Annotated in this window: 51 protein-coding genes, 2 tRNA genes and 1 riboswitch; of the genes, 26 read left to right on the forward strand and 27 right to left on the reverse strand. The window is 69.8% G+C overall.

The window, feature by feature from the left end; translation table 11 throughout:
- Window positions 1-125: 125 nt before the first annotated feature.
- Window positions 126-668 (reverse strand): PPA1309 family protein, encoded by a 543-nt coding sequence (locus ACIREE_RS02010; RefSeq protein WP_404144918.1) that lies wholly within the window; start codon window positions 666-668, stop codon window positions 126-128.
- Window positions 669-804: 136 nt separating this feature from the next.
- On the opposite strand from ACIREE_RS02010, the gene ACIREE_RS02015 reads away from it, so the two are divergent.
- From ACIREE_RS02015 to ACIREE_RS02030, 4 genes are all read left to right on the forward strand, one after another.
- Window positions 805-3,756, forward strand: a complete 2,952-nt coding sequence (locus tag ACIREE_RS02015) for a UPF0182 family protein (RefSeq protein ID WP_404145320.1) — start codon at window positions 805-807, stop codon at window positions 3,754-3,756.
- Between the two features lie 43 nt (window positions 3,757-3,799).
- Window positions 3,800-3,873: transfer RNA gene (locus ACIREE_RS02020), tRNA-Met, on the forward strand.
- A gap of 239 nt (window positions 3,874-4,112) precedes the next feature.
- A complete protein-coding gene (locus ACIREE_RS02025; protein ID WP_404144920.1) occupies window positions 4,113-5,984 on the forward strand; it encodes a tetratricopeptide repeat protein in 1,872 nt (623 codons plus the stop codon).
- A 78-nt stretch (window positions 5,985-6,062) separates the two neighbouring features.
- Window positions 6,063-6,136: transfer RNA gene (locus tag ACIREE_RS02030), tRNA-Met, on the forward strand.
- 73 nt (window positions 6,137-6,209) lie between these two features.
- Here the strand turns inward: ACIREE_RS02030 and ACIREE_RS02035 are convergent.
- The 4 genes from ACIREE_RS02035 to ACIREE_RS02050 all read right to left on the reverse strand — a co-directional run bounded on the left by ACIREE_RS02035 (window position 6,210) and on the right by ACIREE_RS02050 (window position 9,742).
- Window positions 6,210-7,358: an ABC transporter substrate-binding protein gene (locus ACIREE_RS02035; RefSeq protein WP_404144921.1), complete on the reverse strand. Its 1,149-nt coding sequence runs from the start codon at window positions 7,356-7,358 to the stop codon at window positions 6,210-6,212.
- Between the two features lie 67 nt (window positions 7,359-7,425).
- Window positions 7,426-8,292, reverse strand: coding sequence for an ABC transporter permease (locus ACIREE_RS02040; RefSeq protein WP_404144923.1), 867 nt, complete (start codon window positions 8,290-8,292; stop codon window positions 7,426-7,428).
- A gap of 73 nt (window positions 8,293-8,365) precedes the next feature.
- Entirely contained in the window at window positions 8,366-9,124 is a 759-nt protein-coding gene (locus tag ACIREE_RS02045) for an ABC transporter ATP-binding protein (protein WP_404144925.1), read from the reverse strand.
- Window positions 9,125-9,328: 204 nt separating this feature from the next.
- Window positions 9,329-9,742, reverse strand: a complete 414-nt coding sequence (locus ACIREE_RS02050) for a Fur family transcriptional regulator (RefSeq protein WP_404144927.1) — start codon at window positions 9,740-9,742, stop codon at window positions 9,329-9,331.
- A 136-nt stretch (window positions 9,743-9,878) separates the two neighbouring features.
- Here ACIREE_RS02050 and katG point away from each other — a divergent pair, with 136 nt between their 5' ends.
- Window positions 9,879-12,095 carry a catalase/peroxidase HPI gene (gene katG / locus ACIREE_RS02055; RefSeq protein WP_404144928.1) on the forward strand — a complete coding sequence of 739 codons (2,217 nt, stop codon included), beginning with the start codon at window positions 9,879-9,881 and terminating at the stop codon, window positions 12,093-12,095.
- A 96-nt stretch (window positions 12,096-12,191) separates the two neighbouring features.
- Here katG and ACIREE_RS02060 read toward each other — a convergent pair whose 3' ends face one another.
- Window positions 12,192-12,593 carry a cyclic nucleotide-binding/CBS domain-containing protein gene (locus tag ACIREE_RS02060; protein ID WP_404144930.1) on the reverse strand — a complete coding sequence of 134 codons (402 nt, stop codon included), beginning with the start codon at window positions 12,591-12,593 and terminating at the stop codon, window positions 12,192-12,194.
- A gap of 182 nt (window positions 12,594-12,775) precedes the next feature.
- A complete protein-coding gene (gene hisN / locus ACIREE_RS02065; RefSeq protein WP_404144931.1) occupies window positions 12,776-13,573 on the reverse strand; it encodes a histidinol-phosphatase in 798 nt (265 codons plus the stop codon).
- Between the two features lie 155 nt (window positions 13,574-13,728).
- On the opposite strand from hisN, the gene ACIREE_RS02070 reads away from it, so the two are divergent.
- Entirely contained in the window at window positions 13,729-14,325 is a 597-nt protein-coding gene (locus ACIREE_RS02070) for a TetR/AcrR family transcriptional regulator (RefSeq protein ID WP_404144933.1), read from the forward strand.
- A gap of 66 nt (window positions 14,326-14,391) precedes the next feature.
- Here the strand turns inward: ACIREE_RS02070 and ACIREE_RS02075 are convergent, their stop codons facing one another.
- From ACIREE_RS02075 to ACIREE_RS02090, 4 genes are all read right to left on the reverse strand, one after another.
- Entirely contained in the window at window positions 14,392-14,715 is a 324-nt protein-coding gene (locus ACIREE_RS02075; RefSeq protein ID WP_404144934.1) for a DMT family transporter, read from the reverse strand.
- 117 nt (window positions 14,716-14,832) lie between these two features.
- Window positions 14,833-15,843 (reverse strand): ribosome small subunit-dependent GTPase A, encoded by a 1,011-nt coding sequence (rsgA, locus tag ACIREE_RS02080; RefSeq protein WP_404144936.1) that lies wholly within the window; start codon window positions 15,841-15,843, stop codon window positions 14,833-14,835.
- An 11-nt stretch (window positions 15,844-15,854) separates the two neighbouring features.
- On the reverse strand, window positions 15,855-17,180 hold the full coding sequence (gene aroA / locus ACIREE_RS02085) for a 3-phosphoshikimate 1-carboxyvinyltransferase (protein WP_404144938.1): 1,326 nt from the start codon (window positions 17,178-17,180) through the stop codon (window positions 15,855-15,857).
- A 36-nt stretch (window positions 17,181-17,216) separates the two neighbouring features.
- Window positions 17,217-17,918 (reverse strand): M50 family metallopeptidase, encoded by a 702-nt coding sequence (locus ACIREE_RS02090; protein ID WP_404144940.1) that lies wholly within the window; start codon window positions 17,916-17,918, stop codon window positions 17,217-17,219.
- A 116-nt stretch (window positions 17,919-18,034) separates the two neighbouring features.
- Here ACIREE_RS02090 and ACIREE_RS02095 point away from each other — a divergent pair, with 116 nt between their 5' ends.
- From ACIREE_RS02095 to ACIREE_RS02140, 10 genes are all read left to right on the forward strand, one after another.
- Complete coding sequence (locus ACIREE_RS02095) at window positions 18,035-18,850, forward strand: SOS response-associated peptidase (RefSeq protein WP_404145322.1); 816 nt, start codon at window positions 18,035-18,037, stop codon at window positions 18,848-18,850.
- Between the two features lie 461 nt (window positions 18,851-19,311).
- Window positions 19,312-19,941: an alpha/beta family hydrolase gene (locus ACIREE_RS02100; RefSeq protein WP_404144942.1), complete on the forward strand. Its 630-nt coding sequence runs from the start codon at window positions 19,312-19,314 to the stop codon at window positions 19,939-19,941.
- A 243-nt stretch (window positions 19,942-20,184) separates the two neighbouring features.
- Window positions 20,185-20,850: an RNA polymerase sigma factor SigR gene (sigR, locus tag ACIREE_RS02105; protein ID WP_324771196.1), complete on the forward strand. Its 666-nt coding sequence runs from the start codon at window positions 20,185-20,187 to the stop codon at window positions 20,848-20,850.
- Window positions 20,847-21,137, forward strand: a complete 291-nt coding sequence (gene rsrA / locus ACIREE_RS02110; protein WP_404144944.1) for a mycothiol system anti-sigma-R factor — start codon at window positions 20,847-20,849, stop codon at window positions 21,135-21,137. The genes sigR and rsrA overlap by 4 nt, the downstream gene beginning before the upstream one ends.
- Before the next feature lie 188 nt (window positions 21,138-21,325).
- Window positions 21,326-22,660 (forward strand): HD-GYP domain-containing protein, encoded by a 1,335-nt coding sequence (locus ACIREE_RS02115; protein WP_404144946.1) that lies wholly within the window; start codon window positions 21,326-21,328, stop codon window positions 22,658-22,660.
- A gap of 59 nt (window positions 22,661-22,719) precedes the next feature.
- Window positions 22,720-23,958, forward strand: a complete 1,239-nt coding sequence (locus ACIREE_RS02120) for an HD-GYP domain-containing protein (protein ID WP_404144948.1) — start codon at window positions 22,720-22,722, stop codon at window positions 23,956-23,958.
- Between the two features lie 96 nt (window positions 23,959-24,054).
- Window positions 24,055-25,035, forward strand: a complete 981-nt coding sequence (locus tag ACIREE_RS02125) for a tetratricopeptide repeat protein (RefSeq protein ID WP_404144950.1) — start codon at window positions 24,055-24,057, stop codon at window positions 25,033-25,035.
- 143 nt (window positions 25,036-25,178) lie between these two features.
- Window positions 25,179-25,829 carry a peptide deformylase gene (gene def, locus ACIREE_RS02130; protein ID WP_404144952.1) on the forward strand — a complete coding sequence of 217 codons (651 nt, stop codon included), beginning with the start codon at window positions 25,179-25,181 and terminating at the stop codon, window positions 25,827-25,829.
- A 348-nt stretch (window positions 25,830-26,177) separates the two neighbouring features.
- Window positions 26,178-27,215: a multidrug MFS transporter gene (locus ACIREE_RS02135; RefSeq protein ID WP_404144954.1), complete on the forward strand. Its 1,038-nt coding sequence runs from the start codon at window positions 26,178-26,180 to the stop codon at window positions 27,213-27,215.
- Window positions 27,212-28,591: a cytochrome P450 gene (locus tag ACIREE_RS02140; protein WP_404144956.1), complete on the forward strand. Its 1,380-nt coding sequence runs from the start codon at window positions 27,212-27,214 to the stop codon at window positions 28,589-28,591. The genes ACIREE_RS02135 and ACIREE_RS02140 overlap by 4 nt, the downstream gene beginning before the upstream one ends.
- 16 nt (window positions 28,592-28,607) lie before the next feature.
- Here ACIREE_RS02140 and ACIREE_RS02145 read toward each other — a convergent pair whose 3' ends face one another.
- Window positions 28,608-29,570 (reverse strand): GlxA family transcriptional regulator, encoded by a 963-nt coding sequence (locus ACIREE_RS02145; RefSeq protein ID WP_404144957.1) that lies wholly within the window; start codon window positions 29,568-29,570, stop codon window positions 28,608-28,610.
- Between the two features lie 93 nt (window positions 29,571-29,663).
- Between ACIREE_RS02145 and ACIREE_RS02150 the strand changes: the two genes are divergently transcribed.
- Window positions 29,664-29,849: a hypothetical protein gene (locus ACIREE_RS02150; protein WP_404144959.1), complete on the forward strand. Its 186-nt coding sequence runs from the start codon at window positions 29,664-29,666 to the stop codon at window positions 29,847-29,849.
- Here ACIREE_RS02150 and ACIREE_RS02155 read toward each other — a convergent pair.
- From ACIREE_RS02155 to ACIREE_RS02180, 6 genes are all read right to left on the reverse strand, one after another.
- Window positions 29,846-30,871: a ribonucleotide-diphosphate reductase subunit beta gene (locus ACIREE_RS02155; protein WP_404144961.1), complete on the reverse strand. Its 1,026-nt coding sequence runs from the start codon at window positions 30,869-30,871 to the stop codon at window positions 29,846-29,848. The genes ACIREE_RS02150 and ACIREE_RS02155 overlap by 4 nt on opposite strands.
- Entirely contained in the window at window positions 30,871-33,246 is a 2,376-nt protein-coding gene (locus ACIREE_RS02160; RefSeq protein ID WP_404144963.1) for a ribonucleoside-diphosphate reductase subunit alpha, read from the reverse strand. Before ACIREE_RS02160 ends, ACIREE_RS02155 begins: the two co-directional genes overlap by 1 nt.
- A gap of 120 nt (window positions 33,247-33,366) precedes the next feature.
- A riboswitch (cobalamin riboswitch) is annotated at window positions 33,367-33,501 on the reverse strand.
- A 56-nt stretch (window positions 33,502-33,557) separates the two neighbouring features.
- Entirely contained in the window at window positions 33,558-34,556 is a 999-nt protein-coding gene (locus tag ACIREE_RS02165) for a nucleoside hydrolase (RefSeq protein ID WP_404144965.1), read from the reverse strand.
- Between the two features lie 120 nt (window positions 34,557-34,676).
- Window positions 34,677-36,299, reverse strand: a complete 1,623-nt coding sequence (mctP, locus tag ACIREE_RS02170) for a monocarboxylate uptake permease MctP (protein ID WP_404144966.1) — start codon at window positions 36,297-36,299, stop codon at window positions 34,677-34,679.
- The gene (locus ACIREE_RS02175) at window positions 36,296-36,595 is read right to left on the reverse strand and encodes a DUF3311 domain-containing protein (protein ID WP_404144968.1); all 300 of its coding nucleotides are present in this window, start codon (window positions 36,593-36,595) and stop codon (window positions 36,296-36,298) included. The genes mctP and ACIREE_RS02175 overlap by 4 nt, the downstream gene beginning before the upstream one ends.
- A 183-nt stretch (window positions 36,596-36,778) precedes the next feature.
- The gene (locus tag ACIREE_RS02180) at window positions 36,779-37,543 is read right to left on the reverse strand and encodes a GntR family transcriptional regulator (protein WP_404144970.1); all 765 of its coding nucleotides are present in this window, start codon (window positions 37,541-37,543) and stop codon (window positions 36,779-36,781) included.
- A gap of 385 nt (window positions 37,544-37,928) precedes the next feature.
- On the opposite strand from ACIREE_RS02180, the gene ACIREE_RS02185 reads away from it, so the two are divergent.
- From ACIREE_RS02185 to ACIREE_RS02200, 4 genes are all read left to right on the forward strand, one after another.
- On the forward strand, window positions 37,929-39,209 hold the full coding sequence (locus ACIREE_RS02185) for an extracellular solute-binding protein (RefSeq protein ID WP_404144972.1): 1,281 nt from the start codon (window positions 37,929-37,931) through the stop codon (window positions 39,207-39,209).
- 98 nt (window positions 39,210-39,307) lie between these two features.
- A complete protein-coding gene (locus tag ACIREE_RS02190; RefSeq protein WP_404144974.1) occupies window positions 39,308-40,303 on the forward strand; it encodes a carbohydrate ABC transporter permease in 996 nt (331 codons plus the stop codon).
- A complete protein-coding gene (locus ACIREE_RS02195; RefSeq protein ID WP_404144976.1) occupies window positions 40,300-41,193 on the forward strand; it encodes a carbohydrate ABC transporter permease in 894 nt (297 codons plus the stop codon). The genes ACIREE_RS02190 and ACIREE_RS02195 overlap by 4 nt, the downstream gene beginning before the upstream one ends.
- Window positions 41,194-41,202: 9 nt before the next feature.
- The gene (locus ACIREE_RS02200; RefSeq protein WP_404144978.1) at window positions 41,203-42,693 is read left to right on the forward strand and encodes a glycoside hydrolase family 3 protein; all 1,491 of its coding nucleotides are present in this window, start codon (window positions 41,203-41,205) and stop codon (window positions 42,691-42,693) included.
- 182 nt (window positions 42,694-42,875) lie between these two features.
- On the opposite strand, the gene nagB is transcribed toward ACIREE_RS02200, so the two are convergent.
- Window positions 42,876-43,661, reverse strand: a complete 786-nt coding sequence (gene nagB, locus ACIREE_RS02205; RefSeq protein WP_404144980.1) for a glucosamine-6-phosphate deaminase — start codon at window positions 43,659-43,661, stop codon at window positions 42,876-42,878.
- Between the two features lie 550 nt (window positions 43,662-44,211).
- On the opposite strand from nagB, the gene ACIREE_RS02210 reads away from it, so the two are divergent.
- Window positions 44,212-45,678, forward strand: coding sequence for a sensor histidine kinase (locus tag ACIREE_RS02210; protein ID WP_404145325.1), 1,467 nt, complete (start codon window positions 44,212-44,214; stop codon window positions 45,676-45,678).
- Window positions 45,679-45,890: 212 nt separating this feature from the next.
- On the opposite strand, the gene ACIREE_RS02215 is transcribed toward ACIREE_RS02210, so the two are convergent.
- Both ACIREE_RS02215 and ACIREE_RS02220 read right to left on the reverse strand, forming a co-directional pair.
- Window positions 45,891-46,148 (reverse strand): WhiB family transcriptional regulator, encoded by a 258-nt coding sequence (locus tag ACIREE_RS02215; RefSeq protein WP_016639615.1) that lies wholly within the window; start codon window positions 46,146-46,148, stop codon window positions 45,891-45,893.
- A 319-nt stretch (window positions 46,149-46,467) separates the two neighbouring features.
- Complete coding sequence (locus tag ACIREE_RS02220; RefSeq protein ID WP_404144981.1) at window positions 46,468-47,436, reverse strand: diacylglycerol/lipid kinase family protein; 969 nt, start codon at window positions 47,434-47,436, stop codon at window positions 46,468-46,470.
- 59 nt (window positions 47,437-47,495) lie between these two features.
- Here ACIREE_RS02220 and ACIREE_RS02225 point away from each other — a divergent pair, with 59 nt between their 5' ends.
- Entirely contained in the window at window positions 47,496-47,948 is a 453-nt protein-coding gene (locus ACIREE_RS02225; protein ID WP_404144983.1) for a hypothetical protein, read from the forward strand.
- A 107-nt stretch (window positions 47,949-48,055) separates the two neighbouring features.
- Here ACIREE_RS02225 and ACIREE_RS02230 read toward each other — a convergent pair whose 3' ends face one another.
- The 3 genes from ACIREE_RS02230 to ACIREE_RS02240 form a co-directional block, all read right to left on the reverse strand.
- Window positions 48,056-49,081 carry an RNA polymerase sigma factor SigF gene (locus ACIREE_RS02230; RefSeq protein ID WP_404144985.1) on the reverse strand — a complete coding sequence of 342 codons (1,026 nt, stop codon included), beginning with the start codon at window positions 49,079-49,081 and terminating at the stop codon, window positions 48,056-48,058.
- Window positions 49,078-49,491, reverse strand: coding sequence for an anti-sigma regulatory factor (locus ACIREE_RS02235; RefSeq protein WP_404144986.1), 414 nt, complete (start codon window positions 49,489-49,491; stop codon window positions 49,078-49,080). Before ACIREE_RS02235 ends, ACIREE_RS02230 begins: the two co-directional genes overlap by 4 nt.
- Window positions 49,492-49,754: 263 nt before the next feature.
- A complete protein-coding gene (locus tag ACIREE_RS02240; protein ID WP_404144987.1) occupies window positions 49,755-50,015 on the reverse strand; it encodes a UBP-type zinc finger domain-containing protein in 261 nt (86 codons plus the stop codon).
- 53 nt (window positions 50,016-50,068) lie between these two features.
- Here ACIREE_RS02240 and ACIREE_RS02245 point away from each other — a divergent pair, with 53 nt between their 5' ends.
- On the forward strand, window positions 50,069-51,667 hold the full coding sequence (locus ACIREE_RS02245; protein WP_404144989.1) for a Na+/H+ antiporter: 1,599 nt from the start codon (window positions 50,069-50,071) through the stop codon (window positions 51,665-51,667).
- Here the strand turns inward: ACIREE_RS02245 and ACIREE_RS02250 are convergent.
- From ACIREE_RS02250 to ACIREE_RS02260, 3 genes are all read right to left on the reverse strand, one after another.
- Entirely contained in the window at window positions 51,646-52,587 is a 942-nt protein-coding gene (locus ACIREE_RS02250) for a 1-aminocyclopropane-1-carboxylate deaminase/D-cysteine desulfhydrase (protein WP_404144991.1), read from the reverse strand. The genes ACIREE_RS02245 and ACIREE_RS02250 overlap by 22 nt on opposite strands.
- Window positions 52,588-52,624: 37 nt before the next feature.
- Window positions 52,625-53,215: an N-acetylmuramoyl-L-alanine amidase gene (locus tag ACIREE_RS02255; RefSeq protein ID WP_404144993.1), complete on the reverse strand. Its 591-nt coding sequence runs from the start codon at window positions 53,213-53,215 to the stop codon at window positions 52,625-52,627.
- 145 nt (window positions 53,216-53,360) lie between these two features.
- Entirely contained in the window at window positions 53,361-53,594 is a 234-nt protein-coding gene (locus ACIREE_RS02260; protein WP_404144995.1) for a hypothetical protein, read from the reverse strand.
- A 189-nt stretch (window positions 53,595-53,783) separates the two neighbouring features.
- Between ACIREE_RS02260 and ACIREE_RS02265 the strand changes: the two genes are divergently transcribed.
- Window positions 53,784-55,190 carry a family 2B encapsulin nanocompartment shell protein gene (locus ACIREE_RS02265; RefSeq protein WP_404144997.1) on the forward strand — a complete coding sequence of 469 codons (1,407 nt, stop codon included), beginning with the start codon at window positions 53,784-53,786 and terminating at the stop codon, window positions 55,188-55,190.
- 112 nt (window positions 55,191-55,302) lie between these two features.
- On the forward strand, window positions 55,303-56,487 hold the full coding sequence (locus ACIREE_RS02270; RefSeq protein WP_404144999.1) for a family 2 encapsulin nanocompartment cargo protein polyprenyl transferase: 1,185 nt from the start codon (window positions 55,303-55,305) through the stop codon (window positions 56,485-56,487).
- The last annotated feature ends 118 nt before the right edge of the window (window positions 56,488-56,605 follow it).

Raw genomic sequence — 56,605 nt, forward strand, 5'->3', positions numbered from 1 at the left:
CCCCGCCCCCTCCCCCCCCCTCACCCCCCGCGGCCTCCGCCGCCCCCCGCCGGGGCCCCCCCCGCCCCGGGGGGGGGGGGGGGGGGGGGCCCCCCCCCCGCCCCTCTACGTAGACGAGGAAAACCTCACTCGGCGAACGTCGCCGAAAGGGCTTCCGCGAGACCGGGTACGAGCTTCGAGCCCGTGAGCACCTCGGTCGGCGAGTCCTTCTCGCGCAGCCGCAGAGCCGAGTCACGGGAGCCGTCGCGCAGCACCGCGACCGTCATGCGGACCTCCTGGCGGTCCGGGTGCTCGGCGACCCACTGAGCGAGCTTCTTGTCGCTCAGGCCTTCCGGGACGGTCGCCTCGGCGGACGGCGGCAGCATCAGGCGCTCCACCGTCAGGGCGCACCCCGCGACGGCATCGGGCCAGGCGATGGTGCCGAGGAACTCGTCCAGCGCCTGGCCGGCCGGGATCTCGTCCTGCTCGATCGGAGTGAGACCCGGGGCCGCCTGCTCGCCCTCCAGGCCGAGCTGGGTGGCGAGTGCGGGTTCCTGGGCGCGGAGCGCGGCGGTGTCGACGAGGGCGAAGAGGCGGGCAGGCTGGTCCCAGCCGAGGGTGGAGGCGTACTCGTCGATCTCGAGTACGGCTCGGGTGAGGGGGCTCGCTGCCATGGGAGTGTTGGACATGGTCACAATCCTGCCTCGTTCCTCCCCCGAAACGGGAACTGAGTAAAGCGTGAGTAAGTTGCATAGGTGATGGGTCCACGATCTCGGGGGCCCGGCCGATCGACTCAACTTCGAGGTGCACACCTTGGCTTTCCAGATGCCGGACCGCGGCGGAGGCCCGACAGGGCCGCGGATCAGAGTGGGCCGCCCGTCCCGGCGGGCCCGGACGCTGCTGCTGACGCTGGGCGTCCTGGCCGTGCTCGGCATGGCCTTCGTCATGTTCGCCGGATTCTGGACGGACTGGCTCTGGTACCGATCGGTCGAGTACTCGTCCGTCTTCACGACGACCCTGTGGACGAAGATCGGGCTCTTTTTCGTCTTCGGTCTGCTCATGGCGCTCGCCGTCGGCGTGAACATCTGGCTGGCCCACCGGCTGCGTCCGCCGCTGAGCGCCATGTCGATGGAGCAGCAGAGTCTCGACCGCTACCGGATGGGCATCGCGCCCTTCAAGAAGTGGCTGTTGCTCGGTATCACCGCCCTCGTGGGGCTCATCGCGGGTGCCTCGGCCGCCAGTCAGTGGCGTACGTGGCTGATGTTCGTGAACGGCGTGCCCTTCCACCAGAAGGACCCGCAGTTCCACATGGACGTGTCCTTCTACGCGTTCGATCTGCCCTGGTACCGCTTCCTGCTCGGCTTCGGGTTCGCGGCCACCGTCATCGGTCTGGTCGCCGCCGCGCTCACGCACTACCTGTACGGCGGGCTGCGCATCACCAGCCCGGGCGCGCGGGCCACCGCGACCGCAACGGGCCATCTCTCCGTGCTGCTGGGTGTGTTCGTGGCCCTGAAGGCCGTCGCGTACTGGCTCGACCGGTACGGGCTCGCCGTGAAGTCGAGTGACTTCAAGGCGACCGACAACTGGACGGGCCTCAGGTACGTCGACGCGAACGCGTACTTGCCGGCGAAGACGATCCTGTTCTGCATCGCGGCCATCTGCGCGGTGCTGTTCTTCGCGACGCTGTGGCGCCGCACCTGGCAGCTGCCGGTCATCGGCTTCGGCCTGATGGTGCTCTCGGCGATCCTGATCGGCGGCCTGTACCCGGCCATCGTCCAGAAGTTCCAGGTTCAGCCGAACGAGCAGTCCAAGGAAGCCCCGTACATCGAGAAGAACATCGAGGCGACCCGCAAGGCGTACGGGATCGACACGGCGAACCCGGTCGACTACAGCGGCAAGAGCTCGGACGACACCAAGAAGCAGCGGTCGGACTCCGATTCGGCGGCCAGTTACCGCCTCAACGATCCGAACATCGTGTCGCCCACGTTCCAGCAGCTCGAACAGCAGCGGAAGTACTACCAGTTCCCGACGACCTTGGACGTGGACCGCTACAAGGGCGTGGACACCGTCGTCGGCCTGCGCGAGCTGAACCTCGGCAAGCTGGACAAGCGCAACTGGATCAACGACCACTTCGTCTACACGCACGGCTTCGGTGCCGTGACGGCGAAGGGCACCTCGACGGCCCAGGGCGCTCCGCAGTTCACCGAGTCGGGCCTGCCGACCACCGGTGATCTGGGCGACTACAACCAGCGTGTCTACTACGGCGAGAAGACGACGCAGTACTCGATCGTCGGCGGGCCGCAGAAGGAGCTGGACTACGAGCAGGACGACGGCACGCAGAAGACCACGAGCTACCAGGGCGACAGCGGCGTCAACCTCTCGAATCCGATCAACCGCGCCGCCTATGCGGTGGCCTTCAGCGAGCCGCAGATCCTCTACTCGGGCGCCATCGGCGACGGTTCGAGGATCCTGTACAACCGCACGCCCAAGGAGCGCGTCGAGGCTGTCGCCCCCTGGCTGACGATCGACGGCGACGCGTATCCGACCGTCGTCAAGGGCAAGATCAAGTGGGTCGTCGACGCGTACACGACGTCGAACGGATACCCGTACGCGTCCCGTACGACGCTGGGTGACACCACTGCCGACTCCCTCAACGAGGGGGACAACCAGCGCGCCGTGGTGACCCAGCAGAACCAGGTCAACTACATCCGCAACTCGGTGAAGGCGACCGTCGACGCGTACACGGGCGAGGTCAAGCTCTACACGTGGGACGACAAGGACCCGGTCCTCAAGACCTGGAAGAAGGCGTTCCCCGGCACGGTCGAGCCGAAGAGCGCCATCCCGGCCGACCTGAAGGAGCACCTGCGCTATCCGCAGGACATGTTCAAGGTCCAGCGCGAGCTGCTGAGCCTGTACCACGTCACGAACTCGGACCAGTTCTACAACGCGTCCGACGCCTGGCAGGTCCCGAACGACCCGACCAAGAAGGACAACAGCGCGGTCCCGCCGTACTACCTGTCCATGAAGATGCCGGGTCAGAACAGTCAGCAGTTCTCTCTGACGACGACGTTCACTCCCAGCGGCCGGCCCAATCTGAGAGCCTTCATGGCGGTCGATGCCGACGCCACCAGTAAGGACTACGGGACCATAAGGCTCCTGAGAGTCACCGAGGACAAGGTCTACGGACCTGAGCAGGTGCAGAACAAGCTCAACTCCTCGAATTCCGTGGCGAACTGGGTGCGCGACATGAAGGGCGCGGACTCGACGGTCCTGTACGGCAATCTGCTGACAGTGCCACTCGACAAGGGCTTCTTGTACGTGGAGCCGATCTACGCTCAGGGACGCAACGCCGAGTACCCACTGATGCGCAAGGTCGCCGTCTCCTACGGCGACCGGATGGGCTTCGCCGACTCCTTGTCGGAGGCGCTCAACCAGGCCTTCGAAGTGGACGGGGCGACACCGGCCGAGCCGGAGAAACCCGGTGGGGACACGACGAAGCCACCGGCGAACTCCACGGTCAAGGAAGCGCTCGCCGACGCCGAGAAGGCCTTCGAGGACGGTCAGAAGGCCCTCAAGGAGAACGACTGGACCGCGTACGGCGAGGCGCAGGAGAAGCTTGAGGACGCTCTGAAGCGCGCCGACAAGGCCCAGACACAGGCCGACAAGGACGCCAAGCAGAACAGCGCTGCCGACAACAAGAGCGACAACAAGAGCGACAACAAGAGCGACGTCGCAGGCGACAGCAAGAGCGGTGACAAGGAGGCCGCCGGCGGCTGATGCGGAGCCCCCCTCGCGCCGTGGTACGGTTTGAACACAACGGCGCGGGGTGGAGCAGCTCGGTAGCTCGCTGGGCTCATAACCCAGAGGTCGCAGGTTCAAATCCTGTCCCCGCTACTGAAGATCGAAGGCTCGGAAGCATCAGCTTCCGGGCCTTCGGTGCGTCAATGGCCAGGGTGTCACGAGCCGCTGGCATGTGCGAAGCGTGTATCAAGTCCGTTCGAACACTGCTACGCCCGGGGTGAGTTGGGGGAATCGTGTTTCACTTGCCTCCCTGTGGGCATGTCGACAAAACGCTGAAGTGACCTCAATGGCGGCGGTATACCAGGTGTACCCGGGTTGCGGGTGGTGCGACGATGGACGTTATGGGGGACAAGGCAACTCTGTTGGAGACAGGGCGGTTTGTGCAGCCTTCCAACCGGGACGAACCGGGCGAGGCGGTAGAAGAAGCACGGCAACGGCTGGCCGCTGAGGCCGGCGACGTCGAGGCGATGAGCGTCCTCGGCGCCATGTTGCTGCGCCGTGGCGATCTCGACGGAGCCGAGCCCCTGCTGCGCGGTGCCACGGGCGAGGGCGACCGCGCCGCCGCCAACAATCTGGGTGTCCTGCTCCTCCAGCGTGGCTACGCGGACGAGGCCGCCGGATGGTGGCGGGTCGCCGCCGTCGCCGGTTCGGCCCCCGCCGCGCACGCGCTCGGCCGGCACTTCCGCGAGCGCGGAGACGAGCCGGCTGCCGAGTACTGGCTGCGCCAGGCCGCCGAGCAGGGCCACACGCTCGGCGCGTACGCCCTCGCCGATCTCCTGGAGCACCGCAGCGATGTCGGCGCCGAGCGCTGGATGCGGGTCGCCGCCGAGCGCGGGCACCGCGAGGCCGCGTACCGGCTCGCCCGCGCCCTGGACCGGAAGGCCGCGCGGCTCGGCCCCGAGGACGTCCTGGTCACCGTAAAGAACGAAGAGAACACAGACAGCAAGGGCGGTAAAGGGAGCAAGGGAAGCAGAGAGAACACGCAGCCGGCCGCCGAGGCGGAGCGGTGGTACCGGCAGGCCGCCGCCCGTGGCCACCGGCGCGGTGCCCTGCACCTCGGCGCGATCCTGGAGAAGCGCGGAGACCTGAAAGAGGCCGGGCGCTGGTACCTGACGTCCGCCAAGGACGGTGAGCCGCGCGCCGCGTGCGCCCTCGCGTTCCTGCTGCGCGACGCCGGGGACGAGGAGAGCGCCGCCGTGTGGTGGCTGCGCGCCGCGCAGGACGGCGACGGCAACGCGGCGAACGCGCTGGGCGCGCTGCACGCCCAGCGCGGCGAGACGCAGACCGCCGAGCGCTGGTACCGCGCCGCCATGGACGCGGGCGACAACAACGGCGCGTACAACCTGGGCCTGCTGTGCGCCGAACAGAAGCGCACCGCGCAGGCCGAGAGCTGGTACCGCCGTGCCGCCTACGCGGGCCACCGCGAGGCGGCCAACGCGCTGGCCGTACTGCTCCTGCAGAACGGTGACGCGGTCGGCGCCGAGCCCTGGTTCTCCAAAGCGGCGGAGGCCGGCAGCGTCGACGCGGCCTTCAACCTCGGCATCCTGTACGCGGGCCGGGACGACGAGGCGGACGTACAGAAGGCACTGCAGTGGTACGAGCGGGCCGCCGCCGGAGGGCACACGGAAGCCGCGCTGCAGGCCGGTATCGCCCGTCTGCGCGAAGGCGACGAGCCGACCGCCGAGCGGCACCTGCGCTGCGCCGCGGGCGGTGGCAGCCCCGAGGCGGCGTACCGGCTCGCCTCGCTGCTCGACGTGCGCCGCCCGCCCGCGGCCCGGCACGAGCTGGGCGAGCCCGTCACCGCGAAGAGTGAGTGCGAGGAGTGGTACGAGCGGGCCGCCGAGCACGGGCACCGGCGCGCGCAGGTCCGCGTCGGCATGCTCGCCGCGGTCCGCGGTGACGTGGTCGAGGCGGCGCGCTGGTACCGGGAGGCCGCGGAGGCCGGCTCGCGCAACGGCGCGTTCAACCTCGGGCTGCTGCTCGCCCGCGAGGGCAGCGAGCCGGAGGCGGCGCTGTGGTGGACGCGGGCCGCTGACGCCGGACACGGCAGGGCCGCGCTGCGGCTCGCCCTGCTGTGCGCGCGGCGCGGCGATCTGGTCGAGGGCCAGAAGTGGGCCTGCCGGGCCGTCGAGCTCGGTCCCGCCGAGGTGTCCGAGCGAGCGGGACGGCTGCGCGACGCCCTGCGCCAGGAGCTGTCGGCCTGAGCGCAGGCCGGGGCACAGGCGGGCCCCGAGTATGAATTTGCGCTGGTCGGAGCCGTCCCGTAAGGTTGTATTCAACGGCGCGGGGTGGAGCAGCTCGGTAGCTCGCTGGGCTCATAACCCAGAGGTCGCAGGTTCAAATCCTGTCCCCGCTACTGAAGACCTGAGGCCCGGAACCACTTGGTTCCGGGCCTCAGGCGTATGTCCGCGTACGGGAAGTGCGTCGCCCTACGACGTATGGCCCACGGCCTCCTCGTACAAGCGCCTGTCCACTGTCCTGGATTCCGGCAGAGGGTCGCCCTTCGAGACGCCCGCCGCCTTGTAGGCCTTCTGCAGACGGTCCGTGGTGCCCGCGCGGATCTCCCAGTCCATGCGCAGCGACGGCGTCGACTCAAGGACGCTCTTGTCCGTCTTCAGCAGGCCCGCCAGCTCGGTGACGAACGCGGGGTCCGTCTTGTAGTCGTCCGCGAAATAGGTGTTCACCGTGCGGATGTACGCGCGCAGGAACGCGACGCCCGCGTCCGGGTCCTCCTTGAGCAGGTTCGGTCCGAACAGCAGGCCGCCGAGCGGTTCGCCCTCCGGCTGGCCGCCGAGGAAGGCGTAGCGCCGGTCGCCGTCGACCTTGCGCCAGACCGGGTCGAGCAGCCAGGCCGAGTCGACGCCGCCGTTCTGCAGGGCGGTCAGCACGTCGGCCGAGCCCAGCTGCTGAAACTGGATCTTGTCGAGGCCGCCGCCGTGCTTCTTCAGCGCGGTGTCCATGGGGTACGCGATGACGGACCCCTTGCCGATCATCGTGCCCATCTTCCGCCCTGCCATGGCGACATGGGAGGCGCTCTCCCCGTCCTTCAGGCGTACCCACAGGCCGCTTCTGGACTTCGGGTCGGGGGAGAAGTTCCCGGCGACCCACTTGATGTCGAAGCCGCCGAGGATGCCGTTCATGACGGCCGCCTCGGGCGCGGCCCATTGGGCGTCGATGTCTCCCTTGGCGAGCAGAGGGAGGGCATCGGGGGTGGGCAGGACCTTCAGGGTGACGTCCAGGCCCTCCTTCTTGAACTCGCCCTTTTTGACGGCGAGTTCGAGGGGCGCCACGTACTCGGCGGCGAGCGTGCCCGTCGCGATCGTGAGCTTGCGCGTCCTGGCGAGCTTGACGGGGGCGGGAGCGCCGGGGGAACAGCGGGCCGGTGTGCGGTCGGGGGCGAGGTCGGAGGGGTTCGTCCAGCCTCCCTTGCCGCAGCCCTCGACCGCCTTGATCGTGCGGGGTTTCGCGGCGGCGTCGGACGGGGTGTCGTTCTTGGCGCAGGCCGTCGCGGTGGCGAGCAGGGCGCCGGTCAGCAGCAGGGACGTAACCAGGGACGTAACCGTGGATCGCGTGCGCATGGAGCCTCCGTACACGTCATACGTAGTACGCAATACGTAGTACGCAACAGGTAACCGGGCGAGGGGTTCAGGACTGGCCGCGGCCGCGGTCGCGGGGGGCCCAGGGGGTGAGCAACCGGCCCGCCAGGCGCACCAGTTCGGAGAAGACGACGCCGAGCACGGCCACACAGAGGATGCCGACGAACATGACGTCGTTCTGGAAGAGTGCGCGGGCGTCGAAGATGAGGTGGCCGAGGCCGTTCGCCGCGGCGATCTGCTCCGAGGCGACGATCACCAGGACCGCGACGCCCGCCGCGATGCGCGCCCCGACGAGGACGGCGGGCAGTGAGGCCGGGAGCAGGACGTGCCGGAACATCTGCCACGGGGACGCGCCGAAGACCTGGCCCGCGTCGCGGTGTCCGGAGGGGACGGAGAGGACCGCCGCCATGGTCGAGATCCATACGAAGAAGAAGACCGTCGCCGCGACGAGCGCGATCTGCGGGCCCTCGCCGAGTCCGAACATGTTCAGGAACACCGGGAGCAGCGCCAGCTTCGGTACGACGTACAGCGCGTCCAGGAGGGGCTCGAGTGCGGCGCGGATCAACGATATCGAGCCCATGAGGAGGCCCAGGAGGTATCCGGTCACCGTGCCGATGACGTAGCCGGCGAGGACGCGTTTGAGGGTGGCCCACACGTCCGGCCACAGGTCACCGTCGGCCGCCCGGTCCCAGCCGTCGGCGAGGATCGTGGAGGGGGCCGGGTAGACGCGGTCGTCGATCCAGGACCGGTCCGCGGCCAGCTGCCACAGCAGGACCAGGGCGAGCGGGACGGCGATCGCGAGAGAGAGTTCGAGGGCGCGGCGCCTGCGACGGGTGCGGGCGGGGTGGAGCTCCTGGGGGCCGGGGGAGCGGACCAGCACCCCCTCGCGGTCCTCGGCGGGGAGGGTCGTGGTCATGCCGGGGCACCTCCGAGTGTGGTCGTGCTGGGCCGCCTTCTGTTGTGGTTGTGCCGGCTGCTCGCTGTCGTGGTCATGCGGGGACCGCCTCCTGGTGCACTTCGCCGCGCAGCAGGTCCCACAACTCGCCTTTGAGCGCGGTGAATTCGGGGGTGCCCCGGATGTCGCCGGTGCGCGGGCGAGCGAACGGTGGCCGGCGTTCGGCGATCACGCGGCCGGGGCGGGCGGACATGACCAGGACGCGGTCGCCGAGGACGATCGCCTCTTCCAGGCTGTGCGTGATGAAGAGGGTGGTGGTGCGGGTGGTCTGGGTGAGGGCGAGGAGTTCGTCCTGGAGGATCGTGCGGAGCTGCGCGTCGAGCGCGGCGAACGGCTCGTCCATGAGAAGGATCTCCGGTTCCACCGCCAACGCCCGCGCGATCGCGACGCGTTGCCGCATGCCGCCGGAGAGCGCGGACGGATAGGCGTCCGCGAAGTCGGCCAGGCCCATACGGGTCAGCCAGTCGCGCGCCCGCGCGGTCGCCTCGCGGCGCGGGACCTTCTGGATGTCGAGGCCGAAGCGGATGTTGGCGAGGACGGTCTTCCAGTCGTAGATGCCGTAGTCCTGGAAGATCATCGCGGCTGGGCGGGGGCTGTCGGTGCGGATCTCCAGGGCCCCGGTGGAGGGGCGGGTGAGGCCGGCGGCTATGCGCAGAAGCGTCGACTTGCCGCAGCCGGACGGACCGACGACGCAGACGAATTCGCCGGGGGCGACGGTGAGGTCCAGGGGGCCGAGGGCGTGGATGGGGCCGAAGGTTCGGGTGAGTTCGCGCGCGTGGAGCTTTGCCTGCACGGGGCCCTCCGGGGGTGCGGCGGAATCTGGTGGGCGCCCGCGAGGATATGACGGGGCGTCAGATTGTGGAAGAGGGGGGCTCCGGTGGGTGTTGGAGGCCGAGTGCGCGTCGTTTGTGGTTGCTCGCGCCGTTCCCCGCGCCCCTTTGGGGGCGCAAAAGAAGGCCCGCACCTTGAGGTGCGGGCCTTCTTTTGCGGAGAGTGGCTACGTCGCGCAGTTCGGGCAGACGCCTCGGTACGTGACCTCTACGCCCGAGATCGTGAAGCCGAAGCGCTCCGAGTCGGGGAGCGTCGTCAAGGGGTTGCCCGTCGGGTGCACGTCGCGGATCTGGCCGCACTGGGCGCAGACCAGGTGCTGGTGCGGCCGGTGCGCGTTCGGGTCGTAGCGCTTCGCCCGCTTGTCCGTGGCGACCTCGATGACCTCGCCGAGCGACACCATTTCGCCCAGCGTGTTGTACACCGTGGCCCGGGAGATCTCGGGGAGCTTCGCGACGGCGCGTGCGTGCACCTCGTCGGCCGTCAGGTGGACGTGGTCCCCTTCGAGGACCTCTGCCACGACGCGCCGCTGCGCGGTCATGCGCCAGCCGCGTTCGCGCAGGCGCTCAAGGAGGTCACTCATGGAAACCAGCCTAACAGCAGGGGACACGAATCCCGAATGGATGTGACTTTGGAGTGTTGCTTGACTTAGACATTGTCCATTGTAGGATCAACGGTGGCTTAGGCCAAGCGACAGGACAGACTCCGGAAGGGTTCGCATGACCGAGAACCATGAAGCAATCGTCACGGACGCGAAGACGGAGGAGACGGGCGGCTGCCCGGTCGCGCACGGCCGGGCCAAGCACCCGACCCAGGGCGGCGGCAACACCCAGTGGTGGCCTGAGCGGCTCAACCTGAAGATCCTTGCCAAGAACCCGGCGGTGGCGAACCCGCTCGGTGAGGACTTCGACTACGCCGAGGCGTTCAACGCGCTGGATCTGCCGGCCGTCAAGCGGGACATCGCCGAGGTGCTGACCACCTCGCAGGACTGGTGGCCCGCCGACTTCGGCAACTATGGCCCGCTCATGGTCCGGATGGCCTGGCACAGCGCCGGTACGTACCGCATCAGCGACGGCCGCGGTGGCGCGGGCGCCGGTCAGCAGCGGTTCGCGCCGCTCAACAGCTGGCCGGACAACGGCAACCTCGACAAGGCCCGCCGCCTGCTGTGGCCCGTCAAGCAGAAGTACGGCCAGTCCATCTCCTGGGCCGACCTGCTGATCCTCACCGGCAACGTCGCGCTGGAGACGATGGGCTTCAAGACCTTCGGCTTCGCCGGCGGCCGCCCCGACGTGTGGGAGTCCGAGGAGGACGTCTACTGGGGCCCCGAGAAGACCTGGCTCGGCGACGAGCGCTACACCGGCGACCGCGAGCTGGAGAGCCCGCTCGGCGCCGTGCAGATGGGCCTCATCTACGTGAACCCCGAGGGCCCCAACGGGAACCCGGACCCGATCGCCGCGGCCCGCGACATCCGTGAGACGTTCCGCCGCATGGCGATGAACGACGAGGAGACCGTCGCGCTCATCGCCGGTGGCCACACCTTCGGCAAGACCCACGGCAACGGGCCCGCGGACGCCGTCGGCCCCGACCCCGAGGCCGCGCCGATCGAGCAGCAGGGCCTGGGCTGGGCGAACAGCCACGGCTCCGGTAAGGGCGGCGACGCCATCACCAGTGGCCTCGAGGTGACCTGGACCAGCACCCCGACCCAGTGGGGCAACGAGTTCTTCAAGAACCTCTTCGGCTACGAGTGGGAGCTGACCCAGAGCCCCGCCGGTGCCAACCAGTGGGTCGCGAAGGACGCCGAAGCGACGATTCCCCTCGCGCACGACGCGTCGAAGAAGCAGCTTCCGACGATGCTCACCACCGACCTGTCGCTGCGCCTCGACCCGATCTACGAGCCCATCTCGCGCCGCTTCTACGAGAACCCGGAGGAGTTCGCGGACGCCTTCGCGCGTGCCTGGTACAAGCTGACGCACCGCGACATGGGTCCGGCCGTCCGCTACCTCGGCGCCGAGGTTCCCGCCGAGACGCTGCTGTGGCAGGACCCGCTGCCGGAGCGCACGGGCGAGGTCATCGACGCCGCGGACATCGCCTCCCTCAAGGAGCAGGTCCTCGGCTCCGACCTCACGGTCGCGCAGCTGGTATCGGCCGCCTGGGCCTCGGCCTCGTCCTTCCGCGGCAGCGACAAGCGCGGCGGCGCCAACGGCGCCCGTGTCCGCCTGGAGCCGCAGCGCACCTGGGAGGTCAACAACCCGGACGACCTGGCGCAGGTGCTCCGGACGCTCGAAGGCATCCAGGAGTCCTTCAACGCCAAGGGCGGCAAGCAGGTCTCGCTGGCCGACCTGATCGTTCTCGCGGGCTCCGCGGCCGTCGAGAAGGCCGCCAAGGACGGCGGCTTCGACGTCGAGGTGCCCTTCTCGCCGGGTCGTGTGGACGCCGCGCAGGAGCAGACGGACGTCGAGTCGTTCGCCGCGCTCGAGCCGGCCGCCGACGGTTTCCGCAACTTCGTCGGCAAGGGCAACCGCCTGCCGGCCGAGTACCTGCTGCTCGACAAGGCGAACCTGCTGACGCTGAGCGCCCCCGAGCTGACCGTCCTCGTCGGCGGTCTGCGGGTCCTCGGTGCCAACACCGCGAAGTCGAAGCACGGCGTCTTCACCGACCGGCCGGGCACGCTGACCAACGACTACTACGTCAACCTGCTCGACATGGGTACGAAGTGGAAGTCGACGTCCTCCGCGCAGGACGAGTTCGAGGGCCGCGACGCGAGCGGTGCGGTCAAGTGGACCGGCACCCGCGCCGACCTGGTCTTCGGTTCGAACTCCGAACTGCGTGCGGTGGCCGAGGTCTACGCGAGCGACGACGCCAAGGAGAAGTTCGTGAAGGACTTCGTCGCGGCGTGGAGCAAGGTCATGGACCTGGACCGGTTCGACCTGGTCTGACGTACTCCCTGAGCAGTAAGAAGTGAGAAGTGGGAGGGCCGGTTCCTTATGGGGGCCGGCCCTCCTCGTCATGCCCGGCAGGTCATGTACGGCCTCCTAGACCGTCAGGGTCGACGCGTGCTGCCTCGACGGTGTCCAGCAGCGGATGATGTCGCGGACCGAGACGATCCCGACCGGCTCCTGGGAGTCGAGCACGATGAGATGGCGGAAGCCGCCGTGTGTCATCGCCTCCGCCGCGTCCTCCAGCGTCCACGCCGGGGCGGCGAAGACGACGTCGGTGGTGGTGTGGGTGTCGGCGGTCTCGTGGTCCGGATTCTGGTTCAGACCGAGCGAGTTGAGGATGTCGCGTTCGGTCAGGATGCCGATGCCGTAACCGTCGGGGTCGAGAACCACGGCCGCTCCGACGCGGCGCGTCGACATCAGCCGGGCCGCCTGGCGCAGGGTGTGGGTCGGGCCGATGGTGAGGACCATCGTGCTCATGGCGTCACGGACGAGCATGGATGGAGCCACCTTCCTGTGGGAGGTACTTGTGGCACCGCCCCGCCCCGATCTGGTCGAGTACGAGAAACGGTTCACAAGTTCACAAGTGGGGGGACTCTCAGAGTTACAGGTAAAGGGAGTGCCAACAAGAGGGCGCGGGAGGCGAGTTCGGGGGCGCCCGCGAATCGTACGAACGCCCGTCAGCGCTCGGTGAGGTAGCTCAGCAGGTCGTCGTGGAGCAGCCCGTTCGACGCCGCCGCGTTGCCGCTGTGCGGGCCCGGACGTCCGTCGAGGCCGGTGAACGTGCCGCCCGCCTCGGTCACCACGATCGCGGGCGCCGCCATGTCCCACAGCGACAGCTCCGGCTCGGCGCACAGGTCGATCGAGCCCTCGGCGACCATCATGTAGGGCCAGAAATCGCCGTAGCCACGGGTGCGCCACACGGTCCGGGTGAGGTCGAGGAAGCCGCCGAGACGGCCCTGTTCCTCCCAGCCCGTCAGTGAGGAGTACGCGAAGGAGGAGTCGGCCAGCCGGTTCACCTTGGACACGTGCAGCCGGGACGCCGAGGTCAGGCTGCGGCCGGTGAACGCGCCCGCCCCCTTCGCGGCCCACCAGCGCCGGCCGAGCGCGGGTGCCGAGACGACGCCGACGACCGGCTGGTAGCCGCCCTCGCCCGCCTCCATCAGGGAGATGAGCGTGGCCCAGACCGGGACGCCGCGGACGTAGTTCTTGGTGCCGTCGATCGGGTCGATGACCCAGCGGCGCGGGCCCGTGCCCTCGACGCCGTACTCCTCACCGAGGACGGCGTCGCGCGGCCGCGCCCGCGAGAGGTGATTGCGGATCAGCTCCTCGGCGTTCTTGTCGGCCTCGCTCACCGGCGTCATGTCCGGCTTGGTCTCCACCTTCAGGTCGAGCGCCTTGAACCGGTCCATCGTCGCGGCGTCGGCGGCGTCCGCGAGGACGTGGGCGAGACGCAGATCATCGTGGTAGTCGGGCATGACTGCACAGTATCGATCGTGGCCGGTCCGGGGCCACAGGCCCTGGCGCCAACGGGCCGCGCGTGCGGGCCGCGCGCGGGCTATTGACAGGGGGGACAAGCCCGTCAACTCTGGCGAAACAAGCCGTACGGTCACGGCGGCCCGGGGAGGCGACGATGCCTGCAGCGCGGGAATCCCTACTGGACGCGGCCTTCACGGCGCTCGCACGACGCCCCTGGTCCGGGGTGCGGATGGTGGACGTGGCGGCGGCCGCGGGGGTCTCCCGGCAGACCCTCTACAACGAGTTCGGCAGCAAGGAGGGCCTGGCCCGCGCCCTGGTGCGGCGCGAGGCCGACGCCTATCTCGCGGGCGTCGACCGGGCCTTGAAGGAGGGCGGCCTCGACACGGTCGCCGAGTGGACCGTGGCCAGCGCCCGCCGCAATCCGCTGGTGAGGGCGGCGCTCACTGGGTGCTGGAGCGAGCGGCTTCCCTCGCCGACGCTGTCCGCGGTGCCGTCCTCGTCGGCCGTGCCGGCCCAGCGCCGCGCGGACGGGCCGCTGCCCGCCCCCGCCGACCTCGTCGCCTTCGTACGCGACCGGGCGCTGGCCGCGCTCGGGGCGGCGGGCGCCGCCAAGACGGAGGCCGATGCCCTCGCCCGGGACTGCGAACTGGCGGTACGGATCGCGCTGTCCTGCGTCATGGTGCCGCCGGGGGAGGGGGGCGCGGGGCGGATGGTGCGGGAGGCTCTTCGGCCGGGGCGGGCTCGCGCGTGAGGGGCCGGCTCCGTGTGCGCACGTGTTCCCGTACGAGCACGCTTTGTGTGCCTGGGCGGTGGGCGATCAGTGCGCCGAGCCCGAGAGCTGCAGGCCGATCACGCCCGCCACCACCAGGCTGATCGAGACGATCTTGAGGGTGGAGACCACGTCGCCCAGGAAGATCATTCCGTAGATCGCCGTGCCCGCCGCGCCGATGCCCGTCCACACCGCGTACGCCGGACCCACGTCCAGCTTCTTCAGGGACAGGGTCAGCAGACCGAAACTGCCCAGCGCGAAGGAGGCGAACGCGACCGTCGGCCACAGGCGCGTGAAGCCGTGCGAGAGCTTCAGACACACGGCGAAACCGGTCTCCAGAAACCCCGCGACGATGACCAGCAGCCACGCCATGTGATGTGCCTCCCGCGTTCCACTGATCCCGGCTGATCCCGTACGGCTTCGATCTTGCGTCCGGCTTGGTGCGATTATGCCTTTACCGGTACGCCGGGGCAGCAAACAAGTCGGAGGTCAGTCGCCCTCGTGACGCTCGCGCGTGGCGAGCAGACGGCGCAGTGAGTACAGCCGCGCCGGATCCGCGTGACCCTCCGCCACCCAGGCGTCCAGGGCGCACTCCGGCTCGTCGTGGCTGCACGCGCGCGGGCAGTTCTCCGTGCCGGGCTCCAGATCCGGGAACGCGTGGATGACCCGCGACGGGTCCACATGATGCAGGCCGAACGAGCGCACGCCCGGAGTGTCGACCACCCAGCCCGCGTCGTCCGGCAGCGGCAGGGCCCGCGCCGACGTGGTCGTGTGCCGGCCGCGCCCCGTGACCGCGTTGACATGGCCCGTCGTACGCCGCTGGTCCAGCGGCACCAACGCGTTCACCAGCGTCGTCTTGCCCACACCCGAGTGCCCGACGAACGCGGTGATCCGTCCGTCCAGCTGCTCGCGCACCCGCGCCACCGCCGTGCCGTTCTCCAGCTCCTCGCGGCTCGTCACGACGTACGGGATGTCGAGGTCCCCGTACAGCTCGAGCAGCTTGTCCGGCGGCGCGAGGTCCGACTTCGTCAGGACCAGCAGCGGTTCGAGCCCGCCGTCGAACGCCGCCACCAGACAGCGGTCGATCATGCGGGGGCGCGGTTCGGGGTCCGCCAGAGCGCTGACGATGGCGAGCCGGTCCGCGTTGGCGACGACCACCCGCTCGTACGGGTCGTCGTCGTCCGCCGTACGGCGCAGGAGCGACGTGCGCGGCGCGATGCGCACGATCCGCGCGAGCGTGTCCTTCTTGCCCGACAGGTCGCCGACCACGGCCACCCGGTCGCCGACCACCGCGGCCTTGCGGCCCAGTTCGCGGGCCTTCATCGCGTACACCGGGTGGCCGTCGATGAGGACGGTCAGCCGCCCCCGGTCGACGGTCAGGACCATGCCCTCCGACGCGTCCTCGTGCTTGGGCCGGATGTTCGTCCGCGGCCTGTTCCCCTTGCGGTTGGGGCGCTGGCGGATGTCGTCCTCGTCGGTGTGCTTGCCGTAGCGGCGCATCGCGTTGTTCCCTACGGCCTGTCGGTCCCGAGCATGGCGGTCCACATGTCGGGGAAGTCCGGCAGCGTCTTGGCCGTCGTCGCCACGTTCTCGATCTGTACGTCGTCCACGGCCAGACCGATGATCGCGCCCGCCGTCGCCATCCGGTGGTCGTCGTACGTGTGGAAGACCCCGCCGTGCAGAGGGCGCGGACGGATGTGGAGGCCGTCGGCCGTCTCCGTGACGTCGCCGCCCAGTTCGTTGATCTCCTTGGTGAGCGCCGCCAGCCGGTCCGTCTCGTGCAGCCGCAGGTGCGCTACGCCGCGCAGCGTGGAGGGGCCGTCGGCCAGCGCCGCCACCGCCGCGATGCCGGGGGTCAGCTCGCCGACCTCGCCGAGGTCCACGTCGATGCCGTGGATCGCGCCGGAACCGGTGAACTCCAGCCCCTTCTCCGTGAGTTCGCAGGCGCCGCCCATCTGCGTGAAGATCTCGCGCAGCGCGTCGCCGGGCTGCGTGGTCTGCGCCGGCCAGTCCGGGATCGTGACCTTGCCACCGGTGACCAGGGCCGCCGCCAGGAACGGCTGCGCGTTCGACAGGTCCGGCTCGATGACGATGTCCCGGCCGAGCAGAGCGCCCGGCGTCACCCGCCACACATTGGGCTCGCCGCCCGACTCCGGGGTGTCCACCTGGGCGCCGACCGCCCGCAGCATGTCGACCGTCATCCGGATGTGCGGCATGGAGGGGAGGGAGGAGCCCGTGTGGCGGACCTCCACCCCCTGGTTGAAGCGCGGCGCGGAGAGCAGGAGCGCGCTCACGAACTGGGAGGACGACGACGCGTCGATCTCCACCGTGCCGCCGTCGAGCGCCCCGCCGCCGTGCACCGTCAGCGGCAGCGCGCCCCGCTTGTCGTCGTCGATCCGCGCGCCGAGCGCACGCAGCGCGTCGATCACGCCGTGCAGCGGCCGCTCGTACGAACGGGGGTCGCCGTCGAACCGGATCGGCCCGTCCGCGAGCGTCGCGACCGGCGGCAGGAAACGCATCACCGTGCCCGCGTTGCCCACATCCACCGTGGCCGGGCCCGCGAGCCCCGAGGGGATGACGCGCCAGGCCTCGCCCGAACCGTCCGGGCCCACGCCCTCCTCGATGCCTACGCCCATCGCGCGCAGCGCGCCCGCCATCAGCAGGGTGTCGCGGGAGCGCAGCGGGCGGCGCAGCCAGCCCGGCTCCGCGGCGAGCGCGGCCAGGACCAGGGCCCGGTTGGTGACGGACTTGGACCCCGGCACCGAAACGGTCGCGTCGACGGCTCCGCTCGCGAGGGGGGCGGGCCAGAGGGCGGTGGGCGCGGGGTGCGTGGTCATGCCTTTACTTTAGTGGGCCCGCCCCGGCCCACCCGCTCACAGGTCGAGCAGCCAGCGGCCCCCGCCCAGCAGTGAGCACAACGAGACGGCGTGGAAGAAAAAGAGCCACATTCCCGCGGGGACGTGCGTGAGGCGGGAGAGCTGGTCGGCGTCCGAGTCGCCCGCGCCGCCCCTGCGGCGCTTTCCCTGCAGTTCGAACGCGGGGCGGGTGCCGCCCAGAAGCAGGAACCAGACGACCGCGTACGCGAAGGCCGCCTGGACCTGGGGGCCTGTCAGCCAGGAGATGAGGAGGAACGCTCCTCCGGTGACGACGACCGTCAGCACGCCGTACGCGTTCCTGATCATGAGCAGCATCGCGACGAGCAGGGCCGTCGCCAGCCAGAGCAGCAGCGTGATGTGGCCCGTCGCCAGGAGGGCGGCGCCGCCCAGGCCCAGCAGTGGCGGGGCCGTGTATCCGGCCGCCGCCGTCAGGATCATGCCGAGGCCGGTGGGCTTGCCCCGGCTGACCGTGAGGCCGCTGGTGTCCGAGTGCAGCCTGATGCCGTCCAGGCGGCGGCCCATGAGCAGGGCGATCAGGCCGTGGCCGCCCTCGTGGGCGATCGTGATGGCGTTGCGGGAGAGCCGCCAGATGGTGTGCGGGACGATCGCTGCTAGCGCGACGACGCCGGTGGCAATCACCACCCACTGGTCGGGGTCGGACTGGGTACCGAAGATCCGGTCCCAGAGGCTGGCGTCCATGTTTTCCGGCGCTCCCGTTCGGTGGAGGGGGGTGGAGTGGGGTGAGGTGGAGTGGGGTCGGGTGGGGGCGGTCGGCTGGTGGTTTTTCGGGCCCGTGCTCTGGCACTGTGGCACGTATGTGCGGACGGTTTGCATCGAGTCGTGGGCCCGAGGATCTCGCAGGAATCTTTGAGATCGAGAAGTGGGAGCCGGAGGAGGCCTATGAGCCCGACTTCAACGTGGCCCCCACCAAGGAGGTCTACGCCGTCCTCGACCGCCCCGTGAAAGACGCCGAGGATCCGCGTCCGGTTCGCCAGCTGCGCAAGCTGAAGTGGGGGCTTGTGCCGTCCTGGGCCAAGACGCCGGAGGGCGGGGCGCGGTTGATCAACGCGCGGGCCGAGACCGTGCACGAGAAGCCGTCGTACCGGCGGGCCTTCGCTGCGCGGCGCTGCATTGTGCCTGCCGACGGGTATTTCGAGTGGGTGACCGGGGGCGCGGAGCGGGATCTCGAGGTCGAGGGGAAGAAGAAGCGGGCGCGGAAGCAGCCGTACTTCGTGACTCCGGTGGATGGGTCCGTGTTCGCCATGGCCGGGCTCTACGAGTTCTGGCACGACCGGACGCTGCCGGATGAGCATCCGCTGGCCTGGTGGGTGACGTGCTCGGTGATCACCACGGAGGCGGAGAGCGCTCCGCTCGGGGTGGCGCCGGAGGGCGGGCCGCGCTCGCTCGCCGATATCCATCCGCGGATGCCGTTGATGTTGACGCCCGATCGGTGGGACGCGTGGCTGGACCCGGCGCGGACAGACGTGGACGACCTGCGGTCGCTGCTGGACGCGCCGCCTGAGGGGCTGATGCGGGCCTATCCGGTCTCTACGGCCGTCAGTAATGTCCGCAACAACGGGTCTGAGCTGCTGAAGGAACTGGACGGGCCGGAGGAAGAGACGCTCTTCTGAGTTGCCTGGGGCGGGGCCGTGTCGGGGTACCTCCTCGGCCGGATTGGTCTCCACGCTTGATTGCGCCATGGGCGGTCATCCGGCGCTGGGTTCCCGCGGTGTCCTGCGGGGGCACCCCGACACGTCCCCTCCCGTCGTCTTGCGCGTGCGGACCGGTGGGACTTCACGGTTCCCGAGCGCGCCGCCGTTCCCGGGTGCGGCGCCGTCGGCTGTCGCCCCCGCCCCGCCTTGGGCAATCTGCCGCCTTGGGCGGCAGGGTGGGCAAGGCGGCACCCCAGCGCCGGGGCACCGTGCCAAGCAGGCCCCCGCGGGAACGCCGATACGTCACCCCCAGTGCCGGGTGCGCCATGCAAGGAGGCCCGAGCGGAAACGCCGAGGCTGTGGCCCCAGCGCCGGGCACCGTTCAAGCGGGGCCGCACCGAAGGCACGCGCCCGCCGGAGGCCTGGTGCAACATGATCGCGTGAACGAAATCGTGGCTACCGAAAGCGGCGACGCCCGCGTCACCTGGCACCCCGCCCCCCACCCCCACCTGGTCCTGGCGGCGAGCCACGGCGCGGGTGGGGGGATCGAGGCGAGGGATCTGCAGGCCCTCGCCCGCGTCCTGCCCGCCCACGGAGTGACCGTCGCCCTTGTGGAGCAGCCCTGGCGGGTCGCCGGGAAGAAAGTGGCGCCCGCGCCGAAGACGCTCGACACCGGGTGGCGTGGCATCTGGCCCGCGCTGACCGGGCCCGGCCTGCCCGTCGTCGCCGGAGGCAGAAGCGCGGGGGCCCGTGTCGCCTGTCGGACCGCCCAGGAGCTGGGCGCCGCCGCCGTGCTCGCGCTCAGTTTTCCGCTGCATCCGCCGGGCAGGCCGGAGAAGTCCCGCGTCGACGAACTGCTGGGCGCGGGGGTGCCCACGCTGGTTGTCCAGGGTGGCAATGATCCGTTCGGTAAGCCGGCCGAGTTCCCGGCGGGCGGTGCGTATGAGCTCGTCGAAGTTCCGTACGGGGACCATGGGTTCGCTGTTCCCAAGCGGGCCGGTATCGGTGAGAGCGAGGCTCTCGCCGTCCTTACGGACGCCGTGGTTGCGTGGGTCCGGTCACTCGGCTAGGGCGCGGGAATGTTGAGTGCGGGGCGACTGTTGAGCCAAAGGTCGGTGACACAGTTCGTACGAGAGGAAGTCCGCCGCATGGGTTCGACCATCTGCCCGAGTCGCGCCACCACTCCTGACCTGGAGTGGAGCGTGCTCAGCGCGGCCAAGACCGCTCCTATTCGGGCGGCGGGCGGACCGGATCGTCGTCTATCCTCCGATTCGAGTGGGACCTCTCTGGGTCTCGCGACGTCGTTGGAGGAGGTGGGTCCGGTCACAGGGACCGACGCAGGGACCGAACACGGCCAGGCGGACGAGCGCCCGGAGAGCGCCGCGGAGCGCAGCGCACGCTTCGAGCGGGACGCTCTGGAGTTCCTCGACCAGATGTACTCCGCCGCGTTGCGTATGACGCGCAACCCGGCCGACGCCGAGGATCTGGTGCAGGAGACGTATGCCAAGGCGTACGCGTCCTTCCACCAGTTCCGCGAGGGGACCAACCTCAAGGCGTGGCTGTACCGCATCCTGACGAACACCTTCATCAACTCGTACCGCAAGAAGCAGCGCGAGCCCCAGCGCAGTGCCGCCGAGGAGATCGAGGACTGGCAGCTCGCACGCGCCGAGTCGCACATGTCGACCGGTCTGCGCTCCGCCGAGTCGCAGGCGCTCGACCACCTGCCCGACTCGGACGTGAAGCGGGCGCTCCAGGCGATCCCCGAGGAATTCCGCATCGCGGTCTATCTCGCCGACGTAGAGGGCTTTGCGTACAAGGAGATCGCGGACATCATGGGGACACCCATCGGTACGGTGATGTCCCGGCTGCACAGGGGCCGTCGCCAGCTGCGCGGCATGCTCGAGGACTACGCCCGTGACCGCGGGCTCGTCCCGGCCGGCGCCGGAGAGTCGAACGAAGCGAAAGGCTCGGGCTCATGAGCTGCGGAGAGCCGCACGAGACGGACTGCAGTGAGGTCCTCGACCATCTCTATGAGTTTCTTGATCATGAGATGCCGGACTCCGACTGCACCAAGTTCGAGGTGCACTTCGAGGAGTGCTCCCCGTGCCTGGAGAAGTACGGCCTGGAGCAGGCCGTGAAGAAGCTGGTCAAGCGGTGCTGCGGGCATGACGACGTGCCGACCGACCTCCGGGCCAAGGTCATGGGGCGCATCGAAGTGATCCGCTCCGGGCAGGCCATGCCCGATGAGGGCACGCCTCTCGCCTGAGAGCGTCCCCGGTCCCCGTCGAGGGCAACTCCCGCATCGTTCGCGGGAGTTCGGCCCGTTTGCCGACTGGTTCACCCGATCGTGCTAATCCGGGGCCTTGCGCCCCGGCAATCCCCGTGATGCCGCCCGGACGGCGCGGACCGCGCCCTATTCTCCGTGAACTGAACGCCACGGGGAGGGAGTCGGGCATGCGGACGGTACCTCCGGTGGCTCGCGTCTATGTACTCCTGACCGTGGGTGGCGCCCTCGTCTGCGCCGCGCCCGCCGTCTCACCGGACACCTCATGGTTCGCCGTGGCGCTGCTCGCATGCGTCTACGCGGGCTGCGAGCAGGTGGGCCGCTGCCGGATCGTCGGCCGGCGTGCCCCCAAAGGCATGGGCACCTTCTTCCCGGTACTCCTTGCAGGAGCGTTTCTGCTGCCGCCTTCGGTCGCGGCCCTCGTCGCCGTGCCCGGCGCCTTCCTCGCCCGCGTCGAACAGCGGCCCGCAGGCCTGCGCCGACTGTGGCGGGCCGCCCAGCTCGCCCTCGGCATCTGGGCGTCCGCGCGGGTCTTCGGCGCACTCGGCGGCTCGGACGCCGTCTCCGGGGCCCGGCTGCCGTACGCGCTCGTACCCGCGGCCGCCGCGGTGCTCGCCTTCTGCGTCGTCCTCACCGTCCTCGACGGCGGCATCCTCGCCGCCGCCGAGCGCGTGCCGCCGCGGACCGCCTGGCGCGGCCTCTTCCTGAGATCGCTGGCGCCGGTGGCGGTGCACGGGCTCGCGGGTCTGCTGATGGCGGTGCTGTGGGCGAGTTCGTACGGGCCCGTGGCAGCGCTGCTCGTGCTCCTGCCGATGTACATCTCCTGCTGGGTGTTCGCCCAGTACCAGCGGGAGCGGGCCGCCCACCAGGCGACCATCCGGGCCCTCGTCCAGGCCGTCGACATCAAGGACGGGTACACGCGCGGGCACAGCGAGCGGGTCGGGCAGGCATCCATGATGATCGCCCGGGAACTGGGGATGGCCGACGAGCGGGTGGAGGTCCTGCGGTTCGCCGGGATCCTGCACGACGTGGGCAAGCTCGGTGTGCCGACACGGTTACTGCGGAAGGACGGGCCTCTCACGCCCGAAGAGCGGGAGATCATTCAGCTGCATCCCGAGTACGGGCACGAGATGGTGCGCGGCATCGGGTTCCTGGGGGAGGCGCGGGCCGCGATCCTTCATCACCACGAGCGGCTCGACGGGAGCGGATATCCGTACGGGCTCTCGGGGGCGCAGATCCCGGAGTTCGCGCGGGTGGTCGCGGTGGCGGACGCCTTCGACGCCATGACGTCCACGCGTACGTACTCACGGGCGCGGCCGGTCGCCGTGGCTCTGGCGGAGCTGGAGCGGTGCGCCGGATCGCAGTTCGACCCGGTGATGGTGACAGCGCTGGCGCGGGTCCTCGGGCGGGACGGGTGGCACCCCGTGGTCACCGCCGACGAGGGCGTCGTCCCCGTCGCCCGCCCGGCAGGCGTGGCGGCCGTTCCGGGGGCGGCCTCCCGGTGACGGGCTGGGCGTCCGGCCCACCGGCGGCCGGCACCGCGGGGCCCGGGGCAGCGGCACGGATGCCCGCCGCGGTGCTGCTCGTCCACGTCGTGGCCGGCGGGGCCACCGTCCTCGCTCTCGGTGACACGGCTCGGCACGGGCTCGACGACCGCGGGGTCGCGCTCGCCTTCGGGCTGCTCGTCGTCGTGGGAGAACTGGCCCGCTGGGGCGACAGCGGCGACCGGGAGTCCGCGCCGCTCGGCGCCGCGGGTGCGCTCGCCTACGCGCTGCTCGGTGGGGTGGCAGGCCACCCCACCCAGCACGGTGTGGGGCAGGTCGTCTCGGTCACCGTCGCGGGCGCGCTCATCGGGTGCGTCCCGCATGTGGCCCGCGGCAAGGGCCCCCCGCTCGACCACATGGTGCGCCGTGTACTGACCGTCTCCTTCGCCGCCGTGCTCTTCCAGCCGCTCTACAACCAGGGGAAGTTGGCGCAATGGTTCGGCGACGGGGCGTACTACGCGCTGCTCATCGCCGGACTGCTCGCGCTCACCGCGCTGTGCGACGCCGTGCTCGCCGCCGTCATGGCGCACGCCCGTACCCGCTGGCCGTTCGGCCCGCTGCTCCGCGACGAGCTGCGGGCGATGCTCGGGATCGGCTCCGCCGTCTGCGCGACGGGGGCCGTCATGGCGCTCGCCGTCGCCGTGGCCGGGCTGTGGGCGCTGCCCGTCATCAGCCTGCCGCTCCTCCTCACCCAACTGGCCTTCCGGCGCTACGCCGCCGTGCGGGCCACGTACCGGCAGACCATCACCTCGCTGGCCCGCGCCACCGAGATCGCCGGTTACACCCCGCACGGGCACGCCCTGCGGGTGGCCGCGCTGAGCCGTTCGATCGGCCGGGAGCTTGGCCTCTCCGAGCCGGATCTGACCGTCCTCGAGTACGCGGCCCTGATGCACGACATCGGGCAGCTCTCGCTCCTCGACCCGGTCGCCCAGGGTGCGACGGCGGGGCTGCCCACCGCCCAGCAGCGGCGCATCGCCCTGCTCGGCGGTGCCGTCGTACGGCAGACGGGGGTGGACGCCCAGGTCGCCGTGGTGGTCGAGCGGCAGGCCGATCCATACCGGGAACAACCGCTCACCGCACGAATTGTGCGGACAGCGAACGCGTACGACGAGATGGCCAGGGAAGAGGGCCCCCAGGGCCCGCTCACGGCCCTGGAACGGCTGCGTCTGGGCACCGGCCGCGACTACCAGCCCGAGGTCGTGGAGGCGCTGGCCAGGGTGGTCGCGCACCCCGGTCTGAGCCTAGGGTCGGCTGGGTAACCCATGGGTAATGAGCGGGCGTCCGACCGTACGTGGTTGGATGCGAAGAAGAGGGTGTCCGGGGGCACAGGCCTCGAGTATCGGCAGGCGGGAATCGTGAGGATCTTCGGCAAGGGACGGCACCGGCCCTCCGCCTCCTGGCGGCAGGCCACGGATCGTGCGTTCACCCTGATCGGGGACGGTCGGTACGAGGACGCGGGAGCGCTGCTCACCCGCGCCGCCGACCTGGAACCCTGGCTCTCGGAGTCCTGGTTCAACCTCGCCCTGCTGCACAAGTTCCGGCATGACTGGGAGCAGGCGCGCGCCGCCGGTCTGCGGGCCGTCGCGCTGCTCGACCGGGAGGCCGGCGCCCCGGACTGGTGGAACGTGGGGATCGCCGCCACCGCCCTCCAGGACTGGCCGCTGGCCCGGCGGGCATGGCAGGCGTACGGGCTGAAGGTGCCCGGCGGCGTCACCACGGCCGGCGAGCCCACCGGGATGGACCTGGGCAGCGCCGCGGTGCGGCTCTCCCCGGAGGGTGAGGCCGAGGTCGTCTGGGGGCGCAGGCTCGACCCGGCGCGCATCGAGGTGCTGTCGATCCCGCTGCCCTCCTCCGGCCGCCGCTGGGGCGAGGTCGTGCTGCACGACGGCGTGCCCCACGGGGAGCGGACGACCGCGGTCGGGAACTCGTACCCGGTCTTCGACGAGATCGAGCTGTGGGCGCCGTCGCCGGTGCCGACCTGGGTGGTGCTGCTCGAGGCCGCCACCGAGTCCGACCGGGACGCGCTGGAGCGGCTCGCGGCCGATGCCGGGTTCGCCGCAGAGGACTGGTCGTCGTCGGTGCGGCTGCTGTGCCGGATGTGCTCCGAGTCGCGGATGCCGTCCGACGAGGGCGACGGCGAGCATCTCGATCCGCACGACCACAGTGAGCCGGGGCATCCCGGGCCGCTGGGGCACCGGACGGACGGGCAGCTGTGGGTGCCGGAGCGGGAGTGCGGGGTGGCTGCGCCGGCTTCGTTGGTTCGGGGGTTGCTCGATGGGTGGGTTGCCGACAGCCCCGATTCGCGTGACTGGCGGGATCTCGAAGAGGTGTGTTGACGTGCGCTGCCGTCCGTCGGCCGTCGTGGGTTGCTCGCGCCGTTCCCCGCGCCCCTGAGCGGCGCCTCCTGCCGGGGCGCCTTGTGATGGGCCCGTACCCTGTTAGCAGAACTCCTTGTTTCCCAGGAAGGCTTATCCCGGTCATGGCCCAGCAGGACACCGATCAGCAGCACGCGGGCGTGCTTCCCGTGGACGACGAGGGGTTCGTCGTCGACACCGAGGACTGCGAGGCGCGCGAGGCGGCCTACCGGGAGCGCGGGACGTCGCGGCCGATCACCGTGGTGGGGAACCCCGTCCTGCACAAGGAGTGCAAGGACGTGACCGAGTTCGACGACGAGCTGGCCGCGCTTGTCGACGACATGTTCGCCAGCCAGCGCACCGCCGAGGGCGTCGGTCTCGCCGCCAACCAGATCGGCGTCGACCGCAAGGTCTTCGTCTACGACTGCCCCGACGACGAGGGCGCGCGCCACACCGGCGTCGTCTGCAACCCGGTCCTGCGTGAGCTGCCCGCGGACCAGCGCCGCCTCGACGACTCGAACGAGGGCTGCCTGTCGGTGCCGACCGCGTACGCCGAACTCGCCCGCCCCGACTACGCGGTGGTCACCGGCCAGGACGAGAAGGGCAACCCGATCACCGTGCGCGGCACCGGGTACTTCGCGCGCTGCCTGCAGCACGAGACGGATCACCTGTACGGCTACCTGTACATCGACCGGCTGTCGAAGCGGGAGCGCAAGGGTGCCCTGAAACAGATGGAAGAGGGCACGCCGCGCTACCCCGTGGTCCCCAACAACTGAGCCCACTGAGGCAGTTGAGCGTCAGAGCGGCGCCTGGTACGGATGTTTCCGGCCAGGCGCCGCTGGCATGTGCCCGCACACATTCGCGTACGCCCGTGTGTGCGAACAGGATCAGCCGTGGGTGAACCATATTCAGTCATGTAAGCGGACGATTCCGGCGCCCAGGGGTAGTGAGGGGAGCAAATCCGTTCCCAGAACGGTCAGTTGTAGTGCTGAATAGAAAGCGCGGGGATACGCAACGGCGCGCGCCCGGCACTACGGGAGGGCGTACGCCATCAGGCGGCAGAGAGGGGTTTGTTCGTGCCTGCTTATCTACATACAGCGGTCCCACCGGCGCTGGCGCTACCGGTGATCGAGGACGCGTTTCCTCGCAATCTGCACCCCCATTGGCCGAAGCTCCAGGAGAGCACGCGCTCCTGGCTGCTCGAAAAACGCCTGATGTCCCCGGACAGGGTGGAGAAATATGCCGATGGCCTGTGCTACACGGACTTGATGGCGGGCTACTACATTGGTGCCCCCAATGACGTGCTGGCCGCGATTTGCGACTACAGCGCGTGGTTCTTCGTGTGGGACGACCGGCACGACCGCGACGTGATCCACGGGAGGACGGCCGGCTGGCGGCGGCTCGCCGTCCAGTTGCACGCGGCCACAGAGGCCCCAGAGCTTCACCTGGACCACAAGGATCCGCTGGTCGCGGGGTTCGCGGAGAGCGTCGACCGGCTCTACGGCTCCCTCAGCCGGACGTGGAACGCCCGGTTCGCCCGCCACTTCCACGTGGTGATCGACGCGTACGACCAGGAGTTCCACAACCGAATGACGGGAACGGTCCCGTCCGTCGACGAGTACATAGCCCTGCGCAGAAATACGTTCGCGCACTGGATATGGCTCGACCTCCTGGAGCTGACCGCTCAGCATGAACTCCCCGCATGGGTGCGGAAGAACGAGTCATTCATGCGTGCGGCGCTTGCCTGCCAGGATTTCGCGGCCTGGTACAACGATCTGTGTTCATTGCCCAAGGAACTCGCGGGCGATGAATTGCACAATCTTGGTATCAGCCTCATCAAACACGAAGGGCTTTCCCTCGGTGACGCGATAGCGGAAGTCCGCCGACGGGTCGAGGGAACCATCGAGGATTTCCTCGCTGCGGAGGCCGAGGTGGAACAGCTCGCGGTTGCCACCGAAAACATCGGCGCGCATGGCAAAGACCTCGCGGACGCCCTCAGGTCGTGCGTGGGAAATATGCGGAACTGGTTCAGCTCCGTGTACTGGTTCCACCACGAGTCCGGGCGCTACGCGGTGGACAGCTGGGACGACCGGACGACGCCGCCCTACGTCACGGACGACGAGACGACCGAACAGACGGACCAGGTAGGTGAGTGCGCATGACCGTGGGATCGACCCTGCCGGCCCCGACGACCGGTGCGGACCAGGAGCAGCCGCCGCTCGCCCCCGGCGGCGTGCCGCTGCTGGGCCACGCCTGGAACCTGCTGCGCGACCCGCTCGGCTTCCTCCCACGGCTGCGTGACAGCGGCGACATCGTCCGGCTGAAGCTGGGGCCGAAGACGGCCTACGCGGTCTGCGACCCCGAGCTGGTGGCCACCCTGCTCAAGAGCCCCGACTTCGTTGTCGGAGGGCCGCTCTGGGACACGATGGGCGTCCTGCTCGGCAAGGGGGTGGCGACCAGCAACGGGCCGCTGCACCGGCGCCAGCGCCGGGCGATCCAGCCCGCGTTCAGGATGGACAAGATCCACGAGTACGCGGCCGTGATGGAGGAGGAGGCGCGGGCGATGGCCGCGCGGTGGAGCGACGGGCAGACCATCGACATCGCGGCCGAGGTGTTCCGCACGGCGACCCGGATCGTGGCCCGCTCCGTGCTCCAGGTCGGGTCCGCCGACGAGCGTGCCGACCGGCTGAGCGCGGCGCTGCACACCGTGTTCGAGGGGCTGTACCGAAGGATGATCCTCTCCTTCGGCCCGCTGTACCGGATGCCGTCTCCGGCCAATCGGCGATTCGAGAGCGCGTTGGCCGATTTGCATCGCCTTGTCGACGAGATCGTGGCCGAGCGAAGGGCGTCGGGAAGCAATCCGGACGACCTTCTCGCGGCGTTGCTCGACGACCGCGACGAGAATGGTGAAACGGTCAACGATCAGGAGGTGCACGACCAAGTCGTGTCCCTTGTCGTGGCGGGTGCCGAGAATGTGGCGAAGACCCTGACGTGGGTCTTCCAGCTTCTCGCCGAACACCCGGAACACGAAAGGCGGTTGTACACGGAGGTGGTATCCGTGACGGATGGTCGGCCGGTCGCTTTTGGTGACGTCAAAGAACTCGCATATATGCGGAACCTGCTCACCGAGTCGATGCGGATACGGCCCGCTGTCTGGATATTGACACGGCTCGCAGCCGTCGACACGACACTTGGCGGGTTTCGGATCCCGGCCGGGTCGGACATCGTCTACAGCCCGCTGGCGATGCAGCGCGACCCGCGCGCGTTCACCGACCATCTGACGTTCGATCCCGACCGCTGGCTCCCCGAGCGCGCAGCGGACGTCACGCCCGCGGCGCATGCACCGTTCAGCGTCGGCAACCGCAAGTGCCCCGGCGACCACTTCAGCATGGCCGAACTGGCGGTGATCCTGGGCACGGTGGTGTCCAAGTGGCGGTTGGTGCCGACCGCGGAGACGGACGGCTCCGCGCGGATCGGCATCACGCTCCAGCCGAAGCGCGCCCTGCTGCGGGTGGAAGCGCGGGGCCAGGGCTGCTAGGGCGGATCAGGCCGTCCTAGCTCGCCAGCCGTACCCGGAAAGTCCTGCGGAAGGCGTTGGGCGTCGTGCCCAGCGCCTTCATGAACTGGTGGCGCATCGCCGGCGCGTTGCCGAACCCCGCGCGGTAGGCGATCGCGTCCACCGTCTCGTCGGTGCTCTCCAGCAACTCCTGGGCGAAGAGCACCCGTTGGCGCAGCAGCCAGCGGTACGGCGTCGTGCCCGTCTCCTGCTGGAAGCGGCGCGCGAACGTGCGCGGTGACATGAGCGCCCGCGCCGCGAGCTCCTCCACGGTCACCGGCGCGCCCAGGTTCCGCTCCATCCACGCCAGGACCCCGCCGACGGTGTCGCAGCGCGTCGTCGGCAGCGGGCGCTCCACGTACTGGGCCTGGCCGCCGTCGCGGTGCGGCGGCACGACCATGCGGCGGGCTATCGCGTTGGCCACCTCGGCGCCGTGCTCGGTGCGCACGATGTGCAGGCACGCGTCGATGCCCGCGGCCGTGCCGGCGGAGGTGATGACCGGGCCCTCGTCGACGTACAGGACGTCGGGGTCGACCCGGGTGCGCGGATACGTGACGGCGAGTTCGCGCGCGTACCGCCAGTGGACCGCGCAGCGGCGGCCGTCGAGCAACCCGGCCTCGCCGAGCACGAACACCCCCGCGCACAGGCTGAGGACGCGCGCGCCGCGGTCGACCGCCCGGCGCAGCGCGTCGAGCAGCTCCGGCGGGTACTGGTCGAACCGTCGCCCCGCCGAGGGGATCGCGATGAGGTCGGCCTCCTCCAGACGCTCCAGGCCGTACGGGGTGGAGACCGTCATGCCGGGCACATGCGTGGTGAGCGAGGGGCCCTCCGTGGAGGCGACCGCAAAGTCGTACACCGGGAGTCCCGCGTCGCTGCGGTCGAGGCCGAACACCTCGCAGACCACCCCGAGTTCGAAGGGATGCACACCGTCGAGCAGCACTGCGGCCACGTTCTTCAGCATGTCTGCCAGTGTGCCGCAGAGCTGGCAGGAATTCGAGGGTCAGTGACAGTCCTGCCACTGCCGGGCGGGGCCGCGCGGCGGGAGAGTAGAGGCATGAACACAGCGATGAACTACCTCACCGTCCTCTTCGTCTTCCTTCTCTTCGCCGCCCCTTCCCTCTACGGGGCCGCCCACGACCGCCGCGTCGACCGGCAGATCCGGCAGGCACAGCAAGCACGGCAAGCACGGCAGGACACCGAACTGGGGTCCCGCCGTGCCGAGTTCACCAAGGTCGCCTAGAAGTCCTCGTCGAAGCCGACCGAGCCCTCGACCGCGACCTGGTAGGCCGAGGGGCGACGCTCGAAGAAGTTGGTCAGCTCCTGGACGCCCTGCAGCTCCATGAAGGAGAAGGGGTTCTCGGAGCCGTAGACGGGCGCGAAGCCGAGCCGCTGCAGACGCTGGTCGGCGACGCACTCCAGGTACTGCCGCATCGACTCGGTGTTCATGCCCGGCAGCCCCTCCCCGCACAGGTCGCGCCCGAACTGCAGCTCGGCCTCGACCGCCTCCCGCAGCATGTCGGTGACCTGCTCCCGCAGCGCGTCGTCGAAGAGCTCGGGCTCCTCCTTGCGCACCGTGTCGACCACGTCGAAGGCGAAGCTCATGTGCATCGTCTCGTCACGGAAGACCCAGTTGGTGCCGGTCGCCAGGCCGTGCAGCAGGCCCCGCGAGCGGAACCAGTAGACGTAGGCGAAGGCACCGTAGAAGAACAGGCCCTCGATGCACGCCGCGAAGCAGATCAGGTTGAGCAGGAAGCGGCGGCGGTCCGCCTTGGTCTCCAGGCGGTCCAGCTTCTCGACCGAGTCCATCCACTTGAAGCAGAACTCGGCCTTCTCGCGGATGGACGCGATGTTCTCGACCGCCGCGAACGCCGCCGTCCGGTCCTCCGGGTCGGGCAGATAGGTGTCGAGCAGCGTCAAGTAGAACTGGACGTGCACGGCCTCCTCGAAGAGCTGGCGCGAGAGGTAGAGGCGCGCCTCGGGGGAGTTGATGTGCTTGTAGAGCGTGAGCACCAGGTTGTTGGAGACGATCGAGTCGCCCGTCGCGAAGAACGCGACGAGCCGGCCGATCATGTGCTGCTCGCCCGGCGACAGCTTCGCGAGGTCGGTGACGTCCGAGTGGAGATCGACCTCCTCGACGGTCCAGGTGTTCTTGATCGCGTCCCGGTAGCGCTCGTAGAAGTCCGGGTAGCGCATGGGACGCAGGGTCAGTTCGAAGCCCGGGTCGAGCAGGTTCTTCTCGGTCTTCTCAGGTGCGGTGGTCATTACTGGCAGGCCTCGCAGGACTCGGGGTTTTCCAGGGAGCAGGCGACCGCGTCGGTCTCGGGCACGGTCTGCGCGGGGACGGTGCTGCGGCCCGCCGCCCGTGCGATGCGCGTCGCGGGGCGCGAGCGCAGGTAGTACGTCGTCTTCAGGCCCGACTTCCAGGCGTACGCGTACATCGAGGAGAGCTTGCCGATGGTCGGCGTCTCCAGGAACAGGTTGAGGGACTGGGCCTGGTCGAGGAACGGGGTGCGCGCCGCCGCCATGTCGATGAGGCCGCGCTGCGGGATCTCCCACGCCGTGCGGTACAGGTCACGGACGTCGTCCGGGATCCAGGTGAAGCCCTGCACGGAGCCGTTGGACTCGCGCAGCGCCTCCCGGGTCTGCGCGTCCCACACGCCGAGCCGCTTCAGCTCGTCGACCAGGTAGGCGTTGACCTGGAGGAACTCGCCGGACAGCGTCTCGCGCTTGAACAGGTTGGAGACCTGCGGCTCGATGCACTCGTAGACACCCGCGATGGACGCGATGGTGGCGGTCGGCGCGATGGCAAGCAGCAGCGAGTTGCGCATGCCGACGGCGGCGATACGTTCCCGCAGCGCGGCCCACCGCTCCGGCCAGGTCACCTGGGCGTCGGCGTAGTGGTCGGGGTGCAGGACACCGCGCGCGGTGCGGGTCTTCTCCCAGGCGGGCAGCGGGCCGTTGCGCTCGGCGAGGTCGGCCGATGCCTCGTACGCGGCGAGCATGATGCGCTCCTGGATCCGCGTCGAGAGCGCCTTGGCGCGCGGCGAGTCGAAGGGCAGGCGCAGCTTGAAGAAGACGTCCTGCAGACCCATCGCGCCGAGGCCGACCGGGCGCCAGCGGGCGTTGGAGCGGCCCGCCTGCTCGGTCGGGTAGAAGTTGATGTCGACGACGCGGTCGAGGAACGTGACGGCGGTGCGGACGGTCTCGTCGAGCCGCTCCCAGTCGATGGCCTGCGCGTCGGCGTCCACGAAGGAGCCCAGGTTCACGGAACCCAGGTTGCAGACGGCCGTCTCGCCGTCGTCCGTGACCTCCAGGATCTCGGTGCACAGGTTCGAGGAGTGGACCGTGTGGCCGGGCTCCGCGGTCTGGTTGGCGGTGCGGTTCGCGGCATCCTTGAACGTCATCCAGCCGTTGCCGGTCTGCGCGAGCGTGCGCATCATGCGGCCGTACAGGTCCCGGGCGGGGATGGTCTTGAGGGCTCTGCCCTCGGCCTCCGCCTTCTTGTACGCGGCCTCGAACTCGGCGCCCCACAGGTCGACCAGCTCCGGCACGTCGGCCGGGGAGAACAGCGACCAGTCGGCACCGTCGGCGACCCGGCGCATGAACTCGTCGGGGATCCAGTGCGCGAGGTTCAGGTTGTGGGTGCGGCGCGCGTCCTCACCGGTGTTGTCGCGCAGCTCAAGGAACTCCTCGATGTCGGAGTGCCACGTCTCCAGATAGACGGCGGCCGCGCCCTTGCGGCGGCCGCCCTGGTTCACGGCGGCGACCGACGCGTCGAGGGTCTTCAGGAACGGCACGATGCCGTTGGAGTGCCCGTTCGTGCCGCGGATCAGCGAACCCCGGCTGCGGATGCGGGAGTACGAGAGCCCGATGCCGCCGGCGTGCTTGGAGAGCCGGGCCACCTGGTGGTAGCGGTCGTAGATCGAGTCGAGCTCGTCCAGCGGGGAGTCGAGCAGATAGCAGCTCGACATCTGCGGGTGCCGGGTGCCCGAGTTGAAGAGGGTGGGGGAGGAGGGCAGGTAGTCGAGGCGGCTCATCAGGCCGTACAGCGCGGCGACTTCGTCGAGGGCGCGGGCGCTGTCGTCCTCGGCGAGACCCGACGCGACGCGCAGCATGAAGTGCTGCGGGGTCTCGATGACGCGGCGGGTGATCGGGTGGCGCAGCAGGTAGCGGCTGTGCAGGGTGCGCAGGCCGAAGTAGCCGAAGCGGTCGTCGGCCTCGGTGTCGATGAGCGCGTCGAGCCGCGCGGCGTGGACGCGGACGAACTCGGCGGTGCGGTCGGCGATCAGGCCCTCGCGGTGGCCGACGGCGACGGAGCCGGTGAAGGAGGTCACGCCCTGCGAGGCGGCCTCGGCGGCGATGGAGAGCGTGAGGAGACGGGCGGCGAGCCGGGAGTAGACGGGGTCCTCGGAGATCAGCCCGGCCGCGGCCTCGGTGGCGAGTTCGCGCAGCTCGGCCTCGTCGGCGCGGGTGCTGCGGCCGCGCAGCGCGGCGGCGGCGACCCGGCCGGGGTCGGCGCCCGGGAGGTCGGCAGTCAGCTCGGTCAGGGTGCGCAGCAGCGCGGTGCCCGGAGCGTCTTGCGGTGCGGCTGAGACCGGTGCGGCTGAGACCGGTTCGGCGGGCGGCGCGATGGTCACGTGGAGGCTCTCCCTCGCTCGGCACGGGGCCTGCGGGGAAGGAGTGGCTCCGGCGCGCACGGGGCGCCGTCGTCACCGGCCCATTCCGCGAGGCCCGGACGTCGTCTACACCCGGGCCGGACGGCTCGGGTGTGCTGCGGCAGGTCCTCGGACTCACGCGGGCGCCGTTATGCGCGCTTACGTTCACCGTTGCGGGACAGTTCCGGATTTGCACCGGATTCCCCTGCGGCTGCAGCGAAAGCGAGCATACATGTTGTGCCGGGCCGACGTGGCAGGCCCATATCTTGTGTCGGCCCGGCTTCAACAGTTACTCAGACGGTCGCGGGCCGCTTCAGCAACGTAGCCACGAAATCCTCGGTGAAGTTGCGCGGGCCGACGCCCACGGCGACCCGGCCGCGATGCTTGGTGCGGGCGTTCACCAGCGGCGACTCCGTGTAGTACTCGCGCGGGTAGTCGGAGTCGTACGGAATGAACACCGTCTTGCCCCGGGTCAGTTCGCTCGCGCACTCCACCGCGACGGTGCCCTCGGCGGCGGTGATGAACGACTCGTCCGCGCACACGCCGACGGCGAGCGGGTCGTGCAGCGGGGAGCCCCCGGTCTCCTCGTAGGCGCCGAGGTAGAAGCGCATCAGGCGGGCCGTCAGCTCCATGCCGGGTCCCGCCGCCTCCAGCGTGGCGAGCTCCGCGGGCCCGAACCGCCAGCCGTGCGTCGCGTCGAGCCCGACCATCGTGTACGGGATGCCGGAGGAGACGACCAGGTCCGCCGCGTCGGGGTCCGCCCACGCGTTGAACTCGGCGACGGGCGTGATGTTCCCGGGGATCTCGGCGGCCCCGCCCATGAAGACGAGCCGCTTCACGCGCCGCGCGAAGTCCGGGTCCTCGCTCAGGGCGAGCGCCACATTGGTGAGCGGGCCCGTCGCGCACACCGTCAGCTCGCCCTCGTACTCGCGCGAGAGCCTGAGCAGCGCCTGCGCCGAGGACTCGGTGTGCTCGGGCACGGTCGAGTCGGGCAGCTGCTCGGCGCCGAGTCCCGTGGAGCCGTGGAACTCGCCGGCGGCCGAGTACGGCAGGCGGGTCAGCGGGCGGCCCGCACCCCGGTGCACGGTGATGTCGCCGTCGATGCCGAAGGCGCGGGCGAGCGCGCGCCCGTTGCGGAAGGTCTGCGCGGCGGGCACGTTGCCGCCGACGGTCGTGTAGGCCTTGAGGTCCCACAGCCCGGTGCCGAGCAGGTATTGCAGTGCGACGGCGTCGTCGATGCCGGGGTCGCTGTCGAGCACGATGGGGGCGGTCGCCTGCGGCGAGTCGGGCACGGTTCCTCCGGGGCAGATGGTGCGGATGGTGCTGGTTCGCGACGTGGTGCCGGGTCACGATAGAGGGACGGGCCCCTCCCCGAGGGGAGAGGCCCGTCCATCGAGAAGAAGTGACGGGTGCTAGTGGCCGCCCGCTCCGACGGTGGGCAGCTCCACCTGTACGCCCTTGTCGCCGGCGTCTGCGGTGTAGTCCGAGGGCGACGTCTCGTCGACGCCCTCCGGGGCCTTCACGGCCTTCAGGACGAAGGTCAGGACGACGGTCACGATCACGTTCATCACGAACGCCGTCAGGCCGATGTAGCCGATCTGGCCGATGCCGGGGATCTCGTCCGAGGACCCGCCGAAGTGCTTCTGCGTCGGCGAGGCCACCCCGTACGCGGCGAGCGTGCCGTAGACCATGCCGACCGCCCATCCGGCGAGCAGCGCCCACCGGTGGAACCAGCGCGTGAACAGGCCGCCCACCAGCGCCGGCATGGTCTGCAGGATCCAGATCCCGCCGAGCAGCTGGAAGTTGATGGCGACGGTCTTGTCCATGGTCAGGACGAAGGCGAGCGCGCCGACCTTCACGAGCAGCGACACGAGCTTGGAGACCTTGGTCTCCTGCGCCGGGGTCGCGTCGGGCTTGATGAAGTCCTTGTAGATGTTGCGCGTGAACAGGTTCGCCGCGGCGATGGACATGATGGCCGCCGGGACCAGCGCGCCGATGCCGATGGCGGCGAAGGCGACACCCGTGAACCAGTCGGGGAACATGGTCTCGAAGAGCTGCGGGATCGCCAACTGCCCGTTCTGCACCTTGATCCCGGCCGCGATCGCCATGAACCCGAGCAGCGCGAGCAGGCCCAGCATGAGCGAGTACAGCGGCAGGATCGTGGTGTTGCGGCGGATCACGTTACGGCTCTTGGACGACAGGGTCGCCGTGATCGAGTGCGGGTACATGAACAGCGCGAGGGCCGAGCCGAGCGCGAGTGTCGCGTAGGTCCACGTGCCCGATTCACCAGGAGCGAGGGCGCCGACGGGTTTCCCTGTCGCCGGGTTGAGCTGCTCGAACTTCTTGCCGGCCGCGGCGAAGATGTCGTCGAAGCCGCCCAGCTTGATCGGGATGTAGATGATGGCGACCAGGATCACGATGTAGATCAGGCCGTCCTTGACGAACGCGATCAGCGCGGGGGCCCGCAGGCCCGAGGAGTACGTGTACGCCGCGAGCACGCCGAAGGCGATCAGCAGCGGCAGGTCCTTGACGAACCAGTTCGTGCCCTCGCCGCCGCCGACACCCATCACGTCGAGCACGGCCTGGATGCCGACCAGTTGGAGCGCGATGTACGGCATCGTGGCGAGGATGCCGGTGATCGCGACGGCCAGCGAGAGGCCCTTCGAGCCGAAGCGGCCGCGCACGAAGTCCGACGTCGTCACGTACCCGTGCTTGTGCGAGACCGACCACAGGCGCGGCAGGAACGTGAAGATCAGCGGGTACACCAGGATCGTGTACGGCACCGCGAAGAAGCCGGACGCGCCCGCCGCGTAGATCGCCGCGGGGACGGCCACGAAGGTGTATGCCGTGTAGAGGTCGCCGCCGAGCAGGAACCAGGTGACCCAGGTGCCGAACGAGCGGCCGCCGAGGCCCCATTCGTCCAGCGAGTCGTTCTCCGACCTGCGCCAGCGCGCGGCGAGGAAGCCCATGACCGTGACGGCCAGGAAGAAGATGATGAAGACAGTGAGCGCGACACCGTTGACGCCGCCGTTCATCGCCCGCTCCCGGAGGCCGATGCGGATGCCGATGCCTTGCGACCTCGCTGGTCACGCTGCCACAGCTTGTACGCGATCATCGTGAGCGCCGTCGAGATGAGCACCCAGAGCATCTGGTACCAGTAGAAGAACGGGATACCGATGAAGGTCGGGTCGACCTTGGCGTAGGAGCTGACCCAGAGCATCGCCACGAACGGTGCGACGAGGCACAGTCCGATGACGACGCGGACCGGTGTCACCACCGGTCTCCCCACTTCTTGCGCACCTTGTGGCGCACTTTTCGGCGCATCGGACATTTCGCGGCTCCGTCCCCTCGCTGGCCCAGGTCCCACTTATCTCACGTTTAACGTGCGGGAAATCTAGGCGAGAGTCTTGATCTATGGAAGCCCCGTCCGGATAACGGACGACGTGCGGCGAACGACCGGTCAGTCCGGCCGGTCCGGTCAGTCCGGCCAGTCCAGTCAGTCCAGTCAGTCCGGTCAGTCCAGTGGCCGCTTGAGTCGCGCCACGAACTTGTACCGGTCGCCCCGGTACACCGAGCGCACCCACTCCACCGGCAGGCCCGAGCCGTCGATCGAGTGGCGGGAGAGCATCAGCATCGGCAGGCCCACGTCGGTGCCGAGCAGGCCGGCCTCGCGCGGCGTGGCCAGCGACGTCTCGATGGTCTCCTCGGCCTCGGCGAGCCGTACGTCGTAGACCTCGGCGAGCGCCGTGTAGAGGGACGTGTACTTGACGAGCGAGCGGCGCAGGGCCGGGAAGCGCTTGGCCGAAAGGTGGGTGGTCTCGATGGCCATCGGCTCGCCGCTGGCCAGCCGCAGCCGCTCGATGCGCAACACGCGTCCACCGGCGGAGATGTCGAGCAGCCCGGCCAGAGTGTCGTCGGCGGTGACGTACCCGATGTCGAGCAGCTGCGAGGTCGGCTCGAGCCCCTGCGCCCTCATGTCCTCGGTGTACGAGGTGAGTTGGAGCGCCTGCGACACCTTGGGCTTGGCGACGAACGTGCCCTTGCCCTGGATGCGCTCCAGGCGGCCCTCGACGACCAGCTCCTGCAGCGCCTGACGCACGGTGGTGCGGGAGGTGTCGAACTCGGCGGCGAGCGTGCGCTCCGGCGGCACCGGCGTGCCCGGCGGCAGGGTCTCCGTCATGTCGAGCAGATGCTTCTTCAGGCGGTAGTACTTGGGCACGCGTGCGGTACGGACGGGCGCCCCGCTCTCGTTCTCCGCACTGCTGACGTCGGTGCTCATGCTCCGCCTTCCCGACTCCGGTGCCGAAGCGGCCGACGTACCCATCGGCCACGGCTCACATCGTGGCACGGCTCGCTCCGGGGGACTCCCCGTACGCTCCGTGATCCCTTCTTATACCGTCCGGTGACGGTCTGGTCTAGTCCACGCACCGGACGATGGGAGCGGTCCCGCGGGCGGCCCAACACCCTTGCGCCGTCGGGCGGGTGTCGTTCCGATAACGGACGCGGGGACCTTTCTCGGCCACCCTTGACACGTCTATTGGTCTGGGCCAAGCTCCGGGTACTGGTCTAAACCATTAATGACCAGGTCCCAGCCCCACAGGTCGTACTCGTTTCAAGTCACCGCGGTGGGCGGGGGGGTTGCTGGCATCCCTGAGGAGGGTGACGTGAAGCGCAAGCTGATTGCGGCAATGGGTATCGCGGGCATGATGGTCTCGGTCGCCGCGTGCGGCGACAGTGACAGCAAGTCGGGTGACGCGGGGGCGGATGCCAAGGAGCTGACCGTCTGGCTGACGGTCGACGCTCAGAACAACTGGCCCGAGCTGGTCAAGGCCGCGGACGCGGCGATCGTGAAGAAGCACCCGGGCATCAAGATCAACCACGAGTACTACGGCTGGCCGGACAAGCCCGCCAAGCTCGACGCCGTCCTCGCCACCGACAAGGTGCCGGACGTGGTCGAGATGGGCAACACCGAGATGCTCAGCTACATGGTCAAGGGTGCGCTGGCCCCCGTCGACACGGCGAAGTTCGAGAACTCGGACCAGTGGCTCGACGGCCTCAAGGCCTCGGTGACGTACGACGGCAAGACCTACGGTGTGCCGTACTACGCCGGTGGCCGCATCGCGACCTGGCGCAAGGACATCGCGTCCGCGTCCGGGGTCAAGACGACGCCGAAGACGTACAAGGAGCTCACCGGCGACCTGGACAAGATCCAGAAGAAGCAGGGTGACAAGTTCAACTCCTGGTTCCAGCCGACGCGTGACTGGTACGCGGCCATGTCCTTCGTCTACGACGCCGGCGGCTCCATCGCCAAGGAGGAGGGCGGGAAGTGGAAGTCCAACCTCTCCTCGCCGGAGTCCCAGAAGGGCCTCACCGAGTTCAAGAACGTCATCGACAAGTACATGCACGGTGACAAGACCAAGGACGAGTCCGACCGTTACATCGTCTACGGCCAGGGCAAGTCGAACATGATCTTCGGCGCGGCCTGGGAGGGCGCGACCTCCGCCGACCCGAAGAACGACAAGACCGGCAAGCTCAAGGACAACCTCGAGAACTTCGTGATGCCGGGTCCGTCCGGCAAGGCGATGCCGGTCTTCCTCGGCGGCTCGGACCTCGCGGTCCCGGTGAAGTCCGACGCGCAGGCCGTGGCCGGCGAGTGGATCAACGCCTTCACCGGCGCCAAGGGCCAGAAGGGCCTGATGGCCAAGGGCAACCTGCCGAACAACAAGAAGGACCTCGCGACGATGAAGGCGGACCCCAAGACGGAGGTCCCCGCCACCGCCGCCGAGTCCAACTGGTTCGTGCCCATGGCCCCGGGCTGGGGTCAGGTCGAGAAGGCCCAGGTCCTGCAGACCATGCTGCAGGCGATCGGCACCGGCAAGAAGTCGGTCGCGGACGCCGCGAAGGAAGCGGACGCCAAGATCGACAAGGTCATCAACACCAAGTGACCTGAGTGCGGGACCCCGCCCCTTCGGGCAGGGTCCCGCCCGTTCGGCTTTGCACAACCGGCTTTGCACAACTTGAGGGACCGCTGAGGAGTGCGCGGATGAGTGCCGCAGACACGACGACCGCCAAGACGCCGCCATCGCGGCCGGCAGCGTCGCCAGAACGGGGAGGCGTGCCCCCGCAGTTGCCACGCAAGAAGCGGTCGGGTGCATCCTCCGCGACGCCATGGGCGCTGCTCGCGCCGTGTCTGCTAATCCTTGTCCTGGTCCTCGGCTACCCGCTGGTCCGCCTGGTCACGCTCTCGTTCCAGAAGTTCGGCCAGTCCCAGTTGTGGGGCTTCCAGGACCCCGAGTCGGTCGGTTTCGACAACTTCACGGCGATCCTCGGCGACAGCCAGTTCTGGCAGGTCGTCGTCCGCACCATCGTCTTCGCCGCCGGCGCGGTGATCCTCACGATGGTCATCGGCATGCTGATCGCGCTGCTGCTGCAGAAGGTCTCCGGCTGGGTGAAGATGCTCATCAACGTGGCCCTCGTGGCGACGTGGGGCATGCCCATCATCGTGGCGACCACCGTCTTCAAGTGGCTCTTCGACTCGGACTACGGCGTGCTCAACGCCCTGCTGAGCAAGTTGCCCGGCGTCGAGATGATCGGCCACAACTGGTTCGCCAGCGGCCCCCAGGGCCTCGCCGTGATCATGCTCCTGGTGATCTGGGGCGCCGTGCCCTTCGTCGTCATCACGCTCAGCGCGGGACTGACCCAGGTGCCCAAGGAGCTGGAGGAGGCCGCGCGCCTCGACGGCTCCGGCGCCTGGAAGGTCTTCCGCTACGTCACCCTGCCGATCCTCAAGCCCATCATCGTGATGCTCGCGACGCTCTCGGTGATCTGGGACATGGGTGTCTTCCCGCAGGTCTTCGTGATGCGCAACGGCCACCCCGAGGACGAGTTCCAGCTGCTCACCACCTACTCGTACGACCGGGCGTTCCAGGTCAACGACTACAGCCAGGGCTCGGCCATCGCGCTGCTCACGGTGATCCTGCTGCTCGGCGTCGTCGCCGTCTACATGCGCCAGATGCTCAAGATCGGAGAGGTCGAGTGAGCGCCCCCGCCACCACCGCCCCCGCCAAGGCTCCAGCTCCCGTCAAGACGTCCGCCGCGCCCGCGCGGCAGCGCCGGAAGACCAAGTTCGGCTGGAACATCGTCGGTCTGCTCGTCTTCCTGGTGGCCGGATTCCCCGTCTACTGGATGGTGAACACGGCGTTCAAGCCCGCCAAGGACGCCATCGACCCCGACCCGAGCATCTTCCCGACCGGGTTCACGCTCGACAACTTCCGGCGCGCGCTGAACATCGCGGACTTCTGGGGCCCGGTCGGCCGCAGCCTCCTCGTCTCGCTGGTCGTCGTCGTGATCGGCATCGCCGTCGGGATGCTGGCGGCGCTCGCGATCTCCCGGTTCGCCTTCCGCGGCCGCAAGATCGTCATCGTCGCGATCCTCGCCGTGCAGATGGTGCCGCTCGTCGCCATGATCATCCCGGTCTTCCTGCTCCTGAACGACCTCGGTCAGTACGACAAGCTCACGGGCCTGATCATCACGTACCTGACCTTCATCCTCCCCTTCACGGTGTGGACGCTGCGCGGCTTCATCGTCAACATCCCGAAGGAACTGGAAGAGGCCGCCCAGGTCGACGGCTGCACCCGCACCGGCGCCTTCATCCGCGTCGTCTTCCCCCTGCTCGCCCCCGGCATGGTCGCCACCTCGGTCTACGGCTTCATCCAGGCCTGGAACGAGTACCTGTACGCCCTCATGCTGATGAGCCAGAAGCACCAGACGGCCACCGTCTGGCTCGCCAACTTCACGACCAAGCACGGCACCGAGTACGCCCCGATGATGGCGGGCTCGACGATGATGGCCGTGCCGATCGTCGTCCTCTTCCTCTTCGTCCAGCGCAAGATGGCCGCGGGCCTGACCGCCGGCGCCGTGAAGGGATAACGCCAACCGATGACCACTGTCACCCGCGGCGTCGACACGCTCACCCGCGACGCGCTCACCGTCCTGCAGCCCGGCTTCGCCGGCACCACCGCCCCGGACTGGGTGCTGCGCCGGCTCGGTGAGGGCCTCGCGTCGGTCGGCCTGTTCGGCCGCAACATCCAGACCCCCGATCAAGTAGCCGCGCTGACCGCCCAGTTGAAGGCGGAACGCGGCGACCTCCTCGTCGCCATCGACGAGGAGAGCGGCGACGTCACCCGCCTCGAGGTCCGTACGGGCTCCTCGTTCCCCGGCAACCACGCCCTCGGCGCGGTCGACGACGTGGAACTCACCAGGGGAGTCGCCTTCGAGCTCGGCCGGCGGCTCGCCGAGTGCGGCGTCAACCTCAACTGGGCGCCGTCCGCCGACGTCAACGCCAACCCGGACAACCCGGTCATCGGTGTCCGCTCCTTCGGCGCCGACACCGCACTCGTGTCCCGGCACACCGCCGCCTACGTGGAAGGCATGCAGGCGGCCGGCGTCGCCGCCTGCACCAAGCACTTCCCCGGGCACGGCGACACCGGCGTGGACTCGCACCACGACATGCCGCTCATCGACGTCGGCCTCGACGTGCTGCACGCCCGCGACCTCGCCCCGTTCCGCGCGGCGATCGCGGCCGGCAGCCGGGCCGTGATGAGCGCCCACATCCTCGTCCCGGTCCTGGACCCGGACCGCCCGGCCACCCTCTCCCGCCGCATCCTGACGGGCCTGCTCCGTGAGGAACTCGGCTACGACGGCCTCATCGTCACCGACGGCATCGAGATGCAGGCCATCGCCTCGGCCTACGGGATCGAGCGCGGCAGCGTCCTCGCCATCGCCGCCGGGGCCGACGCGATCTGCGTGGGCGGCGGGCTCAACGACGAGGGAACGGTGACCGGCCTGCGCGACGCCATCGTCGCCGCCGTACGCTCCGGCGAACTGCCCGAGGAACGGCTCGCGGACGCGGCCGCCCGGGTGCGCGACCTCGCGGAGTGGACCGCGCGTGCGGCGGAGGGTGCGGCCGGGGGTGCGCCCCGTGCCGACATCGGGCTGGTCGCGGCCCGTCGTGCGGTCACGGTCACCCGCGGCGAGTTCGCCGCCCCGCCGGTGACCGGCCCTGTGCACGTCGCGTCGTTCTCCCCGGACGCCAACATCGCGGTCGGCAACGACACCCCGTGGGGCGTCGCCGCCGAACTCGAACGGCTGCTGCCCGGCACCACCACCGGCTCCTACACAGGGCCTGACGCGGGCGCGGCCGCCCTGGCCGCGGCCGGCGAGCGGCGCATCGTGGCCGTGGTCCGCGACGAGCACCGGCACGCGTGGATGACCGAGGCCCTGGACGCCCTGCTCGCCGCGCGCCCCGACACGGTGGTCGTGGAGATGGGCGTGCCCGGGGCCCCGCCGCGGGGCGCACCGCACATCGCCACGCGCGGCGCGGCACGGGTGTGCGGGATCGCTGCCGCGGAGGTCATCGTCGGCGGTTAGCCGACACGGCACGCGGCAGTGGCGATACGTAAGGTGCCGGTCACCCTGGGCGGGGGTGACCGGCACCTTACGTGTGCGCGTGCGTGTCCGGAGCCTTACGTGTGCATGTGCGTGACCGGCGCCTTACGTATGCGCGTGCGTGTGCGTGACCGGCGCCTTACGTATGCGCGTGCGCGACCCGTCTACAGGCCCTGCCACTCCGGCTTGTTGACGTACGTGTGCCGGAAGTAGTCCGCGAGCTTCAGCTCGGAGGCGGCAGCCTCGTCCACGACGATCGTCGCGTGCGGGTGCAGCTGCAGCGCCGACGCCGGCACGACCGAGGCGATCGGCCCCTCGACGGTCGCGGCCACCGCGCCCGCCTTGCCCTCGCCGGTGGCGAGCAGCACCAGGTGCCGGGCCTCCAGGATCGTGCCGATGCCCTGCGTGATGACGTGCCGCGGCACCTGGCTGAGGTCGCCGTCGAAGAATCGCGCGTTGTCCGCGATGGTCTGCTCGGTCAGCGTCTTGATCCGGGTCCGCGAGGCGATCGACGAGCACGGCTCGTTGAACCCGATGTGTCCGTCGGTCCCGATCCCGAGCAGCTGCAGGTCGACCCCGCCCGCGTCGGCCAGCGCCTTGTCGTACGCCTCGCACGCGGCCTGCACGTCCGTGGCGCTGCCGTCCGGGCCCATGAACGACTTCTCGTTCAGCCCGAGCGGCTCCACGACCTCGCGCAGCACCGTCGCCCGGTACGACTCGGGGTGCCCCGTCGGCAGCCCCACGTACTCGTCGAGCTGGGCGATGCGGGCCTTCGTCGCATCGACCTCACCGGCGCGCACCTTGGCCGACAGCGCCTGGTAGATGGGCAGCGGGGTCGAGCCGGTGGCCACGCCGAGCAACGCGTCGGGCTTGCGCCGCAGCAGCTGGGCCATGGCCTCGGCGATCAGCTCGCCACCTGCCTTGGCGTCCGGAACGATCACAACTTCCACGCTGGGCCTGCCGTTCTGGTCAGAGGAGCCTGAGATGTATGTGGTATAGACCAATCTAGCAGAGCGCACCCTCGCGGGTCAGTCCCTGAGCGCCCCATTACGTCCATGCTCGGCGCTGGGTGCGGGCTTGGCATGTCGGAGAGGCGGGGCGCGGGCCTCATCGGGCCCGGGGGTGAACCAGCGGGTTCCGGCGCCCGTGGGTGAGGGTGGACATCGATGTCGGAAGGGGCCCCGGACCGTGCCGGGTCTCGGAGGAAGAGACGACAACAAACCTCTGCCGACGCATAGACATGGGAGAATGGTCTAGTCCACAATGCGTAATGAAGACCTCCGCCCTCCCCGCACAGGAGGACGGACAGAGGATTCGCGCTCTCTGCCCTGACTGCGGTGGATCCTCGATCGGCCGCCGGGAACCGCACACCTGGGAGCCGATGCACCTGAAGGGCTGCGGTGCCTGGGAAAGGGTCGAGGGTCCCTCCCCCCGGCGCCGCGGCCCGTCGGTCTTTTCGGGGCCGTGCCGACCGCCAGGTAACCTCGGCTCGTGCCCTCCATGAACGATCTCGTACGCCAGCACACCGCTCTCGGTGACCTCGACCTCGAGTGGCTCCACCTGCTGGTCTCGGAGTGGCAGTTGCTCTCCGACCTCTCCTTCGCCGACCTCGTCCTGTGGGTCCCCACCCGGGACGGCACGCGCTACGTCTCCGTGGCGCAGATGCGGCCGAACACCGGACCCACCTCCTACCAGGACGACATGGTCGGGCACCTGGTGCCGCGCGGCCGCCGCCCCATGCTGGACGCCGCGCTCGACGAGGGCCGCATCGTGCGCGAAGGCGACCCCGAGTGGCGCGAGGAGGTCCCGGTGCGGGTCGAGTCCATCCCGGTCCGCAGGGAGGGCCGGGTCCTCGGCGTCATCGCGCGCAACACGAACCTGCTGAGTGTTCGTACGCCCTCCCGCCTGGAGCTGACCTATCTGCAGTCGGCCTCCGACCTGGCGCAGATGATCGCGGCCGGCTCGTTCCCGTTCCTCGGCCAGCAGGTGGACATGGACGCCTCCCCACGCGTGGGCGACGGACTGATCCGGCTCGACGCCGACGGTGTCGTGCAGTACGCCTCACCCAACGCGCTGTCGGCGTACCACCGGCTGGGCTTCCAGGCCGACCTGGTCGGGCACCACCTGGGCAAGACCACGGCCGAACTCGCCCCGTCCCGCGGGCCGGTCGACGAGGCGCTCGCCAAGGTGGCCAGCGGATGGGCGCCGCGAGAGTTCGAGATCGAGGGTGAGGAGGGGTCGATCCAGCTGCGCGCGATCCCGCTCAAGCCCAAGGGCGCGCGCATCGGGTCGCTGGTCCTGCTCCGTGACGTCACCGAACTGCGGCGACGGGAGCGGGAGTTGATCACCAAGGACGCGACCATCCGGGAGATCCACCACCGGGTGAAGAACAATCTGCAGACCGTGGCCGCGCTGCTCCGCCTCCAGGCCCGGCGCATCGAGTCGGACAGGGGGCGCGAGGCGCTCGAAGAAGCCGTCCGGCGCGTGGGTTCCATCGCGATCGTGCACGAGACGCTCTCCCAGAACCTGGACGAGCGCGTGGAGTTCGACGAGATCGCCGACCGGGTGCTCGCCATGGTCGCCGAGATCTCGCCCGGCCAGGTGACGGGCCGGCGCACCGGCCGCTTCGGCATTCTGGACGCCGAGGTGGCGACCCCGCTTTCGATGGTCCTGACCGAAGTGCTGCAGAACGCGCTGGAGCACGGCTACCGCCAGGGCGACACCGGCACCGTGGAGGTCTCGGCCGTGCGCGGCGGTACGAGCAAGGATGCCCGTCTGCTGATCACCGTCCAGGACGACGGGGTCGGCCTGCCCGAGAACTTCGACCCGAAGCGGGCCGGCAACCTGGGGCTGCAGATCGTACGCACCTTGGTGGAGGGCGAGTTGGGTGGCACGTTCGACATGGTGCCCGCTCCCGAGCGCGGCACCCGGGTCATCCTCGACATTCCGGTGCCCCCTCACAAGTAGTCCCGGGTACGGGCGCGTAGACGCCGCGCGGACGCAAACAGCAGTGAGCCCCGGACCGTTGGACGGTCCGGGGCTCACTGCTCGCGTTGCTCGGGTCATGTCCCGGGCTGAGCCTGGGGGAGCATCGGTGGTACTGCGCGCTGCGGCTCGGGGGCGGGAGATGCGTACTCGCTGTACGCGCCGCCGGGCTCAGGCTCGAACGGGGTGGGGGATCAGGCGGAGGCCTGACGGGCCCGGTTGCGAGCGGCGCGGCGCTTCATTGCGCGGCGCTCGTCCTCGCTGAGGCCACCCCAGACGCCGGAGTCCTGGCCGGACTCGAGCGCCCACTGCAGGCACTGCTCCATGACGGGGCAGCGGCGGCAGACGGCCTTGGCTTCCTCGATCTGCAGCAGCGCGGGACCGGTGTTGCCGATGGGGAAGAACAGCTCCGGGTCTTCCTCGCGACAAACGGCGTTGTGACGCCAGTCCATGGCTGCTACCTCTCCTTGGTATTACGTGCGGGTTGCTTGTGAATGTGAACGCTTTCACGAATCCCTCAACAAGTGAAGGGACGAACGTCACATCTGCGACGGTTGTCCGTTGCTTTGAGGAGGGGATTCGGGCTCTCTGTGGGGCCGATGTTGCGGGCCGTCCCGAGCGCCATGTAGAGATTCGCAAACCTCGGCGGCGGATACAACCCCTTCAGGAAAGTTTTTTTTGATTCCTCGGTGTCGGCTAGGTCACAGCCGTACTTCTATGGGGTGGAGCCTGGCCCAAACGTTCGAGATAAAGGACTTTGGGCCCTTCCACTCACACAATCACACGCAGTGCACGGCGTACGCCTGTGAACGTCACGCTCGTCCGGAGCCCCAGGTGGTCACCGTCCATCTGAAGGGGCAGGGGCACCTTCGAATGCAAGGTGAAGTCAGTGAGGTCATGGAGCGTAACCGCGTTCTTACCGTGCGGTCCGCGCTCGGGTGAGGAGGTCAGCAACTGGGTGCCGTACCGGGCCACGGCGGGAGTCGACAGTTTCTTGAGTCCGAGCACGTCAAGGCCGGTGTCGAAGGACGCCCGCGGGGTCGGATACAGCGGCCGATTGCCGAGGAAGGACCACGGGGACGTGTTGCTGACTATGGAGACGACCAGATCGGTGACCGGAGCCTCACTCGGCCGTTCGAGCGTGATCGTGCCGTGTCTGCGATCGGCTTCGCCGAGGAACTGACGTACGACCTGTCGCACATACAGAGCATGGGTCGAACGCTTGCCCCGCTCGCGCTGCTGCTCGACCCGGCCGACCACGCCCGCGTCGAACCCGAGGCCCGCGCTGAAGGTGAACCAGCGGGACGGAACCGCCTCGTCCTCCGTGCCCGCGGTGCCCTCGGCGAGGCCCAGGCCCACCGTGCGCTCGCGGCTCTCGCGCAGGGCGTCCAGGAGCTGCCCGGTGGCCTCCACGGGCTCGTTCGGCAGGCCCAGGGCGCGGGCGAAGACGTTCGTGGAGCCGCCGGGGACGACTGCCAGGCCCGGCAGGCGGTCGAGGTCGGGGCCGTGGTGCAGCAACCCGTTCACGACCTCGTTGACCGTGCCGTCGCCGCCGAGGGCGACGACCAGCTCGATGTCCTTGCTCTCGGCGGCCTGCCGGCCCAGGTCGCGGGCGTGGCCGCGGTACTCCGTGGTGACGGCCTCGAGCTTCATCTCACTCGCCAGCGCGTGGATCAGGACATCGCGCGTGCGCGCACTGGTGGTGGTTGCCGCTGGATTGACCACAAGAAGTGCACGCATGCGATGCAGAGTACCTAGCGTCCTGCGGGGGCGGGGTGGCTGGGGGCTACCCTGCAAAGGTGACCTCAGAGCAGAATCCCGCCCCCGAGAACTCCACAGAAGACGGCCCGCGCCCCGGTCGGCTGACCGCCGCGGCGGCCCTGGCCGGACTCGAAGGAGCGGCGCTCGTCGCGGGCGGCATCTCCATGCTGGTCGCCGGGATGGCGGGAAACCCCGACAACCCGGAGCAGGCCGTCACCGGCGGTGTGACCCTGATCGTGCTCGCGCTGCTGCCCCTGCTGGCCGCGCGCGGGCTGCTGGCCCGCAAGGCCTGGAGCCGCGGCCCCGCGATCATCACGCAGATCATGGCGCTGCCGGTCGCCTATACGTTGCTGCAGGCCGACAGCGTGGCCATCCCCGGCGGGATCGCGCTCGCCGCGGTGGCGATCGCCGCGCTCGTGCTGCTGGTCAATCCGGCGACCACGCGCGCGCTGGGCATCCGTACGCCGGGGAGCGCGCCGCAGTCCAAGTAGGCGATCGAGCGGCGGACATGAAGGCGCCCGGTGCGGTGAACGCACCGGGCGCCTTCACATACGTACGACTGCTTACGACTGCGTACGTTTGCCTACGCTCTCGCAGGTCACTCCTCTACGAGGAGCTTCTCCCGCAGCTGGGCCAGCGTGCGGGCCAGCAGACGCGACACGTGCATCTGGGAGATGCCCACTTCCTGGGCGATCTGTGACTGCGTCATGTTCCCGAAGAAGCGCAGCAGAAGGATGCGCTTCTCGCGTGGCGGCAGGTCTTCGAGGAGCGGCTTGAGGGATTCGCGGTACTCGACGCCCTCCAGCGCCTCGTCCTCGGCGCCCAGGGTGTCGGCGACCGCCGGGGACTCGTCGTCCGTGTCCGGGACGTCCAGGGACAGCGTGGAGTACGCGTTGGCCGACTCCAGGCCCTCCAGGACCTCCTCCTCGGAGATGGCCAGCTTCTCGGCCAGCTCGTGCACCGTGGGGGAGCGGCCGTGCCGCTGGGACAGCTCAGCCGTCGCCGTGGTCAGGGCCAGGCGGAGCTCCTGGAGGCGGCGCGGTACGCGCACGGCCCAGCCCTTGTCGCGGAAGTGCCGCTTGATCTCGCCGACGACCGTCGGGGTCGCGTACGTGGAGAACTCCACGCCCCGCTCGGGGTCGAAGCGGTCGACCGATTTGATCAGGCCGATCGTCGCCACCTGGGTGAGGTCGTCCAGCGGCTCCCCGCGGTTGCGGAAACGGCGGGCCAAGTGCTCGACCAGGGGCAGATGCATGCGCACGAGCTGATTGCGCATCTCCGCGTACTCCGCGCTGCCGTCCGGCAAAGTGCGCAGCTCGATGAACATCGCCCGTGCGGCGCTGCGGTCCCGCGGGTCGTGCCGGCCGTGCCGCTCACCGTGTCGCTCGTGGTCGCTCATCAATCCCGCCCGTCGCGCGTCCGATCCCCCAGGCCTCCCGCGAAGCCCGGTTCCGGAAGTCGGCGCTGCCTGCTGTGGCGCGTCGGCCGCCGGGTCCTCCGGGTGCGGCCGGGCCTGCTGCTCGGGGACGCCGGCGGTCACCCGACGCACCCCCGTCGTGCCGTCGGCCGGTAGATCCCGTGTGCCGCGCTTGTCGTCCCGCACCGGACCGCCCCCGTTCCTCACGCCGGGCCGGGGCCCGCGCCGCGCTTCTTGTAGAGGCTGATCGAGACGGTGTTGTCATCGGCCACGGTGGAGTCGACCTGGCCCGCGAGGGCCGACAGCACTGTCCAGGCGAAGGTGTCGCGCTCCGGGGCCCGGCCGTCGGTGGTCGGGGCGGAGACCGTCACCTCCAAGGAGTCGTCGACGAGCTGGAACACGCAGCTGAGAACGGAGCCGGCGACGGCCTGCTGAAGCAGGATCGCGCAGGCCTCGTCGACCGCGATGCGCAAGTCCTCGATCTCGTCGAGGGTGAAGTCCAAACGCGCTGCCAGACCGGCCGTGGCCGTCCGCAGCACCGACAGGTAGGCACCCGCAGCCGGCAGCCGGACTTCCACGAAGTCCTGATTCCCGGGCTCGCCTGCGATCTGGGACACCCTCACCTCCAAGGTGGTACAAGCACTTTCGGGCTCCGGGGGTCCTCCCCCGGGTGATGCGCCACATATATCTGCGGTGACGCTACCGCGCGCCCGACTTTCCTGTCCCGGGGACCCCCGGCCCAGTGCTGTCACTCATAGTAAGCCTACGGGTACGGACAGTGGCTAGAGGGTGTGCGGGCCCAATTGGAAAGAGCGGGCGCCGGGTTGACGTACCCAGGCGCCCGGCGGTCGAACCCCGACACGGGTGCGGAGCGTCCGCGTCAGACGAGAAACGCGTCCACGAAGCACCAGCGCCAGCTCTCACCAGGCTCGAAGGTGCGCATCACCGGATGGCCGCTCTCCTTGAAGTGCTCCGTCGCGTGCCGGTACGGCGAGGAGTCGCAGCAGCCGACGTGACCGCAGATCAGGCACAGCCGTAGTTGCACAGGGTGACTGCCCACGGCCAGACACTCCAGACAGGTCTCGCTGAGCGGAGTCGGCTCGGTGTGCGGCAGCGCGTCGACATGCTGGCACTCGTTCATGATGGCCAGGTTACGACGGGCGGCGCGAGAAAGACGGCGGAGGGCTGCGGGCCATGGACGTATTGCCACTGGTGGGCTTGATCGCGGCGAGTGCCGCGGTGGCGGGGGCGGCACGCAGGACACCGGTGCCGGCGCCGCTCCTGCTGGTCGCGGTCGGCCTGGCGGCCTCCTATGTGCCGTGGATCCCGCAGTACGCGCTCGACCCGCACATCGTGCTGCCGCTGATCCTCCCGCCGCTGCTGCACACCGCGGCCCTGGAGAGCTCCTATCTGGACCTGCGGGCCAACATCCGGCCCGTCGCCCTGCTCTCCGTGGGCTACGTCCTGTTCGCCACGGTGGCGGTGGGCTGGCTCGCGTACCAACTGATCCCGGATCTGCCGCTGACCGCCGCGCTCGTCCTGGGCGCGGTGATCGCGCCGCCGGACGCGGTGGCGGCCACCGCGATCGCGCGCCGGGTGGGGCTGCCGTCGCGGCTCACCACGATCCTTCAGGGCGAGTCCCTGGTGAACGACGCGACCGCCATCACCGCCTACAAGGTGGCGCTCGCCGCTGCCGTGGGAGAGGGGACGAGCTGGCCGGACGGTATCCAGGAGTTCCTGATGGCGGCCGTCGGCGGTGTCGGGGTGGGGCTGTTGCTGATGGTGCCGCTGCACTGGCTGCGCAAGCACCTCACCGAGGCCATCCTGCAGAACACGCTCTCTTTGCTGATCCCCTTCGGCGCGTACGCGGCCGCGGAACAGGTGGGCGCATCCGGGGTCCTCGCCGTCGTGACCGTGGCTCTGTACCTGGGGCACCGCTCCTGGCAGGTCGATTTCGAGACGCGGCTCCAGGAAGCCGCGGTATGGAAGGTCGTCTCGTTCATCCTGGAGTCGTCGGTGTTCGCTCTCATCGGCCTGCAGCTGCGCGTCGTCCTCCAGGACCTCGGCGAGTACAGCGTGGCGGAGGCCGTCTGGTACGCGATCGGGGTGTTCGTCCTCGTGGTCGTGGTCCGCTTCGTGTGGTCGTATCCCGCCACATACCTGCCGCTGTACGTGTCATCGCGCATCAGGAACCGGGAGGTCGACAGCGACTGGAAGCGTCCGCTGATCGTGAGCTGGGCGGGGATGCGCGGAGTGGTGTCACTGGCCATCGCGTTCTCCATCCCGTCCTTCACGGACAACGGCGACCCGTTCCCCGCGCGCAACCTGGTGCTCTTCCTGACGTTCACCACCGTCATCGGCACCCTCGTCGTGCAGGGGCTCAGCCTGCCGCCGTTGATCAAGTTCCTGAAGTTGCCGGGGCGCGACGCGCAGGCCGAGACGCTCGCCGAGGCGCAGGCGCAGAACGTCGCCTCCACCGCCGCGGAGGAGCGCGTGGACGCGTTGATGCAGGACGAGCGCAACGGCCTCCCGCAGCCGCTCCAGGACCGTCTGCACACCGTTCTGGAGCGGCGCCGCAACTCCGTGTGGGAGCGGCTCGGCCAGCAGAACCCGGTGACCGGGGAGTCCGCCGACGACACGTACCGCAGGCTCGCGAGGGAGGCGATCGCGGCCGAGCGTGAGGTCTTCGTGCGGATGCGGGACGAGCGGCGGATCGACGACGAGATGATGCGGACGCTGTTGCGCAAGCTCGACCTGGAGGAGGCCGCCGCCTACCGGGAGGTCGACGACTGAGCCTCCTCGAACGGCGCCCCCGTGACGACGGCCGCCAGAGTCGTACCAGGAGGGAACGCACCCTCTTCCGTAAGAGTGACAAGTGCGTACAGCATTTTGGCCACATAAAGCCGCTCGACCGGAAGGCCGTGGCGCCGCTCGAAGTCGTCGGCGAACGAGGACAGCTCGGCGGGCACGCGCGCGTAGCCGCCGAAATGGAAGCGGTCCTCCACCCGCCAGGCGCCGCGGCGGCCGCCGAACGCCGCCTCCTGCAGAGCACGGACGTCGGCCGCAAGGAAGCCGCCCTTGAGGACGGAGACGCCGATGGCGCGCTGCTCGGGGGCGAGCCCCGCCGCAAGGCCCGCGAGGGTGCCGCCCGTGCCGCAGGCGACGGCGACGACATCGGCGCGGCAGCGCAGTTCACGGCCGAGGTCCGCGCAGCCCTCGACGGCGACGGAGTTGCTGCCGCCTTCAGGGACCAGGTACGCGTCAGCGGCTCCGGTGGCGTCGAGGAGCGCGGCGAGGACCTGAGGGTCGTTCTTCTTCCGGAACGTCGATCGGTCGACGAAGCTCAGCCGCATGCCGTCGGCCGCACAGCGGCTCAGGGACGGGTTGAGCGGGCGGTCGGCGAGTTCCTGGCCGCGGACGATGCCGAGGGTGGGTACGCCCAGGAGACGGCTGGCGGCGGCCGTGGCCCGTAGATGGTTCGAGTAGGCGCCGCCGAAGGTGACGAGAGCGCGGCCCCGCGCCGCCGCCAGGTTCGGGGCGAGCTTGCGCCACTTGTTGCCGATCAGATCCGGGTGGATCAGGTCGTCCCGCTTGAGCAGCAGGCGTACACCACGGCCCGCGAAGCGGTCGTCGTCGACCTCGGTGAGGGGAGACGGCAGATGAGGGCGCAGATCGGCCGTGTTCGGGCGGGGCACCCGGCCATTGTCGGACATCTGTCCGGGTGCCCGCCGCCGCACGCGTCTCGCTGCGCTACTTGAGCCGGTTGTGGATGCGCGCCCGCATCGACGCCATCGTGAAGCCCTTCGGATCGATCTTTCCGGGCTGCCACTCCAGGTGACCGATGACCGAGCGCTCCGTCCAGCCGTGATGGCGGCAGATCGCCGCGGCCGCCTTCTCGATCGCCTCCAGCTGGGCCTCCGGCCACGGGTCGTCTCCGTCGCCGAGGTTCTCGCACTCGAAGCCGTAGAAGCGGCTGTTGCCGTCCGTGTTCGCCTCGTTGTCGTGCGGCAGCGCCTTCTCCGCGATGACGGCGCGCAGCACGTCGTCATCGCCGAGACCCGCATGGTTCGCCCGCCCGTAGCCGACCAGATGGACCCGCCCGTCCTTCGTGATGACGCCGTGGCACAGCGGCCCCGGCAGGTCAGGATGTCCGGCACGGCAGATACGGACCGTGCTCTCGCTCCCCGAGGTGACGGTGTGATGGATCATCACACCGTTCATCGGGCCCCAGGCGCCCTTGGTGTTGCGGTTGTGATGCTCCCAGTCGCCGACTTCGACCACCGTGAGCCCCTCGTCCTTGAGAGCGGCGAGAAAACTGCTTGCGGACATGGGTGGGGCCATGACCGCCTCCTTTGCGAGGCGCGACGGCCGCCGATCGCGTGCCGTCTCGTACGCCTTGCTTGTACCCAGAACTGCCGCGCAGGGACTACTCGTTCGTATTCCGTGCGAGCTGTTCCGGACATCGGAGGCCGGCGAGCGCACGATTTCAGCTGTGCAGGAACCCGTCCCCGTTCGTCGCGATGTGCGCTTCGAGGGCCTGCAGCGCCCGCTGCGTGGCGTCGGGGCTGCCGGTGCCCTTGCGCTCCTCGTAGTACGCCGCGCCCAGCTTCTTCAGCAGATCGCCACCTGCGCGCTGCGCCTGCACGTCGTCCAGCTTCTGCTTGCCCTGCGTCAGGCCGCGCTGCGCCTGCTCTTTGGCACGGTCCAGGAAGCCCGCCATGGTCGTCTCCTCATATCTGCTGTCAGCCGTTTCCCGATCAACGCGCGCCGAGATCGCCGAGTTCCGAAAAACGCGGCCCATGCCCCATCCGGACGAGATCCATTCCCGCTCGTTTGTGTAATGGCGCGAGCACGCTCCGTGCTGGGAGTCTTGCCCGGGCACGTCGGTTCATGATCGGGAGGGCATTTCATGTCGGTAGGCGAAGAGGTCCGCACGGAGCAGTCGGGGTCGCAGAAGAGCCTCGGCACATCCGCCGCGCGGAATCTGGCCACCACCAGCAAGTCCGCACCGCAGATGCAGGAGATCAGCTCCCGCTGGCTGCTGCGGGCGCTGCCCTGGGTGGATGTGCAGGGCGGTACGTACCGGGTGAACCGGCGGTTGAGCTACTCGGTCGGTGACGGGCGGATCGAGTTCGTGAAGACCGGGGACCAGGTCCGGGTCATCCCGGCGGAGCTCGGAGAGCTGCCGGCCCTGCGGGGCTTCGAGGACCCGGACGTCCTGGGCGAACTGGCCCAGCGGTGCACGCAGCGGGAGTTCGCGGCGGGCGAGGTGCTCGCCTCGTTCGGCAGCCAGGCGGACGAGGCGTTCCTGCTCGCGCACGGCCGGGTGGAGAAGATCGGGTCGGGACCGTACGGCGACGACGCGGCGCTCGGAGTCCTGGCCGACGGCGCGTACTTCGGCGAGCAGGCCCTGCTCGACCCGGAGAGCATCTGGGAGTACACGGCGCGTGCGGTCACGGCGTGCACGGTGCTCGCGCTGCCGCGCCGCGACCTGGAGCAGATCGCGGAGCGGTCCGAGGCACTGCGCGACCATCTCCAGCAGCTGCGCTCGGTTCCGTCGCAGCGGGCCAACACCTACGGCGAGAAGGAGATCGACCTCTCCGCGGGGCACGTGGGCGAGGCCATGCTCCCGGGCACGTTCGTCGACTACGAGTCGGCGCCGCGCGAGTACGAGCTGAGCGTCGCGCAGACCGTGCTGCGCATCCACACGCGCGTGGCCGACCTCTACAACCAGCCGATGAACCAGACGGAGCATCAGCTCCGCCTGACCGTCGAGGCGTTGAAGGAGCGTCAGGAGTACGAGCTGGTCAACAACCGGGAGTTCGGCCTGCTCAACAACTGCGAGTACGACCAGCGTCTGCAGCCGCACGACGGCGCGCCCGGCCCCGACGACATGGACGAACTGCTCAGCAGGCGGCGCGGCTCCAAGCTGTTCCTGGCCCACCCGAAGGCGATCGCCGCGTTCGGCCGGGAGTGCAACAAGCGGGGTCTGGTCCCCGAGAGCATCGACGTCGGCGGGCACCGCATCCCGACCTGGCGCGGTGTGCCGATCTACCCGTGCGGCAAGATCCCGGTCTCGGACGCGCGGACCACATCCATCATCTGTATGCGTACGGGCGAGGAGGAGCAGGGCGTCATCGGGCTGCGGCAGTCCGGCATCCCGGACGAGATCGAGCCGAGCCTGTCGGTGCGGTTCATGGGCATCAGCGAGCAGGCGATCATCTCGTACCTGGTGACCACGTACTACTCGGCAGCGGTTCTGGTGCCCGACGCCGTCGGGGTCCTGGAGAACGTCGAGATCGGCCGGTGGCGGTGACGGTCCGCCCCCGGCATGTCGTGTCCCCGCCCGACAGGGCGGGTACACCGAAGGAGTACGCGCCCAGCAGCAGCGGAACCGCCACCGCCCGCACCCTCTCCGGGGTGAGTCCATGACGCAGACGACCGAGACGACGGAGACGCGAGGGGCAGCAGAGGCTGCCGAGTCGAGCGCGGGGGGCGTACCCGCCGCGGGGCCCGACGGCGCGGGCCGGGGCGCGCCGGGGGCGCAGGGCGGGCGGGAAACGCGGGACGGGCAGGAGACGGGGGACGGGCAGGAAGCGGCGGTGGTTCTGGCGCAGGCCAGGGCGTCGGTCGACCCCGAGCTGCGCCGGGCTGTCGAGGCCCTGCCGGAGCCCATACGCCGTGTCGCCCTCTACCACTTCGGCTGGCAGCACGCGGACGGCACGCCCGCGGCGGGGAACGCGGGCAAGGCCGTGCGGCCCGCCCTCGTCCTGGCCGCGGCGCGGGCCCTCGGCGGGCGGACCGAGGGAGCGGTGCGGGCGGCGGTGGCCGTGGAACTGATCCACAACTTCACCTTGTTGCACGACGACGTGCTGGACCGGGACACCACACGCAGGCACCGGCCGACCGCGTGGACGGTGTTCGGGGACGCCGACGCGATCCTGACGGGTGACGCGCTGCACGCCCAGGCCCAGCGGCTGCTCGCCGAGGACCCGCACCCGGCGGCGCCGGCCGCGGCGGCCCGACTCGGCGCCTGTGTCGTGGAGTTGTGCGCGGGCCAGTCCACGGATGTGGCCCTGGAGCGGCGGGGCCCGGGGGAGGTGTCGCTGGAGGAGACCCTGACCATGGCGGAGGCCAAGACCGGGGCGCTGCTCGGCTGCGCGTGCGCGCTCGGCGGGCTGTACGCGGGGGCGGGCGAGGAGGCGGCCGCGGCGCTGGACGCGTTCGGGCGGGCGGCGGGGCTCGCCTTCCAGCTGATCGACGACGTGATCGGCATATGGGGCGATCCGGCCCGCACCGGTAAGCCGGCCGGGGCCGACCTGGCCGTCCGCAAGAAATCCCTGCCGGTCGTCGCGGCGCTTGCCTCCGGCGGCCCGGCGGCAAGGGAACTGGCCGCGCTGTACGGACCACCGGGCGCGAAAAAGGAGGGCGAGGCCGAGCTGGAGGCGATCGCGCTGGCCGTGGAGCGGGCCGGCGGGCGCGACTGGGCGCAGGCCCGGGCCGCGGACGAGATGGCGCGGGCGCTGCACGAGTTGGCGCAGGCGGTGCCGGTACCGGAGGCGGCGGGCGGCCTGCTGTCGCTCGCGGAGTTCGTGACGCGCCGCGGTTACTGATGGCTCCGCCGGTGGGCAGGGCGGGGTGGGAGCGGGGGCCGTGTTCGCGTGGAGGGGTGATCGCTTAGGCTGCCGACGGCTCGACAGGGCAGGCCTGTTGGGGCGGATGGGGCGAGGG

The organism is Streptomyces sp. NPDC102467, assembly GCF_044765445.1.
In the GTDB taxonomy this organism is placed as follows: Bacteria; Actinomycetota; Actinomycetes; order Streptomycetales; family Streptomycetaceae; genus Streptomyces.

Coding starts and splice junctions, on each gene's coding strand:
- ACIREE_RS02035 (WP_404144921.1), bottom strand. CDS start 7,358: ATGCGCACGCGATCCACGGTTACGTCCCTGGTTACGTCCCTGCTGCTG.
- ACIREE_RS02245 (WP_404144989.1), top strand. CDS start 50,069: ATGGACGTATTGCCACTGGTGGGCTTGATCGCGGCGAGTGCCGCGGTG.
- ACIREE_RS02210 (WP_404145325.1), top strand. CDS start 44,212: ATGAACGATCTCGTACGCCAGCACACCGCTCTCGGTGACCTCGACCTC.
- ACIREE_RS02120 (WP_404144948.1), top strand. CDS start 22,720: ATGCCCGCCGCGGTGCTGCTCGTCCACGTCGTGGCCGGCGGGGCCACC.
- ACIREE_RS02240 (WP_404144987.1), bottom strand. CDS start 50,015: ATGAACGAGTGCCAGCATGTCGACGCGCTGCCGCACACCGAGCCGACT.
- ACIREE_RS02060 (WP_404144930.1), bottom strand. CDS start 12,593: ATGCTCGTCCGTGACGCCATGAGCACGATGGTCCTCACCATCGGCCCG.
- ACIREE_RS02250 (WP_404144991.1), bottom strand. CDS start 52,587: ATGTCCGACAATGGCCGGGTGCCCCGCCCGAACACGGCCGATCTGCGC.
- ACIREE_RS02215 (WP_016639615.1), bottom strand. CDS start 46,148: ATGGACTGGCGTCACAACGCCGTTTGTCGCGAGGAAGACCCGGAGCTG.
- ACIREE_RS02175 (WP_404144968.1), bottom strand. CDS start 36,595: ATGTCCGATGCGCCGAAAAGTGCGCCACAAGGTGCGCAAGAAGTGGGG.
- ACIREE_RS02115 (WP_404144946.1), top strand. CDS start 21,326: ATGCGGACGGTACCTCCGGTGGCTCGCGTCTATGTACTCCTGACCGTG.
- ACIREE_RS02265 (WP_404144997.1), top strand. CDS start 53,784: ATGTCGGTAGGCGAAGAGGTCCGCACGGAGCAGTCGGGGTCGCAGAAG.
- ACIREE_RS02155 (WP_404144961.1), bottom strand. CDS start 30,871: ATGACCACCGCACCTGAGAAGACCGAGAAGAACCTGCTCGACCCGGGC.
- ACIREE_RS02200 (WP_404144978.1), top strand. CDS start 41,203: ATGACCACTGTCACCCGCGGCGTCGACACGCTCACCCGCGACGCGCTC.
- rsrA (WP_404144944.1), top strand. CDS start 20,847: ATGAGCTGCGGAGAGCCGCACGAGACGGACTGCAGTGAGGTCCTCGAC.
- ACIREE_RS02040 (WP_404144923.1), bottom strand. CDS start 8,292: ATGACCACGACCCTCCCCGCCGAGGACCGCGAGGGGGTGCTGGTCCGC.
- ACIREE_RS02070 (WP_404144933.1), top strand. CDS start 13,729: ATGCCTGCAGCGCGGGAATCCCTACTGGACGCGGCCTTCACGGCGCTC.
- ACIREE_RS02260 (WP_404144995.1), bottom strand. CDS start 53,594: ATGGCGGGCTTCCTGGACCGTGCCAAAGAGCAGGCGCAGCGCGGCCTG.
- rsgA (WP_404144936.1), bottom strand. CDS start 15,843: ATGCGCCGCTACGGCAAGCACACCGACGAGGACGACATCCGCCAGCGC.
- aroA (WP_404144938.1), bottom strand. CDS start 17,180: ATGACCACGCACCCCGCGCCCACCGCCCTCTGGCCCGCCCCCCTCGCG.
- ACIREE_RS02145 (WP_404144957.1), bottom strand. CDS start 29,570: ATGCTGAAGAACGTGGCCGCAGTGCTGCTCGACGGTGTGCATCCCTTC.
- ACIREE_RS02090 (WP_404144940.1), bottom strand. CDS start 17,918: ATGGACGCCAGCCTCTGGGACCGGATCTTCGGTACCCAGTCCGACCCC.
- ACIREE_RS02095 (WP_404145322.1), top strand. CDS start 18,035: ATGTGCGGACGGTTTGCATCGAGTCGTGGGCCCGAGGATCTCGCAGGA.
- ACIREE_RS02180 (WP_404144970.1), bottom strand. CDS start 37,543: ATGAGCACCGACGTCAGCAGTGCGGAGAACGAGAGCGGGGCGCCCGTC.
- hisN (WP_404144931.1), bottom strand. CDS start 13,573: ATGCCCGACTACCACGATGATCTGCGTCTCGCCCACGTCCTCGCGGAC.
- def (WP_404144952.1), top strand. CDS start 25,179: ATGGCCCAGCAGGACACCGATCAGCAGCACGCGGGCGTGCTTCCCGTG.
- ACIREE_RS02220 (WP_404144981.1), bottom strand. CDS start 47,436: ATGCGTGCACTTCTTGTGGTCAATCCAGCGGCAACCACCACCAGTGCG.
- ACIREE_RS02255 (WP_404144993.1), bottom strand. CDS start 53,215: ATGGCCCCACCCATGTCCGCAAGCAGTTTTCTCGCCGCTCTCAAGGAC.
- mctP (WP_404144966.1), bottom strand. CDS start 36,299: ATGAACGGCGGCGTCAACGGTGTCGCGCTCACTGTCTTCATCATCTTC.
- ACIREE_RS02270 (WP_404144999.1), top strand. CDS start 55,303: ATGACGCAGACGACCGAGACGACGGAGACGCGAGGGGCAGCAGAGGCT.
- ACIREE_RS02140 (WP_404144956.1), top strand. CDS start 27,212: ATGACCGTGGGATCGACCCTGCCGGCCCCGACGACCGGTGCGGACCAG.
- katG (WP_404144928.1), top strand. CDS start 9,879: ATGACCGAGAACCATGAAGCAATCGTCACGGACGCGAAGACGGAGGAG.
- ACIREE_RS02050 (WP_404144927.1), bottom strand. CDS start 9,742: ATGAGTGACCTCCTTGAGCGCCTGCGCGAACGCGGCTGGCGCATGACC.
- ACIREE_RS02075 (WP_404144934.1), bottom strand. CDS start 14,715: ATGGCGTGGCTGCTGGTCATCGTCGCGGGGTTTCTGGAGACCGGTTTC.
- ACIREE_RS02025 (WP_404144920.1), top strand. CDS start 4,113: ATGGACGTTATGGGGGACAAGGCAACTCTGTTGGAGACAGGGCGGTTT.
- ACIREE_RS02150 (WP_404144959.1), top strand. CDS start 29,664: ATGAACACAGCGATGAACTACCTCACCGTCCTCTTCGTCTTCCTTCTC.
- ACIREE_RS02190 (WP_404144974.1), top strand. CDS start 39,308: ATGAGTGCCGCAGACACGACGACCGCCAAGACGCCGCCATCGCGGCCG.
- ACIREE_RS02010 (WP_404144918.1), bottom strand. CDS start 668: ATGTCCAACACTCCCATGGCAGCGAGCCCCCTCACCCGAGCCGTACTC.
- ACIREE_RS02015 (WP_404145320.1), top strand. CDS start 805: ATGCCGGACCGCGGCGGAGGCCCGACAGGGCCGCGGATCAGAGTGGGC.